The organism is Brevundimonas sp. KH_025 (genome assembly GCF_057839885.1).
In genome coordinates this window covers 330303-386087 of sequence record NZ_CM174501.1, presented here as the reverse complement: position 1 = coordinate 386087, position 55785 = coordinate 330303, and the positions used below count along the sequence as shown (strand labels likewise).

Below are 55785 nucleotides of genomic sequence, written 5' to 3'. Positions count from 1 at the left end.
CAGGATGTACCGCCCCGTCGTCATACCCCACCAGACGGCCAGACCGCCGATCAGGATCAGGGCGACCTGCTCCAGCCGCGGATGCACCCGCGTCAGCACCGGGCCCAGGGCCTTGGACCCGTCCAGCGGCGGCGCGGGCAGCAGGTTCACCAGATTGAGCATGGCGATGAAGAAGGCCCCGACCAGCCAGGCCTTGCCGCCCGTCACCGCCCACAGGCCGACAAAGGGCAGCATGGCGACCAGACCGAAGGCCGGCCCCGCCAGCGACACCAGCACCCCGTGCCATTCACTCTTGGGATTGCGCTGACCCTTGGCCAGGCCGCCGAGGAAGGGAATGACATAGATGCGCGCCGGACCCATGCCGGCCCGGTTCATCGCCAGAACATGCCCGTATTCATGGACGAACAGGCCGAACAGGATGGCCACGGCCACGACCCAACTGCCCGTCACCCACCACAGGAATCCGCCCATCAGCAGGGTCGAGATAATGGCCCAGGCCGGATGCTGGCCCTTGTCCTCCAGCGGCGCGGCCTTGCGGGCGCGCACAGGTTCGGGCGCCGCCGGTTCGGGCGGCCGATCCCAGGGGCCGGGACGACGAGTGGTGTGGTCGGTATCGCTCATGGCGTCGAACTGGGCGCGCGACGACCGGCCCGCAACGGGCCGCATCGCCGCAGGACCTCAGATCAGCTCCACGTCGACGTGGTGGCGGGCCTTGATCAGGTCATAGCGCGCCGGGATCGCGGGCGGCGGCAGGTCGATCATCCGTTGCACGGCCAGACGCCCGCGCTCGGCCATCTCCGGCTCCACCGTCACCTCGAACTGCATGTATTTGAGGCAATCTCGGATATTTTGAAGCGTGATGCGCTTCATATGCGGGCACAGGTTGCAAGGGCCGATAAAGTCCACGCCGGGCACGTCGCCCTTGACGTTCGAGGCCATCGAGCACTCGGTGATCATCACCACCTGCTTCGGCTTGCGGTCGACCACATAGTCGATCATCGCCGCCGTCGATCCGGCGAAGTCGGACGCCGCTAGCACCTCTTCCGGGCATTCCGGGTGGGCCAGGATTTCCGCGCCTGGATAGGCCGCGCGCATCTCGGCGATGTCATCGGCGGTGAAGCGCTCATGCACCTCGCAGCGGCCCTTCCAGGCGATGATGCCGACGTTGGTCTGGGCCGCGACGTTGCGCGCCAGGAACTCGTCGGGGATCAGGATGACCTTGTCGACGCCCCATTCCCTGGCCGCCCATTCCACCACCTGAACGGCGTTGGCGCTGGTGCAGCAGATGTCGGTTTCGGCCTTCACGTCGGCGGTGGTGTTGACATAGGTGACGACCGGCAGACCGGGGTAGCGCTGCTTGATCAGCCGCACGTCCGCCCCCGTGATCGACGAGGCCAGCGAGCAGCCCGCGCGCAGGTCGGGGATCAGGACGGTCTTTTCCGGCGACAGGATTTTCGACGTCTCGGCCATGAAGTGCACGCCCGCCTGGACGATGACCTTGGCGTTCGAGCGCGCGGCCTCCTTGGCCAGACCCAGGCTGTCGCCGACATAGTCGCCGACCCCGTGGAAAATCTCGGGCGTCATATAGTTGTGGGCCAGGATGACGGCGTCGCGCTCTTTCTTCAGCGCATTGATCTCGCTGATCAGCTTCGCCTGTTCCGGCCACTCCAGCGGCGTCACCAGACCCTTGACCTTCTCCCACACAGGAGCGGTCTCTTCCGCCAGTTCCTTCGACAGACCGAAAGCGCCGTCCGCCATCGCCTCAACTCCCTTGCGGCCGTCTGCGCGGCCCCGACTTATGCTCAAAGTTAGCATAAGCGGGAATAATGTAGGCCGATCAGCGTGGGACGCAAGCCCAATCCGTCAGCCTTCCAGCGTGAACAGGGCCTCCAGCGGCACGTCGAGCGCCCGCGCCAGCGTCAACGCCACCAGGACGGAGGGGGTGAAGACGCCGTTCTCGACCGTGTTCACCGTCTTCCTCGACAGCTTCGCCCGGTCGGCCAATTCCTGCTGGGTCAGGCCCGCCGCCGTCCGCACCGCCTTCAGATGGATGACCAGTCGGGGATCAGCCACCGCTGGCCCGCCGGTCCAGCTGCCAGTAGCGCAGCCCCGCCGCCGAGGCCGTGATGAACATCAACCCAGGCAGAGCCGCCACCGCCGCCTCGGGTCGCCACAGACCCAGACCGAAGACGATGATCAGCCCGACCATGGCCACGGCCAGAGCCACGTTCAGCGCATCGCGACGGAAGGACAGGGTCAGTTCGTCCTCCAGCAGCCGCTTCATTTTCTTGTCGCCAGGATTGTCGAGACCCGCGACCATCAACAGCACCATGACCGAAATCATCGGCGACAGAGCGGCCATAAGCCAGTCCAGCATGTCGCCCTGTCCGTTCGCGATATCCCACGCGCCAGAGATCCCTCGAGTCACCAGAAAGAGTGACATCACCGGCATCAGCGCCATCGACACGGCGCGCTGCTTCTGAACCATGTCGCGATAGCCGCCCTTGGCGTTCTCGACGCGGATCGTGTCGCCGTTCGGCAGATGGCGACCACCCCAGGCAAAGCTGGCCACCACGACCCCGAGGCCGGCGAAGGCTAACACCAGCGCCAGCGGCTCGCCCAACGGCCATCCCGTGTGCCACAGCAGAACGGCGCAAGGCAGGGCTGTCAGCCCCAGCCCGCCCAATCCAGCCGCCATCCACAGACGCCGGGTCCGAAGCCGCTCGTTCGCCTTCGCCTGTTCGAGTTCGTCGCCCATCCGCCCCTCGCATGATACCTACAGGTTACATATCACCTATCGGTTACATGACAAGGGCGAACCCGCCTAGAGGCTCTCCGCCGATAGCCGCGCAGCCCACAGGGCGGCGCGCTTCTTCAACTCGTCCTTGCGGGCCATGTCGGACAGGTCGGGCGACAGACGGTCCAGTTGCTCGAAGCGGAAGCTGTCGGCGCCGTGGGCGTTCCATTCGGCTTGCAGCGACTTGAAAGGGCTGCTGCCCAGCTTGAGCGAGAACCACAGGCCGTTCTGCTGGGTGTCGATGTGGCGGCTCTGCCCCACCCAGGCGCGGCCGGTGGCGGAACAGATGACGGCGAACACCCCGGCGATGGTGGCCTGATCCTTGTAGTCGGCGATGAGCGCCTTGCGGTCTGCGGACGTCATGGACGCCTCCCTTTGTTTTACCCGGGTCAAATAGCAGAACTTATTACCCGGGTAAATATGTGGGCGACATCGCCGCCGCACCGCCCAGACGCGCAAACCCCTTCCCCTGAGCGCCGCTTCTGCCCTAGACGAAAGGTCGATTGATCCTCCCCGTCGCGTCGCTCCGAGAATTTCGTGCAAGACACCGTCCGCCGTATCCTGACCGCCCGCGTCTATGACGTGGCCGAGGAAACCCCTCTGGATCCGCTGAAGCGTCTGTCGGCGCGGCTCGACCGCCCGGCCCTGCTGAAGCGCGAGGACCTGCAGCCGGTCTTTTCGTTCAAGATTCGCGGCGCCTACAACAAGATCGCCGCCCTGAGCGAGGCCGAGCTGGCGCGCGGCGTCATCTGCGCCTCGGCGGGCAATCACGCGCAGGGCGTGGCCCTGGCGGCGGCGAAACGCGGCGCGGCCTCGACCATCGTCATGCCGACCACCACGCCGGGCATCAAGGTCTCGGCGGTCAAGGCCCTGGGCGGTCAGGTGGTGCTGCACGGCGACAGCTTCGACGACGCCTACGCCCACGCCCGCACGCTGGAGGCCCAGACCGGCGCCACCTTCGTCCACCCCTTCGACGACCCCGACGTCATCGCCGGGCAAGGCACGGTCGGGCTGGAAATCCTGCGTCAGCACCCGGACCCGATCGAGGCCGTCTTCGTGCCGATCGGCGGCGGCGGTCTGGCGGCCGGGGTCGCCGCCATCGTCCGCTTCCTGCGCCCCGAGGCGAAGATCATCGGCGTCGAACCCGCCGACGCCCCGACGATGAAGAGCGCCATCGACGCCGGCCATGTCGTCACCCTGGATCAGGTCGGCCTGTTCGCCGACGGGGTGGCGGTGAAGCGCGCGGGCGACCACACCTTCCGCCTGTGCCGCGACCTGCTGGACGAGATCGTCCTGGTCGACACGGACGAGATCTGCGCGGCGGTGAAGGACATCTTCGACGACGTGCGCGCCGTGGCCGAGCCGGCCGGCGCCGTCGCCCTGGCCGGGATGAAGGTCTGGGCCGCGCGCCATCCCGGAAGCGGCGCCCTGGTGGCGATCAACTCGGGCGCCAACGTCAACTTCGACCGGCTGCGCCACGTCGCCGAACGGGCCGAGATCGGCGAGGGGGCCGAGGCCCTGCTGGCCGTGGCCATGCCCGACCGCCGCGATGACTATCACCGCTTCCTGCAGGCGCTGGACGGCCGCTCGGTGACCGAGTTCAACTACCGCTGGTCCGGCGACGGGCGGGCGCAGATCTTCGTCGGCGTGGGCCTGAAAAGCGGCGCCCATGAGCGCGAGGAACTGATCACCCGCCTGCGCGCCGACGGCTACGCGGTCGAGGACATGAGCGACAACGAGACGGCCAAGCTGCACGTCCGCTACATGGTCGGCGGCCGCACCATCGGCCTGCCGCACGAGCGCCTGCTGCGCTTCGAGTTCCCTGAGCGCCCCGGCGCCTTCCTGCGCTTCCTCAACAGCCTGCAGCCCGCCTGGGCCCTGACCCTGTTCCACTATCGCAACCACGGCGACGACGTCGGTCGGGTGTTGGCCGGGATCAGCGTCCCGCCGGATCAGGCGGCGGCCCTCGGCGTTGCGCTGGACACCCTGGGCTATCCTTACGTGGACGAAACCGACAATCCGGCCTGCCGCCTGTTCCTGGACGGCGCCGCCTGATCAGAACAGGCCGGTCGTCGCGCCCTCGTGCGCCAGCAGCCAGCGTTTGCGCTCCAGTCCGCCGGCATAGCCGGTCAGGGTTCCGTTGGCGCCGACGACGCGGTGGCAGGGCACGATGACCCCGACCGGATTGGCCCCGTTGGCCAGACCCACGGCCCGCACGGCGGCGGGCTTGCCGATGGCGGACGCCAGTTGCCCGTAACTCCAGGTCTCGCCCGCCGGAATGGTGCGCAGCGCGGCCCAGACCTGACGCTGGAAGTCGGTGCCGCCGGTCTTGACCGCGATCCCGTCCAGAGCCTTGGCCTCGCCGCCGAAATAGGCCGCGACCGCCGCCCGCACCGCCTCGGGCGCCCGGCCCTCGGTCAGCGTCACCTCGCCATAGTGGCGCGCCAGCAGCTTCAGCATCCGCGCCTCGTAATCCACGAAGTCGAAGGCCCGCACCGCGCCCTCGGCGTCCGTGACCAGCAGGACCTCGCCCACCGGCGAGGCGATGCGATCGAGGGTGAAGGTCTCAGGCTGCGTCTTTTTCATCGTCGCTCTCCATGATCCGGGCGCTGTCGATCCCCGCTTCCCGCAGGTGCAGCGCGCCATAGGCCCGCCAGGGCCGCCATTGCTCGGCTCGCGCTTCGAGCCGTTCATCTTCCAATCGGTCGCTGGTCATGTCAGCGGCCTCATCGACCCAGTCGCCGGGCAGACGCAGGCCGGGCCGCGCCCGGACCAGGGGCGCCAGCAGAGGATCGGCCGACAGATCGCGCTGGATCGCCTCCGGGTCCGCCGACAGGTCGAACACCCGCCGCACCCGCGCCAGCACGCCCGGCAGGGCCTTCAGGTCCGAGGCCGCGACCGTGACGGCCAGCCGGCTCCCGCCCTCGAACCGGGCCGAGACCTCGCCGGTCGCGCCGTCCGCGTCGGGCGTCAGGTCACGTCGCCAGACGCCGCTCTCGACGCGTTCGCCCCGCGCCGCCAGGGCCGCCAGCATCGCCTCGACTTCATAGGGCGGACGGTAGGGCAGGCTCAGCCTGATCCCGCCGTCGCCCGTCTTCTCGGCCCGTCGCCGCAGCGCCGACGGCGGACGGCCATACAGGCCCTGAAACGTCTCGTTGAAGCGCCTCACGCTGCCGAAGCCGGACCCCAGCGCCACCTCGGCCATGGCCAGATCGGTCTGGTGGATCAGGGCCTTGGCCAGCAGCACCCGCCGCGTCTGGGCCACGCTGACCGGGGCCGCGCCCAGATGCTGACGGAACAGGCGGCGCAGGTGCCGCTCGCCCACCCCCAGCCGCGCGGCCAGACCATCCACGTCGCCCTCATCCAGAGCGCCGGCCTCGATCAGACCCAGGGCTCGGCTGACGGTGTTGGAGGTGCCGCGCCACGCGCCCATGTCGGGCGCCGTCTCGGGGCGGCAACGCAGACAGGCGCGGAACCCGGCCTCCTCGGCCGCCGCCGCCGAGGCGACGAAACTCATGTTCTCGCGCTTGGGGGTCCTGGCCGGACAGACCGGGCGGCAATAGATCCCCGTCGTCTTCACGCAGGTGAAGAACCGCCCGTCGAAGCGCGGGTCGCGCGTCAGGACGGCGCGGTGGCAGGCCTCCTGATCCAGACTGTCGCGGGCGTTTTCCATGAGTGCAGAATGCGCCCGCGACGTCGCTCTGTCTCGCGGTTTTCGGACATGACGGCGCCGAGCCAGAAGGGAGAGGCGCTCAGTCCCTGATCGTCGCGACGCGCCACATCTGGGTCAGGATGTCGAACACGAGGCACAGCATGGCCGCCGCCAGCACCCAGCTCAGCACCGTGCCCAGGGTCATGGCCGTGTCGGCCAGGCCGCGCCCCGCCTCATTGATGGCGCGCAGGGCGTCGAAATCGACCACGTTGGGCGGCCCGCCGACGACCCGCGCCGTCTGATCGCCCTGGGTCAGGGTCGCCCAGTGCCCCGCCTGGAACAGCCGCCAGCCGATCCACAGCCCCGCCGCCGCCAGCGGGATCTTCAGGACGGCGCAGAACCGCGTCGCGCTCGGCCGCCACAGGGCGATGGCGTCCACGGCGATCCCCGCCACGGCCCAGGCCAGGATCGGCGCGAACAGGACGCCCCAGATCGGCGCCGCCGCAACGCTGACCTCGCTGCGCAGAGCAAACGCGCCCAGGCCCGGGATGCGGATGACGCCGATCCACCACAGGACGAAGACCACGCCGAAGACCAGCGACCACAGGGCCTCGGCCGCCGGTTTCGTCTCGGCCCGCAGGCCCCATACGCGCGGCGCTTCGGCCGAGGCCTTGGCCGCCGCCGCCTTCACCCCGTCCTTGGCCGTCCGGGCGCCCGAGCCCATGGCCACGCCCCATTTCGCCGGGTCGGCCAGACCGAAGGCCGGCAGGTCGCTGACCCGCCACGTCGTCAGCCAGGCGGGCTTCATGCCGTAGTGCTCCATGATCGCCCCGGCCAGGGTCAGCGCGCCCAGCAGGGTCAGGCCGCCGGAGAAGAAGCCGTGGAAGGCGTGGGCGATCGCCTGGCCGAAATCCGCCGGATCGCCCAGGACATTAAGGACCAGTCCCAGCACCTGCAGTCCGGCGATGATCAGCAGCCCGGCCCTGGCTCCGAACAGCCAGTAGGGAAACAGCTCAGGCCCGATCAGACTGTCCGGTCCCTTGCGATAGCGGGCGGCGACGACCAGCGGGTGGCCGATCTCATGCAGGATCGTCTCCTTCTCCTCGTCGCTCAAGGCTCGGCCCAATTCCTCCTCGCGCGCCTCGACGCGGCTCAGGATCAGGTCCCGCAGCTCGGCGACGATGTCCTCGCGGTCCTCAACCGACAGTTGCGCCGCGACGGCCTCCAGATAGCGTTCGATCACGTCCATTTCGGTCTCCCTCCCCCGATATTTCACAGCATTCGATCCAGCGAGGCGTTGATGCCGCGCCATTCCTCGGTCAGGGCGGCCAGCATGGCCTCGCCCCCGGGCGACAGGACGTAGAAGCGCTTTTTCCGCTTCTCTTCCTTGCGCCATTCGCTGGTCAGCAGCCCCTGCCCCTCCAGGCGCCGCAGCAGCGGGTATAGGGTGGATTCCTCCATCTCCAGCCCGTCCGCCGCCAGGGCCTGACGCAGGGTGTAGCCGTAGCGTTCGGTCCGCAGGCAGGCGAGCACCGCCAGCACCAGCGACCCGCGCCGCAGCTCCAGCCGCATCGTCTCGAACAGGTCCTTGTCCACGCCGGCTCGCCTCACTCGTCGTCACATAGTGTGCGACATACAGTGTATGCGACATACTGTATGAAGCTGTCAACGACCTTTGTTATCGCGCCGTCGCCTCGCCCTTCTTGCGGATCAACGATCCGCTCAATTACGCTGTCAATTCAACGTGACGGAGAGCACGGACTGCGATAGCAGGCGCCCGAGACGCCGGCAGGGTCGCCGGCGTCAGAGGAGTTCAGTGTGCGAAAAATCGCCCCCCTGCTGATCGCGCTGTTTTTGAGCATCGGCATCGTCCAACCCGCCTTCGCAATGCAGATCTTCGTCAAGACGCTGACCGGCAAGACGATCACGCTTGATGTCGAGGGGAACGACACGATCGAAACCGTCAAGACGATGATCGAGGACCGGGAAGGCATCCCCCCTTCGAGCGTCCACCTGATCTTCGCCGGTAAGCAGCTCGATGACGCGCGCACGCTTGCCGACTACAACATCCAGAAGGAAAGCACTCTGCATCTGGTCCAGATGCAGCAGCCGGCGGCGGTTCCGACAATGTCGGAGTGGGCCATGATCCTGCTGGCGTTCGGCCTAGCCGGCGGCGCGGCGCTTCTCCTTCGGCGGCGACGTCCGACCCAGGCTTGATCCTGAGCGGACGCTCAACGCTTTGATCTCGCCGGCCCCGCGCTTCAAGGTCGTGCGGGCGCCCCGGCGACGCCGGGTCGAGGGGCGCCCCATCCCGCCGGTTTGAGCCGCATCCAGTCCGGAGCCAGGCCGCCTTCGCCGCCGAACGCGACGCGGGCGTTTTGATCCGGCCACAGCTTGGTCATGGCCGGCGCCGGTTGGGTTGAAAGGGCGAGGCGCAGGATCAGCCGCTTGGCCTCTTCATTCTCCGGCTGCAAGCGGACGGCCTCGCGACAGGCCTTGAGCGCCGCTGCGTCGTCTCCAAGGGCGTGAAGCGAAAGCGCCAGCTTCCACCAGGCGTTGTCGCCCACGGGCTCGACCGCCACCGAGCGGGAGAACAACTGCGCCGCCTCGGCGTGGTCGCCCCGCTTCGCCAGCAGACGGCCGAGGCGGTACAGCGTCAGCGCGTCGTCCGGCCGCATCGCCAGGATTTGGCGATAGGCGCGGTCCGCGCCGGCGATCTCGTTCTTCTTTTCCAGTTCGAACGCCATGCCGCTCATGGACTCCAGACATCTTGGGTCCAACTCGCCGCTCAGGTTGCGCCCGCTTTTGGTCGCCACGGAGCAGGCCCTCAGCCGCTGTTCTTGCGAAGCGAACAGGTATTTGTACGGCTCGTCGCCCCGCAGGAAATCATAGGTGACGAAGCCCTGGGCGATGGCGTGACGGATGCTGTGGGCGTGCAGCAGGTAGCCGGCAGGCGCCTCGTCGTAGGTCTCGTCTCGGCCGGTGATGAAGAACAGCATCGCCTTCTTGGTGTGGTCGACCAGGATCGCCAACGCGGCCACCGGCCGACCGCCGTGCCGGAACACGGGCAGGAACAGGGTTCCGTTGTTGGCGCAGCGGATCAGCATGGCGCGATTGCGTTGGACGATCGCTTCGGCCCTGGCGGCGCCTTTGCGGGGCTGCCATTTGACCTTCCAAAAGCCAAGCAGCATGTCGATGTCGCGCGTGTAGGTTTCGGCGTCGGCCCAGGTGATGTCGTAGTCCTCGGACGCCTCGACCTTGCGCAGCCAGCGCCGGATCTTTTGCCGGTTGTTGGCGCTGAGGGTCTCCAGATAGGCGTCCCAGTCCGACGGCAGGGCGATCGAGGGGCAGACGCTGTGGTCCGTATTCGTGATCTTGTCGACGTACTCGATGTCCTTGTGGACGAAACGACGCTCGTCGAAAGCCGCCAGGAAGAGCCGACGGCGCCGCTCGGACATCCACAAGTTGGGCATGTTCAGCTTGGCCCAGTTGAGTTTTCGCCGCAGGTAGTCGTTGAACGCCGAAACCGCCGCGGCCTCGAAGTCGGGATGGGTCAGGAGGCCCGTATGGTCGGAATACTCCCCGCCGGCGAGATACAGCTCGTTGAAGAACCCTCGCTCCTTGTCGAGATGCACCCGCATCCGCAGAGGCAGAAAGGCGACATAGCGGTCGTCCGCCGGCGTCGGCTTGGCCGCGAGCACCAGCCAGACCGTCCGGCTCGCCGCCAGCCAATCGGCGATCCAGCGCCATGACATGAACAGACTCGCCTCCGGGTCGGCCGCATAGGCCGCCTCCCAGTCGCCGCGCACGCCCTCGAGCGCGCCAAACTCTTCGATGACATCGATGTGCATTGCACAACCCCTTGCCGCTCAGCCGTGCGACAAACGGGGCCGTGATCGGTTTGGTTCCAAGTCGCGCGGCGAAGGGGGCTGACCGCCCGTCCTAGAACCAGCCGGCTTCTTTCAGCATCGGGCCATGGGTTCGGCTCACCGGCGCCGTCAGGCCGCCAACGAGGCGCATCTCGCCCACGCCGCGGCGCCAGCGCACGGCCTCCACCGCATCGGCGGCCACCCACCATGAGCGGTGCACCCGCCAGCCATGGGCGCGCGACAGCTCCTCCATGGCGTCGGCGAAGCGCAGGGTGATCAGTTCCGCCCCGGCGTCGGTGTGGACCTTCAGGTAGTGGTCGTGCGCCTCGATGGCGATCAGCCGCGCCCCGCGCCGCTTCGCCGAAAGGCGTCGCCGGAACGCCGCCTCGGCCTCGGGCAACGGCGGGGCGATGACGGTGCGCGTCTCGACCCGCGCGGGCGCGCGTCGCCAGACCAGGGCCCGCACCGCCATCACCGCCAGCAGGATGGGCCAGACCTGCCAGAGCAAATTCAGGAACCCCTCCACGTCGAGCCGCCCGCCCAGGAGAAGGTGTTCGGTGGTCATCACCAGCAGCGACACCAGAGGCGTCATGGTCAGGGACACCGCCGCTGTCCGCCGCCAAATTCCGGCGATGCGCGGGGCCAGCAGATCGTCGGCGGTGATGCCGATGACACCGCCCCCGACCATGCAGACCATCCAATAGATGTAGCGGTCGCCGTCCGGGATGCGGTCGGAACCGAACGGTCCCAGAAACCCCATCAGCAGGCCGATCACGATCAGCATGGCCAGGTCGACGGCCCACCGCGTCGCCGCTGCATTCGCCCCCTTCGCCTCTCCCATCATGCCGCCCTGTTCACGCAAGCCTGGCGCCGCTCGCGAAGCAAGGCCTAGCGAGCCGCCGCCCGTCCGGCAATGGCGTTCGGCGAAACCGCCAGAGAGGACCTCCGCTTGACCGCCATCGCATCCCCTTCGACCCGAACCGCCTCCTGGCGCGCCCGCATCGGCTGGATGCTCCTCGTCCTGCTCTGCCTGGGGATCGCCGGCTATTCCGCGCGCTATCTGCTGCATCCGCCGCAGACCCCGGCTCAGGCTCTGGGCAATCCGCTCGGCGTTCCGTGGCTCTTCATCCATGTCGCCGGTTCCGTCACCGCACTGGTGCTGGGTTCGCTGCAGTTCTTGCCAGCCCTGCGCCGAGGCTCCGGACCACCGCATCGCTGGATCGGACGGGTCTATGTCGTCGGATGCCTGGTCGGCGGCGCGGCCGGCCTGATCCTGGCGCCTGGCTCCCATGCCGGCCCGATCGCCTCGGCGGGCTTCGGAGCCCTGGCCGTCCTCTGGATCGCCGTGACCCTGCTCGGCTGGCGCGCGGCGATGCAAGGCCGCTTCATTGAGCACCGCCGCTGGATGATCCGATCCTGGGCGCTGACCCTGGCCGCCGTCACCCTGCGGCTCTACCTGCCGCTGGTTATGGTTCTGGATCTGCCTTTCCTGCCCTGGTATCGCGCCATCTCCTTCCTGGCATGGGTTCCCAACCTGATCGCGGCGGAACTCTGGCTCCGACGCCGGGGCCATTGAGGGGTGCGATCAGCGGGCCGCGGCCCGGCGGTTTCGACAACCCCGCCTTTCCTTCTCCGCAAAACGGCGGTTAAGCTGGCTTCAGTAGGGGGAAGTCTTCATGTCACGTCGTCGTATCGCCGCGCGTCCGTTGCTCGCGCTCAGCCTGGTTCTGGCCGCGGCCTCCACGCCCGTTCTGGCCCAGCAGACGCCGCCGACGCAGGACGCGGTCCTGGGCCATGCGCCGGGCACGCGCATCACCCGCCCGGCCGAGGTGCGCCGCTATTTCGAGGCCCTGCGCGCCTCGGCCCCGGACCGCATGGTCATCGGCGACTACGCGACGACCTGGGAAGGCCGCCCCCTGTTCTGGGCCGCCGTCGGCTCGCCCGCCAACATCGCCCGGCTGGATGCGATCAAGGCCGCGACGCGGGCGCTGGGCGATCCGCGCCGCACCTCGCCGGAACAGGCCCGCGCCCTCATCAACGACACGCCCGTCGTCGTCTGGATGGCCTATTCGGTGCACGGCAACGAGATCAGCCCCGCCGACGCCGCCATGGCCGCCGCGCGCCGCCTGATGGACGCCGCCGACGCCGAGGCCCAGGGCTGGATGCAGAACGCCGTGGTCGTCTTCGTCCCGACCCAGAATCCCGACGGGCGCGAGCGCTTCATCAACAGCTTCGAGGCCGGCCTGGGCGCCCAGCCCAATCCCGACCCCCTGTCGGCCGAGCGGGCCGAGCCCTGGCCGTCGGGCCGCTTCAACCACAACCTGTTCGACCTGAACCGCGACTGGTTCATCCAGTCCCAGCCGGAAACGCAAGGCCACGCCGCCCTGATCCGCGACTGGCGGCCCCAGGTGCTGGTCGATTCCCATGAGATGGGCTCGGACTCCAGCTTCTTCTTCCCGCCGGAAGCCGATCCGCTGAACCCCTGGATCTTCCCCCAGATCCTCGACGCCCGCGAACGCTTCGGCCGCAACAACGGCGCCCGCTTCGACCAGGCCGGGCTGGCCTATTTCACCCGCGAGACCTACGACGCCTTCTATCCCGGCTACGGCGACGGCTGGCCCGCCTATTTCGGCGCCGTCTCCATGACCTATGAGCAGGGCTCGGCGCGCGGCCTGATGGCGCGGCGCCGCACCGGCGAGGTCATGACCTACGCCGACACGGTCAAGGGCCACCTGACCGCCAGCCTGTCGACCATCGAGACCGCCGCCCGCGACCGCGAGAAGCTGCTGACCGACTTCTACGCCTTCCACCGCGACGGGATCGCGGGCGGGCGCGGCGCCTATGTCATCTCGCGCTCCGGCGCCGCCGACCCGGCCGCCGCCGACAAGCTGGCGGGCCTGCTGGTCCGCTCCGGCATCGAGGTCGGGCGCGCGAGCGCCTCCTTCTCCGCCTGCGGTCAGACCTACCGCCCCGGCGACTTCGTGGTGAACCTGTCCCAGCCCCAACGCCGCATGGCCGAGGTGCTGCTGGCCAAGGACGTGCCGCTGGATCCGAAATTCGTCGCGGCGCAGGAAGCCCGCCGCGCCCGCGGTCTGGGCGACGAAATCTATGACCTGACCGGCTGGTCCATGCCCCTGCTGTTCAACGTCCCGACCCAGAAATGCGCCGGCGCGCCCTCGGTCCAGACCACGGCGGTCGGCCCCGAACTGATCCGTCCGGTCGCGGTGGCGGGGACGGACGCGGCCTATGGCTATGCGATCAATCCGGGCACGGCGGGGATGCGCTTCCTGACCGCCGCCCTGAAGGAAAACCTGCCGGTCCGCTCGATCGAGGAAGCCTTCACCCTGGACGGCAAGGCCTATGCGGGCGGGGCCTTCATCGTGCCGCGCGCCGGTTCGCCCGCCGACCTGGACGAGCGCGTGCGCCGCATCGCCGCCGCCAGCGGGGCCGAGGTCACGGCCCTGGCGACCTCCTGGGTGTCCAGCGGCCCCAACGTCGGCTCGGATTACGCCGTCACCCTCAAGGCCCCGCGCGTCGCCATGGCCTGGGACGATCCGACCGATCAGGAATCCGCCGGCTCGATCCGCCATGTGCTGGAACGCGAATACGGCTGGCCGGTCACGCCGGTCCGCACCCGCCGCCTGTCGGGCGCCGACCTGTCGCGCTATCAGGTGCTGATCCTGCCGTCGGGCGGCGACTATGAGCGCATCCTGGGCGAGAGCGGCGTCGCCAACCTGCGCGCCTGGGTCCAGGGCGGCGGCGTCCTGATCGGCGTCGGCTCGGCCAGCCGCCTGCTGACGGACCCCGACGCCAAGCTGCTGGACAGCCGCCGCGAAACCGCCGTCGTCCCCGAAGGCGGCAAGAAGGACGAGGCCTCGGGCGCCACGGTCGCCGGAACCGAAATCGCCTCGGACATCGATTATCTGAGCCATACCGCCCACCGCGGCGGCTCGCCCGATTCGGTGGCCGGGGTTCTGGCCCACGCGGTGGTGGATCAGGAGCACTGGCTGGGCGCGGGCGTCGCGCGCGAGCTCAGCGTCATGGTGCGCGGCTCGGACATCTATACGCCGCTGACCCGCGAGCAGGGCACGAACGTCGTGCGCCTGGCCGGCCCCGACAGCGTCCTGGCCTCGGGCCAGCTGTGGCGCGAGAACCGTCGTCAGCTGGCCTATAAGCCGGTCGCCATGGCCTCGGAGGTCGGCCGCGGCCAGGTCGTCGCCTTCACCCAGGACGTGACCATGCGCGCCTTCCTGGAGGGGCTGAAACCGCTCTTCCTCAACGCCGTCTTCCGCGGCCCGGCGCATACGTCAGGCGGCAACGGCGAGGATCGGCGGTGATCGTCGGCGCCGCGCCTGGACGAAGCGCCGCCGCCGTCGCGGCGCTCGTCCTGCTCGGCGCCTGCTCGACCTTCCCCAAGGGGCCGCCCCTGATCGGCTATGATCCCGCGCCCTATGGCGACGCCTTCCGCGCCGCCGCCACGGAGGCCGTCCTGCGCGACGCCCTGGGCGAAAGCGTCTACGCGGCCTTCGGCGACGAAGCCTATCGCCTGTCGAGCCAGGGCCCTTGCTCGCCCGCGGCGCTCGCGGACTTCGCCGCCAGGCGTAGCGGCTGCACCGTCCTGCGGCCGGCCGATGGGCCGGACTGTCGCGAAACGGACCTGTGCCTACGCTTCGTCATGGATCGCGAGCTGGCCCGCGACCCGCGTGTCTGGCCCGTCGTCGAGCGCGCCCTTCTGCGCCCCTGCGAGGCCCTCACCCCGTCGAAAGGCCTGCCTTACGCCCGGTGGCCCTCGGTGGTCGGAAAGCCGGCACGGGCGTCCTGGGACCTGCTGCAATGCGATCGCCGCCGCCAGGTCACGAGCTCGGCCGTCACCCTCAGCGACAGCGGCGGCCAGACCATCGTCCGCCTGACCTTCGCCCTGACGCCCACGCGTTAAGGACGGCGGCTCAGTCTCTTGTCGCCAGCGGCGGCGCCGACGTGACGACCCAGGCCTTCGGCGCGCCTAGCGGGGTCTTGCACGCCGCATCGATCAGCTTGCCGTCCTGCGTCCTATAGCGCACCGGCAGGGACGCCGCGCAGCGCGCCTGAACCGCGAAGAACATGGCGGTCGCATCCTTGACCGGATCGAGATCCTCGACGGCCGCCAGCAGCGGATCGCCGGACAGCGGACCGCATGCCTGCTCCGTGTGCAGCTTGACGCCTTCCGGGTTCGTGAAGAAGCCCATGCCGCCTTCTTCGCAGTTCTCGGCGTTCACATGCCACAGAGCCGCCCTCCGATAATCGGACGGGGCCGGCCGATCTTCCAGCGTCACGCCCAGCGCCGCCAGCCGCGCATCGACGGTCGCCCAGCGCGCGTCGCCCGGCCCGTCCATCAGCGCCGCGACCGCGCTGTCGGGTTGCAGCAGGGCGCGGAAGTCGGCCGCGCCATAGCCGTCTCCCGCGCGCCCGGCGTCCAGCAGGGTCTTCCACAGATCGAAGACGTCGCGCGCGCCGCCGGACGCCCGGCGTGTCTCCAGGTCGGCGATCCACTGCACCACTACGCCGCAGTGATAGACGTTCGGCCCCGAGCGCAGGCTTTGGGGATCATAGTCGTCATCGCCCAGGCGGCCACGGCAGCCCTGCAGCCGCTGCGTCAGCGCCGCCTGCGCCTGGGCCTCGTCGATCACCCCGGTCGAGACGGCGGCGACCAGCGCGCCGTATTCGGCTCCGCCCTCGTGCAGCCAGGGGGCCGTTTGGCCGTCCTTCATCTTCATGCCGTTGCCGTTCCACAGGTGCAGGCTCTCGTGCCAGACGAAGGTGCCGAGCGGCACGGCCACATCCGGCGGCGGCGAGGCCCACATGTCGCCATGGAACCGCAGCGAGATGACGCCCGTATCGGTGACGTCGCCGCGATAGTTCGCCGGCCCCGGGCTGTCGGTCGAGATGATCAGCGTCGGCTCGGTCGGCAGGACATGGCCCAGCCGCGCGCCGTAAAATTTCTGGGCCGCAAAATAGCCGTCGCGCAACAGGGCGGTCAGGGCGGGCGGGGCCGAGGCGCTGGTCACGACCGCAGCCCCGTCGTGGCGCATCACCGCCTCCTGCGGCCCAAGATAGACGTAGCCCTTCACCGCGTCGGTCGTCGGCAGGGTAGCCTCGCCCGCGACCGGCCGCACGGTCAGCACCGCGTCCATGCCCTTCAGTTCCAGCCCCGGCCCATAGAGGACATGCCCCGTCCCCACGCGCGTCAGACCCATATAGATGCGGTCCACCTCGGCGGCGTCGGGCGCAATCTGAATCTCGAAGGTGTCGAACGGCTCGGCGCCCTCGACCGCCCCGTCCTTCAGCGTCAGCCCGGGCGTCGTCACCGTCCAGCGGTCGCGGATGACGCTGGCCGCCAGAAAGGCCGCGCGCGTCGTCGGCTCGGCCAGCCGCCAGGTCACGATCACGCCGCCGGGCGCGGTGCGCGCCTCGATGGTCGCGGCCTGTTCGGCCAGGGCCGGCGCCGAGGCGCCGCAGACCATCGCCAGGGCGGCGAACGCGCCAGCAATTTTCTTGTTCATGACTATTCCTCTGACGCCCCGGAGGAAGCTTGGCCTTAAGCCCATTGCCTCGTCAACCAGCGTTCACTCGGCGGCGACCTCGACCTCGCCGCCCTGGACGATCCGCGTCACGGCCATGTCGGCGGTGACATTGCCCAGGGTGCGGAAGATGTCGGGGATGACCTCGACCGCCAGCAGCAGGGGCAGCATCTCCAGCGGCACCCCCATGGCGATGCAGATGGGGGCGATGGAGGCGAAGAAGCTGACCTGACCCGGCAGGCCGACGGTGCCGATGCTGATCAGCATGGCCGTCAGCATGGCGGCGACCAGTTGCCCCGTCGACGGCTCGACGCCGAACAGGTGGGCGCAATAGATGGCCACCCCCAGGTTGGCGACCGGGCTGGTGACGCGGAAAATGGCCACCGCCAGCGGCAGGACCAGACCCGCCGTGGCGCGCGGCACGCCCAGCATGTCCACCGAGCGCTCGACCATGACCGGCAGGCTGGCCAGCGACGACTGGGTCGAGAAGGCCACCACCTGGGCCGGAGCCGCCGCCCGCGCGAACCGGCTCAGGCTGACGCGACCGAAGATCACGGCCAGCGGATAGAACAACAGACCCACGCCGATGCAGGCGATGGAGATGATGGCCACATAGTGCAGCAGGACGCCGGCCGCGCTGGCGCCCGCCGTCAGGCCGACGCCCAGCGACAGGGCGAAGACGCCCAGGGGCGCCGCCATCAGCACCCAGCGGACGATGACGATCATCGTCTCGCCCACCGCCTCGAAGAAGGTGACCAGCGGCAGACGCAGCCGCTCGGGCAGGCGCGAGGCCCCGAAGCCGAAGAAGACGGCGAAGACCACCATGCCCAGGATGGCGTCCTCGGCCGCCGCCCGGATCGGGTTGGACGGGGCGATGGTCTTGAGGAACTCGCTGAAGGGGGCGGCGGCGCCGATGCCCGCCGGCGCCGCCGGATGGCCGGCCAGCAGCAGACGCGCCCCCTCCGGGTCGATGGGCCACAGGGCGTGCAGCCCATAGGCGGCGCCGACGGCGTAGATGGTGGAGCCCAGAATCAGCACGCCGAACAGCAGCACCGCCTTCAGCGCCAGCCGCCCGGTCCGCGCCGCGTCGGCGATCGAGGCGATGCCCGTCACCAGCAGGGAGAAGACCAGAGGAATGATCGTCATGCGCAGGGCGTTCAGCCACAGCTGGCCCAGGGCGGCGATGAAGTCGGCGGTCCCGTGCCCGCCGGGCAGGCCCCACTTCTGCGCCGCCGCCCCCGCAGCCAGACCAAGCGCCAGCGCCAAAAGAACCTGGGCGCTCAGCGACGCCAGAAAGGATCGAGCCGTTTTCATACCGCCACGCTAGCAGCGCCCGCGAAACGCGCCAGCCGCTTTCTGCGTCGTCCCCAAACGCAGAAAGGGCGGCGGGCCTGAAGCCCGCCGCCCTCTCCTCAACCTGAAATCAGGTCAGGCTTAGAAGGACTTCGTGAGGTTCACGAAGGCCGTCCGGCCCAGGTAGTCGTAGCCCGAATACAGCGGGGCGTTGCCGACCCGGTTGTAGACGCCCGCCGAGACGACGGGGGGATCTTCGTTCAGCAGGTTGCGAACGCCGGCCGTGACCGTCCAGCCTTCGCCCGAGTACTGGACCGAAGTGTTGTGCTGGAAGTAGTCGCCGACTTCCAGGTCGTACTGGCTCGTCGTCGGATCTTGGTCGTAGTAGGCGTAGCTGTCCATGCCCTGGATCCACTCGACGCCGTAGCGCACGCGCCATTGATCCCAGGCGTAGGACACGTCAGCCGTCCCGGTGAATTCCGGGTTGTTGACCAGGCCCTTGACGTCTTCCAGCGGGTCTTCTGCGAACAGCTTGCTCGAGACTTCCGTGTACTGGGTGACGCCCAGGTTGAACAGCGCGGTGCCCGGACCGACGTCCTTGCGGTAACGCACGGTGTAGTCGAGGCCCTTCACGATGTCCGTGGCCAGGTTCACGTAGCTGTCGTGAACGGTCAGGGCGTTGTTGGCCTTGTCGCGCTCGACCAGACGGCAGAAGCCGACGTCGGCGGCGAAGTCGCCCGGGTTCGAGTCGTAGCAACGGGTCAGGATCTCGCTGGCCCCGGTGCGCGACACGCCGTTTTCGACTTCGATCTCGTAGTAGTCGACGGCGAAGGCCAGGTCGCCCCAGGCTTCCGGCAGGGTCGGCTGCAGGACCAGACCGATGGTCATGTTGGTCGAGGTTTCAGCCTTCAGACCGGCGTCGGCGCCGCCTGCGGTGATGACCTTGACGCTGGTGGTCGACTGGAAGTCGCCCGGCAGACCTTCGGCGATGCAGTTGGCGACGCGGTTCGGGTTGACGCCGTCCTCGCCGTAGCTGTTGCAGCGGTCCAGCGTGTTCGACTGGAAGCCGGTCGTGGCGCCGACGAACTGCTCGAACAGCGCCGGGGCGCGGTACGAGGTGCCGTAGGTGCCGCGGAAGGTCACGCCCGTGATCGGCTGGTAGACCAGGCCGACCTTGTAGGTCGTGTCGTCGCCGTACGAGTCGTAGTCCGTGTAACGGAACGAGGCGTTCAGCGTCAGTTCCTTGGCGAACGGCGCATCAACCAGCAGCGGCGCTTCGATTTCACCGAAGGCTTCCCACACCGAGTCCGAGCCGCGAGTGATGGCCGAGGTCGAGTAGTTGTAGGTGTTGCCGATCTGCGAATCGAGGCCCGGGGTGTCGTCGATTTCCGACTTGCGGAACTCGGCGCCGAAGAAGCCCATGACCTTGCCGGCCGGCAGGTCGAACAGCGGACCGTCGACGCCGAAGCTGGCGACGGTTTCGGTGTACTCGGTGATGCCCTTGACCGGACGGAAGACGTAGTCGACCCAATCCTTCGGCAGCACGCCGCCGATGGTCTGGGTGTTCAGCGCCGGAGCCGCGATGCAGCCCGGGTTCGAGGCCAGTTGAGCGCACTGGAACTTGCCCGGCGCGATCTGGACGACGTCCAGGCTCTCGATCAGGCGGTTCGTCAGGAACTGCTCGCTGGTGTATTCCGAACGCGAACGCGAGTAGCTGACCGAGGCGTCATAGCGCCATTCCGGGATGAAGAAGTCGCCCTTCACGCCCGCGACGTAGCGGTTGAAGTTCACTTCCTGCTCGGAGTGGTCGTTGCCGAAGCCGATGAAGGCGCGCACGCCGACGGCCTTGCCCTTGCTCAGACCCTGGTCGCCGAAGGCGGTGCTCCAGGCCAGGTTCGACGGGATCAGGGCGCTGCCCTTGGCGTAGTCGAGCGCCAGCTGACGGTAGCCCGTCTGCGACGACTTGCGCTGGTTGAACAGCAGTTCGCCGTAGACTTCGGCGTTGCCCAGAGCGTTCAGCTGATAGGCGGCTTCACCGTAGATGGTGTTGATCTCGACCGGCGAGATCAGCGAACGGTTCAGCATCCGGTCGTCGAAGGTGTCGCGGACGTTCAGGTTGGTGCCCGCGCCGCCCACGCCTTCAAAGCCGACCACGCCCGAGGTGATGGCCGCATTCGGACGCCAGCGGTTGAAGCTCGTCGCCGTGGTGCCGGCAGCGCCGACGCCAGCGGCCGTGTTGGTGCCGATCGTGTTGATCGACGAACCGTTCGAGCCCGTCGTCGTGATCGGATAGCACTTCGACTGACCGGTGATCGGGTCGATGTAGTCCTTGTTGTTGCGGAAGCCGTCCGTCTGGCAACGCGTGAACTCACGGTCGCGCAGGGTCAGCTCGTCGCGCTCGTAGCGCTCCAGCGAGCCGGCGGCCCGCCAGCGGTCGCCACGGGCGCCGGCCGTCAGCGAATAGCGGCTCGAACCGCCGGCGCCGTTGGCTTCCAGCGGCTCGTTGCGCTGGGCTTCGAAGGTCAGGCCCTCGAAGTTCTTGCGGGTCTGGATGTTGACCACGCCGGCCACGGCGTCCGAGCCGTAGACCGACGAGGCGCCGTCGCGCAGGACTTCGACGCGGTCGATCATGGCGGTCGGCAGGACGTTCAGGTCGGCCGCGCCGACCGAACCGCGCGAACCGGCGGGCGAGACGCGACGGCCGTTCAGCAGCACCAGGGTGCGGCTCGGACCCATGCCGCGCAGGCCGATGGTGTTGGCGCCGGGGCCGCCGTTGGTGACGTAGCCGCCGTAGGAGTTGTTGATCTGCGAGGTGCCGCCCGTGACGGCCGTGCTCTGCAGGGCTTCAGTGGTCGAGGCGAAGCCTTGCAGCGTCGCTTCTTCGCGCGTCACGACCTGGGTCGGCGACGGGGCGTTGAAATTGTCGCGGCGAATGCGCGAGCCGACGACGACGATTTCGTCGACGGAAGTGGTTTCCTGGGCGGTATTCGTTGCGTCCTGAGCGAACGCGGCTCCCGGAGCGAGCAGGGTCAGCGACAGGGCGGCGGCGCCGGCCACCATCGTCGTGCCCAGCAGGTAGTCTTTACGAGTGCTCATATGCCTCAATGTACCTGTGAATATTGAACAGCAAATACGGCGATACGTGAACGCCGCTTCGTATACCAATGTTCGACTCTACGTTTCTTGGTTGCCTAAACGGCTATGAAAAGCGTCACACAAGGGCAACGAAAATATTTCCGAAAAGCGACGTTAGACGGAAAACTGCGTCATTTTTGACGCCAAGGGACCGATTTCGCACCACAATTCGTCCATTTATGGCGACAAATAGCCAAATCATGCTCGTATTGTGACGCTATTCGGCGCAAATAAGGCAAAGCTTGAGCCGCATGGAGGCGAAGGCGCGGCGCAGAGGGCGAACGCGCCGCAATCGGCGCCCTATGGCGTCATCCGCCCGCGCGCACTACCTTGGCGTTCATGGCTCGTTCTCCTTCGACACCGTCCAAGCCCGTCCACGTGCCCGGCCAGAGCGCGGGGATGCAGGAGATGGCCGCGCCCTTCCTTCAGGACGGCCCGCGCGGGCGTGGCGGCAAGGCCCCGCCCATGTTCGCCCCTGTCGTCGGCCCGCGCCTCGTACCCGAGGAGCCGCCGGCCGCGCCGACCGACTGGGTCCCCCACCGCCCCTCGCGCGAGGGCGCGAAGAAGGGCGGCCGCTTCCGGCTGGAGACCAAATACACGCCCGCCGGCGACCAGCCCGCCGCCATCGCCGAACTGTCCGCCATGGCCCAGGCGGGCGAGCGGGATCAGGTGCTGCTGGGCGTCACCGGCTCGGGCAAGACCTTCACCATGGCCAAGGTCATCGAGCAGACTCAGCGCCCGGCCCTGATCCTGGCCCACAACAAGACCCTCGCCGCCCAGCTCTATTCCGAGTTCAAGGCCTTCTTCCCCGACAACGCCGTCGAGTATTTCGTCAGCTACTACGACTACTACCAGCCCGAGGCCTACGTCCCGCGCACCGACACCTACATCGAGAAGGACTCGTCGATTAACGAGCAGATCGACCGGATGCGCCACTCGGCCACCCGCGCGATCCTCGAGCGCGACGACGTCATCGTGGTCGCCTCGGTCTCCTGCATCTACGGCATCGGCTCGGTCGAGACCTACACCGCCATGACCTTCACCCTGAAGGTCGGCGACGTCATCGACGAGGCCAAGCTGCGCGCCGACCTGATCGCCCTGCAGTACAAGCGCAACGACCTGAATTTCGAGCGCGGCATGTTCCGCAAGCGCGGCGACGTGCTGGAGATCTTCCCCGTCCACATGGAGGACCGCGCCTGGCGCATCCAGCTGTTCGGCGACGAGCTGGAGTCGGTCCAGGAGTTCGACCCCCTGACCGGCAAGAAGACCGCCGATCTGGAAGAAGTCACCGTCTACGCCGCCAGCCACTACGTCACCCCGCGCCCGTCGCTGAACCAGGCCATCGGCGGCATCAAGGCCGAGCTGAAGGAGACGCTCGACTGGATGAACGAGAACGGCAAGCTGCTGGAGGCCCAGCGGCTGGAGCAGCGCGTCCGCTTCGATCTGGAGATGATGGAGGCCACCGGCGCCTGCGCCGGCATCGAGAACTACAGCCGCTGGCTGACCGGCCGCGCGCCGGGCGAGCCGCCGCCCACCTTCTTTGAATACATCCCCGACAACGCCCTGCTGTTCGTGGACGAAAGTCACGTCACCATCGGCCAGATCGGCGCCATGTTCAAAGGCGACTACAGCCGTAAATCCACCCTGGCCGAGTACGGCTTCCGCCTGCCCTCCTGCATCGACAACCGCCCGCTGAAGTTCGAGGAGTGGGACGCCATGCGGCCCCAGACGGTCCACGTCTCGGCCACCCCCGGCGCCTGGGAGATGGACCGCACCGGCGGCGTCTTCGTGGAACAGGTCATCCGTCCCACCGGCCTGATCGACCCCCCGGTCGAGATCCGCCCCGTCAGTGGCCAGACCCGCAACCAGGTCGACGACGTCATCGACGAGGTGAAGGCCGTCGCGCGGGCAGGCTACCGCAGCCTCGTCACCGTCCTGACCAAGAAGATGGCCGAGGACCTGACCGAATACATGCACGAACAGGGGGTGCGGGTCCGCTACATGCACTCCGACGTCGACACCCTGGAACGCATCGAGATCCTGCGCGATCTTCGTCTCGGTTCATTCGACGTCCTGATCGGCATCAACCTGCTGCGCGAGGGCCTCGACATCCCCGAGTGCGGCCTGGTCGCCATCCTCGACGCCGACAAGGAGGGCTTCCTGCGTTCGGAAACCTCCCTGATCCAGACCATCGGCCGCGCCGCGCGCAACGTCGACGGCCGCGTCATCCTCTACGCCGACAAGATGACCGGCTCGATGGAGCGCGCCATCGCCGAGACCAACCGCCGTCGTGACAAGCAGCAGGCCTACAACCTCGAACACGGCATCACGCCCGAGAGCGTCAAGCGCGACATCAAGGACATCCTCGACAGCCCCTACGAGTCCCGCGACCTCGACCGCCTGACCCGCCCCGGCGTCGCCGAAGAGGCCAAGCCTTTCGTCGGCTCCAACTTCCAGGCCGCCCTCAAGGACATGGAAGGCCGGATGCGCACCGCCGCCGCCAACCTCGAATTCGAAGAAGCCGCCCGCCTCCGCGACGAGATCAAGAAGATGAAGCTCCTCGACCTCGAATTCGCCAACGAAGCCCTCACCGGCGCCGGCGAAGACGTCGACAAGTCAGCCCCGAAGCGCTGGCGCAAGGAAGCAGCAGCCGAGAAGGCGGAGGCGTTCAGGAAGGGACGGTAGGGGGCAACTGAGGGGCAACCCCGCGTTCAACGCCCCCCTAGATCAAAGAAGATGGACTTGGAGTTCGCCCAGGACCCGATGGGGTTAGGCAAAAACTAGTATTATGGAAAGCTCTGACCAATCATAGAGTTGCGAGACAGCCCACTTAGTCTAGGCTGCTTCCTGTGGGGGAGAAGAATCAGTGCGTCTTTTTGGTCGTGGCCAGTTCACAATTGATGATCTAACGCTAGTCGCTAGCGAGCCTTTTTTTCACCAGAGCCACCGTCAAGCGGCCTACGAAATATACGATACGATTAGCCGCCAGCTAGCAGTGCCAGCCAGGTCGGTCATGGTAACCGGCTCCGCATTTACGGGACGGAGCTTTCGCGAAAATCGCCCCTTCCAGCCGGGAACTTCCGATCTTGATGTAGCCATTGTTGATCGCGATCTCTTTCGTGAACTGATGCTATGCGCGTCACGCGCAACCCAATATTTCCGTGACCAGACAGTATTTCTGCCCTCAAGCGCAGGCTCCAACGGGGCCGAAACATACAAAGCGTTTCGCAACTATGCATTTGGGCGCGGCATGATCCGACCCGACTACATGCCAGAGTGCGATGCAAAGCATGCGATTTTCGATCTTTGCAGCAGCTTAACTAACCGATACATTGAGATTTTCTCTAGCATCACCATCGCGATATACGGCGACGAAGAGTACTATCTCGCTAAATGCAGAGATAAAGGAGACAGATAGATGGTAAAATATACAGTAAGATCGGTTCCGATCGTAAATCTTGTCAATGACCTAAAAGAAGGGAAACTTATTCTATCCCCTTACTTTCAGAGAAATCTGGTATGGAGAGAGATTCACAAGAAGGAATTTATTGATACCATCATATCAGGATACCCTTTTCCGCAAATTTTTCTCGCAAAAGGCGATATTGATGTAGACACTCTAAGATCTCAACAGTGCGTCGTTGACGGGCAGCAACGTTTGAGCGCAATTCTTAGCTTTATTGACAACGACATAGATTCAAAAGGGCGAAAATTCAAAGACCTTTCTATCGCCGAAAAAGAAAACTTCCTCACATACGAAGTGCCGGTGATTGATTTTGACGCCAAACATGATGACGATCGCGTAAAAGAAGTATTCAAGCGAGTAAATCGCACTTTCTATGCACTATCTCTTATAGAAAAACTTTCATCGGAATACGGGTCATCGGAAATGATGCTTCTCGCACAGTACATGTGCGGAGATATGAAAGTTGATTTTGTTGAAGAGGAAATAGAGCAGCCTGACCTGCGGGTAAACCCAAACGTCAGCACCAACTTTATCGAATGGGCATCTGAATCAAGACCTGAAAATTACATAACCCTAATTGGCGACAGCACAACCTTCTCCGCCTACGAAATGGCTCGAAAAGTGGCCCTCATGTTCACGCTGAATGTGATGTCATCTGTTATGGATGGGTATTACGACAGAAACGACAAAGTCAGGCCAAATCTAGATAGATATAAAGAAGAAATTCAAAATAGAGATGGGCTATTTAGCTGGATCGACACCGCTGCAGCCCAATTATATTCACTAGATACTATACCAGAGTTTTGGCTTAGAAAGGCCAACCTATTCACCCTTATCGTAGAACTTGCCAGAGCCAATAAAGAAGGCGATGAACTAATCGCGAATTGGGAAGAAAACCTACAAAAATTCGCCGAGACCCCGCCGCAGGATTATGTCCTCGCGGCGAGAGAGGGCGTGAACAACCGGAAGGAGCGTCTGATACGCGCTCGCCACGTTAGAAGCCTTATACAAGGCCCGTTGATTGAGATGGCCCAAGCAACCTAACCCCCACGATTTCCCGCCTTTCCCCCTCCGCCATCCCCTTTCAACTCGCCCTACCTTCTCCCCATGCCACCCTGCGCTCGTTCCGTCGCATGGAGGGCTCGTGAGGCCTGCGACCTTGCGGGCGGCGGGAGCGGATGGAGCGGGGTCCTTGTCGGGCCGCGCGGCGTCCGCCGCGGCCTCCGGTCAAGGGCAGAGCCCAGCGGACAGGTCGCGGCGGGCTCTGGCGCGCGGTCCACGACGTGAACGAGCGAGGCGGCAAGCGAACGCGCGCCTTCTCAATCGTGGTCTCAAGTAGCCCGCAAGGGCGGTAGACCACACGTCAGGACAATGAGCCGACGGGACCTAGCGACGGGGCGTTCGACCCGTCCGTCATAGAGGTTCCGGTCAGGGTCGCGGGGGTTACGCGGACCGTTCCAGGAGGCCTGTCGCAAGCAGGCCCCTGCCCGTCGCGGGCGCCGGGGGTAGCCGATAAGACCGGCGCCTGCCCCGAGCTCGTGGAAGCCCGTCCGCGCGGAGCGTCGGCCTACGTCGAAACGGTAATCACATCAGAACTCCGGGCGTCGCCCGGCGCTCCGCCCAGCCCTCCAACCGCCCCGCCGCCCGGCCGGGCGGCGAAACCCATGGAGCAGACATGGCCCGTCCCCGACCGCCGCGCACCACGCCCGTCCCTCACCCCGACGACGAACCGGACGTGCATCCGGCCGAGCTGCGGCGGCTGGAGAAGCAGTTCTTCGCCCGCGTCGATCATCTGGTCGCCGCTTTTGCGCGCAAGCGTGAAGCTTGCGAACGCGACAACCAGGCCCCGCCCGCGCCGCCCTTCAGCCCCCGACGCCTGAGGCTTGGGCGCCACAGGGGCGCAAAACCCGGCGCCTCCCTCATATGAATGAGGGAACGGCTCAGAAATTGCGGCATTGTCGTGTCGAAGGGTGCATCATGTCGAAATCAAACAGTCCAGAATCCGATGACCGTCCCAACCTGCGGGTGGTCTCTCCCTCCGAGGCCGAGGTCTATGACCTGATGCGTGCGCCAGAGACCACCGCCGAACGTGTCAAACGCCTGCAGGCCGAGGCGCGCGCCCTGGCGCTCGAACAGGTCGAAGCCCTGGAAGAGGTGCTGCTGAAGGCCTCGGAAATGGCCAGGGAGATCGCCGAGGGCGGCGACGCCTATCCGGTCGGCGCTCGCGAACTGGCCCACCGCCTGGTTCAGGACCTGCCCGCCAAGGCCGAGACCATGAAGGCCATCATCGCCAAGAGCCATCCTTGATGCTGTAGGCCGCGGTCAGAAGGCTCCGCCTTCTCGACCCGACGCGGCCTCGGCGCTTCGCGCAGCCCCACTCGTCATCCCGGCCGAAGCGCAGCGTAGAGCCGGGACCGCCCAGGACGCCGCCGTCAGCGCTTCCTGCGGTCCCGGATAACGGCTGCGCCGCTTCCGGGATGACGACTGAGGGGCGACCTCAGCCGACGACGTCCGAAAACTCCGGATGCCGCTTGAGCCAGACCAGCGCATAGCTGCAGTGCGGGATCAGGGTCAGCTTCTCGGCCCGGGCGTGCTCGGCCAGGGCCTGCATGAACTGGCCCGCCGCGCCGTGGCCGCGCAGGGCTGGATGGGCCTCGACGTGCAGGATGACGCGGGCGTGCCCCCGGATCGCGTACTCGGCCCAGACGGGGTGCTCGACCCCGTCCGCATCGGCGAACTCCTGCTGGAAGCGGCGGTCGGCGGGCTGGTCGCGGAAGGCGGTCACGGAAGGCTCCTCAGATCAGGCCGGCCGATCGTTCAGCAGAGCCAGCAGACCCAGAACGCTTTTCACCGTGAACCAGGTCGACACCAGCAGCAAAAGAAGTCCGAACAGGATCAGGAAGGGAATGCCGATCAGCAGCATGGAGGCCACGGCGCTTACCGCGATCAGGCCCCACAGCACGACGGTGATCCAGAAGACCGACCAGAACAGATTGATCTGCGCCTCGATATGCTGGGCCGCCAGCCCGGTCGCCGTGTCGCGGCAGGCGTAGGCCACCACCAGCCCGACCAGCACCAGCAGGTTCGCGCTGGGGATCGACAGGATGTAGAGGATCCAGGCCAGAACGGCGCCGTCGCGGCCATTGCTGCGCTCGGCGGAAGGCGACTGATCGGTCATGGCGGCAGGCCTTTCTCAGTAGAAGAGGCGAAGGGGATGGCGGATCGGGCGGCCTTCCAGCAGGTCCTTCAGGCCCAGGGCGCCGCGCACGATGCTCCACACCGCCATGACGAACAGGACGAAGACGCCGACGTTGATCAGGATCAGCACCACGCCGCCGACGATGGCGGCCACCGCCGCCATCAGGGTCCGCTGCTGGAAGATGAAGTGGCTGCGCGCCAGCGGATCGGCGGGCGGGTCCTTGCGCCACACCCGCAGCAGGCCGATCGCCGCCGCCACGCCGAAAGTCGGCACCGCGAACAGGATCAGGGCGTAGCCGACATAGAGGCTGGTCAGATCGGACGAGGCCGCCGCGCTGTTGCTGCTGTAATCGCGGGACTGGAGCATCGGAACCTCTTGCAAGAGGCGCGACAATGGCGGGACGGACGGCCCCGCGCAACCGGCCTCAGCGTGAATAGGCGACTTCGCAGCCGGCCGCCGCCGCGCCGGGAATGGCGCCGGGCTTTTCGACACGGACCTTGACCGCCTGAACGCGATGATCGTCCAGACAGGCCAGGGCCACCCGCTCGGCGAAGGTCTCGACCAGGGCGATATGCTCGCCGCCGGCCAGTTCGCGCGCGATCCGGGCCACGCCTTCATAGTCCAGCGTATCGGACAGGCGGCTGATCGGCCCGGCGCCCAGGTCCAGTTCGACGTCCACGAACAGGGGCTGCAGCCGGCCATGCTCGTGGGCGTGAACCCCGATGGCGGCCTGAACCTCCAGCCCGCGCACCAGCACGGTCAGGCCCAGACGGCGCGGCTCGGACGACGGCAAGGGGGTGACGACGGCGCTCACGACCAGGTCTCCGGCGGCAGGATGTCGTTGATGCTGAAATCGGCCCGGTCGCACCAGTCGCCTAGTTTCCAGGCGCGCTCGGCCTCGGTCAGGCCGCGCGTCAGGACGGTATTGGTCGGCGTCTCTTCGATGGCCAGTTCGGCCAGGCGGAAGGGCAGGCCCTCGGCCGCGAGGATGGCCTCCAGCTTGCGCCACAGGGCGATGACCAGGGCCTCGGTCGTCGGGTCGCCGTCGATGGTCAGGACCTGGTTCAGCCGCTGCGGCTCATGCGTCTGGAACCAGTCCAGCAGAGGGTCGGCGCGGTTCAGCTGGAAGGCGTGGTCCAGGCTGCGGTCGACGAAGCCGTGCCAGCGCCGCTTCAGCTGCTCGAACGAGGCGGCGTGGTTGGACTGGCCGAAGGCGATCTCGGCCGTCGGCTCCAGCGTCACCTTGACGAACTCATTGTGGCCGTGCGGCACGGCGCACTTCGACCCCGCATCGGCGATCAGCCGGTGCGCCATCGAGAAGCGGCGGGTGAACTGGACGGCAGGCATCAGAGGCAAGGGTTCCGAAAACGCGGGCGCTCCATATAGGCGTCGCGAAGGGCTCGCGCATCAACACCGTGACGGCGGCGAAGTAAAGGCGGGGTCAGGGAACGGGGATTCCGTCAAAGGCCACGTCCCGGCCCCGCCCGATCAGGCTCTCCCCCCCGTCGATGGTCAGGTTCTGCCCGGTCAGGCTGGGCGTCTCGAGGATGAAGCGCACGGTGCGGGCCACGTCCTCCAGCGAGGCGCCGCGCCCCAGCGGCGTATCGCGCCACGCGGCTTGGTACTCGGCCTCGGTCTGCTCGCCGCTGCGCAGGATCAGCCCGGGCGAGACGCCGCACAGCCGAATGCGGGGCGCCAGGCCCATGGCCAGGGTCCGCGTCAGCCCCGCCAGACCGACCTTGCCGGCCGTATAGGCGAAGAAGTCCGGGTTCGGACTATCGACCTTGTGGTCCAGGATATTGACCACCACGCCCTGCCCGTCCCGCGCTTCGATGGCAGCAGCGAAGTCGCGGATCAGGAAGACCGGCGCGGTCAGGTTCGACGCCAGGTGCTCGGCCCACGACGCCTCGCTCAGGGTCTGCAGGGTGTCGTAGCGAAACAGGGAGGCGTTGTTGATCAGGGCGTCGATGCGCCCGAAACGGCCGACCACCCGGCCGATCAGGCCGTCGCGATCCGCCGCCGCGTTCAGGTCCGCCTGAAAGGCTGCGGCGCGCACGCCCTTGGCGCTCAGCTCTTCCACGAGGGCGGCGGCGTCGTCCGCCCCGCCCCGATGATGGACGGCCACGTTCCACCCCGCCCCAGCCAGCGCCCGCGCCAGACCTGCGCCCACACGACGCGCCGCGCCGGTGATCAGCACCACCCTGTCAGCGGCGTCGCTCATTCAGTTCGACCTGCGGCGGAAGATTTCCACGCCCGCGCCGGCGGCTTCGGGGAAGATGTCCGGCTTGACGATCCGCACCCGGCAGGCCTCGACCGGCGGCAGGTCCAGACAGACGCCGATCAGTTCCTCGACCAGGGTTTCCAGCAGCTCGACATGATCGCGCCCGCGCCAGCCGACGATGTGATCGCGCACCCGGTCATAGTCGATGAAGCCGCCCTCTGGCAGAGGCCAGACGGCGAACATCTCGACATTGACGATCAGCCGCGTGGGGCGCTCGGGGTGCCGCTCCCACGGGTGCAGGCCGATGCGCACATCGACCGCCACGTCCGACAGAAGGACGCGGACATGATCCCCGGCGGTGCGCCAGTCGAACCCGCCCGCGCCCAAACCCCTATCGGGCGCAGGTTCAGTCAACCGAGCCGAACTCGTAGAAGTTCAGGGCGGCGATGACGGCGATGAAGGTGAAGATGATGGCGATGGCCAGCATGGGAAGGCTCCTGTTCAAAGGTCGGAATAGAGGCACAGGCGCGACTGTTCAAGCCGCCGTCGCCCGGCCTATCGTCACGCCATGACCACCTGGCGCACCCGCATCGAGCCCTTCACCCGGCCCATTTTCTTCGCCGTCTCGCGGATGAGCCGGGGCATGACCCTGGGCGTGCGCGGCGTGGCGGTGGACGGCGAGGGCCGGGTGCTGCTGGTCAAGCACACCTATCTGCATGGCTGGTGGCTGCCCGGCGGCGGGGTGGACCGGGGCGAAACCACCCATGCCGCCGTCGTTCGCGAACTGCGCGAGGAGGCGGGGCTGATCGCCAAGGCCGAGCCGCGCCTGATCTCGGTCCATTCCAACGAGCGTTTCTTTCCGGGCGATCACGTCCTGGTCTTCGCCATCGACGCCTTCGACATGACCGAGCGGACCAGCCACGGCGAGATCGCCGAGATCGGCTGGTTCCCTCCCGACGCCCTGCCCGAGGACACGACCCGCGCCACCCGCGACCGGCTGGCGGAGATTTTCGACGACGCCGCGCCTAGCCCGAACTGGTGACGCCGGAACGGCGCGGGCCAGACGTGAAAATTGGCGTGAAAGCTGAAACAAGGGGGGAAGCCATGCCGCATCTGGATCGCCGAGGACTTCTGATCGCCGCCTGCGGCCTGACGCTGGCGACCGGCGCCCTGGCGGCCGAGGTCGGCGTCGAGGCCCTCGGGTTCGGGCCTGACCCGCTGCAGGTCTGCGACCTCTATCCCGGCCCCGACGGGTCGCCGGTCCTGCTGTTCGTGCACGGCGGCGGATGGGCGCATGGCGAGCGGACCGGGGTCCACGCCCTGCCCGCCTATGCCCGACGGCACGGCCTGACCCTGGCCTCGACCGGCTATCGGCTCGCGCCCCGGGTCACGGCGCGCCAGTCGGCCGAGGACGTGGCCGCCGCCGTCGCCGCCGTCCGTCGCGCCCGCCCCGGCGCCCCCGTGATCCTGATGGGCCATTCGGCCGGCGCCCATCTGGCGGCCCTGATCGCGACCGACCCCGCCTATCTGGCCGCCCAGGGCCTGACGCCCGCCAGTCTGGCGGGGGTCATCCTGCTGGACGGCGCCGGCTATGACGCCACCGTCCCGCGCGGGGGCCGCGGCCCGCTCAATCGGGCGCTGGAGCGCCTCTACGATCAGGCCTTCGGCGCCGAGCGGCAAGCCCTGTCGCCGACCCTGCGCGTGCGCGACGGCGCGGCCCTGCCGCCCTTCCTGATCGTCCATGTCGCGGACCGCGAAGACTCCGCCGCGCAGAGCCGCGACCTGGCCGCCGCCCTGACCCGCGCCGGCGGCCGGGCCGAGGTCGTCGCCGCGCCGGGCGACAGCCACCGCACGCTCAACACCGGCTTCGGTCAGGCCGCCGATCCCGAGGGCGAGCGCGCCGCCGCCTTCATCGCCGCCCAGGCGAGCCGTCTGCATTCCGCGCCCCGCCCCGCGCGTGCTAGACAGGGATCATGAACCCGTCCTGGATCGTCATGCTGCTGGTCGTGCTCGCGGGCGGGGCCACGGCCTTGCAGGCGCCGACCAACGCCCGGCTGGCGGGGGCCGTGGCCTCGCCGGTCAATGCGGCCTTCGTCTCCTTCCTGGTCGGGACGGCGGCGCTGGGGCTGCTGGCCCTGATGCTGCAGACCCGGCCCGACGCGGCCGAGGTGAAGGCCCTGCCCTGGTGGACCTGGATCGGCGGCCTCTACGGCGCGGTCTTCGTGGTCTGCGCCGCCTGGAGCGTGCCCAGGCTGGGCGTCGCCCTGACCGTCATCCTGATGGTCGCCGGACAAATCCTGATCAGCGTCCTGCTGGACCACTTCGGCGCCCTGGGCGTGCCGAAGCAGCCGCTGAACCTGACTCGGCTGCTGGGCGTCCTGCTGGTTTTCGGCGGCGTGCTTCTGGTCCGGCGCGGCTGAGCCTATATCCGTCGCGATGACCGAGGAGACGACCGAGATCGAGGGCGAGACCCATGACGCCCCTTTGACGCTTCAGGCCGCCGCCCTGATCGCCGACGAGGCGCGCCGCGCGCCCGACAAGCCCGGCGTCTATCGCATGTACGGCGAGGACGGCGCCTGCCTCTATGTCGGCAAGGCCAAGTCGCTGAAGAAGCGCATCGTCCAGTATGCGCAGGGACGGTTCCACACCCAGCGCATCGGCCTGATGGTCAGCCTGACCCGGTCAATGGAGCTGGTGGTCACGGACACCGAAACCGCCGCCCTGATCCTCGAGGCCGGCTATATCAAGCGGCTGAAGCCCCGCTTCAACGTCCTGCTCAAGGACGACAAGTCCTTCGCCGAACTGATGATCCGCCGCGACCACCGCGCGCCCCAGGTCCGCAAGCATCGCGGCGCCCACACGACGCCCGGCGACTATTTCGGCCCCTTCGCCTCGACCTGGGCGGTCAACCACACGCTGAACACCCTGCAAAAAGCCTTCCTGCTGCGCTCCTGCTCGGACAGCGTCTACGAGACCCGCACCCGGCCCTGCATGCTGCATCAGATCAAGCGCTGCTCGGCCCCCTGCACCGGCCTGATCAGCCTCGAGGACTACGGCGACCTGGTCACGGAGGCGGAACAGTTCCTGCGCGGCAAGTCGCGCGCCGTCATCGCCCGCCTGTCCGGCGAGATGCAGACGGCCTCCGACGAGATGGAGTTCGAGCAGGCCGCGCGCCTGCGCGACCGCATCCGCGCCCTGACCGCCATTTCGATGGAGCATTCGGTCTCGGCCGAGAGCGTGGGCGAGGCCGACGTCTTCGCCCTGCATTCCGAGGGGGGCCAGGCCTGCGTCCAGGTCTTCTTCTACCGCGCCGGTCAGAACTGGGGCGGGCGGGCCTATTTCCCGCGCGTGGACCGCAGCGACAGCGACCCCGTCATCCTGGGCGCCTTCCTGGCCCAGTTCTATGAGGACAAGCCGGTCCCGCGTCAGATCCTGACCAATGTCCGCCCGCACGAGTTCGAACTGCTGCAGGAGGCCTTCACCCTGAAGGCCGAACGCAAGGTCGAGATCCTGCAGCCCAGGCGCGGCGACAAGCAGACGGTTCTGGACCACGCCCTGACCAACGCCCGCGAGGCCCTGGGCCGCAAGCTGGCCGAGAACTCGGCCCAGTCCAAGATTCTGGACGAGGTCTGCGAGGTCCTCGGCCTGGACGCCCGGCCCGAGCGGATCGAGATCTACGACAACGCCCACATTCAAGGGACCAATGCGGTCGGCGGCATGGTGGTCGCCGGACCCGAGGGCTTCCGCAAGAACCAGTACCGCAAGTTCAACATCCGCGGCGAAGACCTGACCCCCGGCGACGACTACGGCATGATGCGCGAGGTCATGCGGCGTCGCTTCGGCAAGATGGTCAAGGACGAGGAGGCCGGCGAGACGGTCGAGCGCCCCGACCTGCTGCTGATCGACGGCGGCGCGGGGCAACTGGCCGAGGTGCTGGCGGTCCTGGCCGATCTGGGCGTCGACGACATCACCGCCGTCGGCGTGGCCAAGGGGCCGGACCGGGACGCGGGCAAGGAGCATTTCTTCATGCCCGGCAAGCCGCCCTTCATGCTGCCGCTGAAGTCGCCGGCCCTCTACTATATCCAGCGGCTGCGCGATGAGGCCCACCGCTTCGCCAACGGCGCCCACGCCAAACGCCGCTCGATGGACATCAAGAAGAACCCGCTGGACGAGATCGAGGGCGTCGGGCCGGGACGCAAGAAGGCCCTGCTGCACGCCTTCGGCTCGGCCAAGGGCGTGTCGCGCGCCGGGGTAGCGGATCTGGTCAAGGTCCCCGGCGTCAATCAGCCGCTGGCCGAGCGCATTTACGCCTACTTTCGCAAAGCCTGAAGCCAGACTAGGAAGCCGCCATGACCGATGAACGCGACGAACTGACCGACGGCTATCACCGCTTCCGCCAGAACCGCTGGCCGGACGAACGCGCGGAATACGAGGCCCTGGCCGTCAACGGCCAGAAGCCGCACACCCTGGTCGTGGCCTGTTCCGACAGCCGCGCCGACCCGGCCCTGATCTTCGACACGGCGCCGGGCGAACTGTTCGTGGTGCGCAACGTCGCCAACCTGGTCCCGCCCTATCAGCCGGACGGCAAGCTGCACGGCGTCTCGGCGGCGCTGGAGTTCGGCGTCAACGTGCTTCAGGTCAAGCGGATCGTGGTCATGGGCCACGCCTTCTGCGGCGGCGTGAACGCCATGCTGAACGGCTCGCCGTCCAACTGCCAGGACTTCGTCGCCCCCTGGGTCGAGCAGGCCGCCCCGACGGTGCGCCGCGTGGTCGAGGACTTCCCCGCCGACCAGACCGAGCGTGTGGCCGAGGAGACGGTGGTCCGCCTGTCGATCGACAACCTGCGCACCTTCCCCTGGATCGCCGCGCGCGAGGCGGCGGGCGACCTGGTGCTCAGCGGCCTGCACTTCGGCATCGCCGACGGCATCCTGTCCAAGCTGACCGGCGCCAAGCGGTTCGAACGGCTGGACTGAGCGGCTGAGGGGCCGCCCTCGCCTCTTGTGACGAACCGTGGCACCCTCAGGCGTTGCAATGGATGTGATGATGACTGCTCATAAAGCCAACCCGATCCCGAACATCCTAACCAGCGCGCGGCTGGCGGCGGGCGTGGTCATGTTCCTGCTGCTGGCGGGCGCGACCAGCGGCTTCCCCTTCCTCTCGGCCTGGCTCAGCCCCGACGACCAGTTCGCCATGTACCGGACCGGCTTCTGGATCTTCGTCATCGCCGCCTCGACGGACTGGGTCGACGGCTATCTGGCGCGGCGCTGGCACGCCGAGACGCGCTGGGGTGCCATCCTGGACCCCATCGCCGACAAGATCCTGGTCACGGGCGCCATCCTGGGCGTGCTAACCTCGGGGTCGGTGCAGCAGATCATCATTCCTTGCGGCCTGATCCTGTTCCGCGAGTTCGCGGTCTCGGCCCTGCGCGAGACCATGGCCGGGCGCATCAACCTGCCCGTCACCCTGGCCGCCAAGTGGAAGACGACGCTGCAGATGGTCGCCCTGGGCTGCCAGTTGTTCGCCCGCAACTGGGACGGCTGGGGCCTGCCGTTCGACTACCTGCCCCACTTCCAGCTGTTCGCCGACACCCTGATCTGGCTGGCCGCCCTTATCACCCTGTGGACCGGCTGGCAGTATTTCAACGCCGCCCAGAAGCAGATGCGGGATCTCTGATCCCCGTCGCGGACAAGCTGAAATGAAGAAGGCGCTGGGTTATCCCAGCGCCTTTTCCATGACCACGAACTCAAGCTCCTGCGTCTGCGGCAGGCCGAAGCGTTCGTCGTCCAGCGGGAAGGGCCGGGTTTCGCCGGTCAGGGCGTAGCCGCGCCGTTCGTACCAGGCGATCAGCTCCGAGCGCTGGCGGATGACGGTCATCTCCATGCGGGACGCGCCGAAGCGGGCGACCGCCTCGGCTTCGGCGGCCTCGATCAGCAAACGGCCAAGACCGCCCGCCTGACGGGTCGGATCGACGGTCAGCAGGCCGAGATAGGCCAGACCATCGCCCTGATCCGCGACCTGAACGCAGCCGGTCAGCGCGCCGTCGACCTCGGCCAGCAGGATGACCCGCGAGGCGTCGGCGAGGATGTCCAGAAGTTCGGCCGCGTCCGTGCGCTGGCCGCCCAGCAGGTCGGCTTCGTGGGTCCAGCCCGCCTTGGCGCTGTCGCCGCGATAGGCGCTTTCGATCAGGCGATGCAGCGCCGGAACATCGTCCGGCGCCGCAGGGCGGAAGGTCGGCGCGATCAACGGCGCGCCCGGCGAGCGGGCTTGGGCGCGGCGACGCCCAGTTCCTGCACCAGATGATCCATGCCGTAGACGTCGCGCAGGGCCGTGGTCACGGCCTGGGTGGTGACGATGACGCTGCGGTTGACGTTGCGGTCATAGCCGTAGGCGTTGCGCTGGGTCAGGACGGTGGAGTCGAAGTTGGCGCCGATGATCTCGCCCTTGGCGTTGACCGCGGGCGAACCCGACGAGCCGCCGATGGTGTCGGACGAGACGGCCATGTTCATCACCGCATTGGGGTCGATCCGGTCCCGGGCGGCGAGCAGTTTCGGCGCGACGTTGAAGGGCTCGGCGCCCGTCGCACGGTCCCACAGGCCGGCGAAGGTGGTGAAGGCGGCGATGCGCTGGCCCGGAACGTCGGTGCCTTCGACCCGGCCGTAGGTCAGGCGCAGGGTGCCGGTGGCGTCGGGATAGACGGCGTCGCCATAGGCATTGAAGCGGGCGGCGGCCAGTTGTTCCGAGGCGCGGTCGGTCGGGGCCTTGACCTTGTTGTCCCAGTCGGCGCGGACGGCGCGGGCGTCGGCGTCGATGGCTAGGACATACTGGATCAGCGGGTCGGTCGAGGCCTGAACGGCGGGCAGACCGCCTTCCCACAAGGCGCGGCGCACGGCGTGGTCGGCCAGCTTGGTGCCGGCGATCAGGCGCGCCGACAGGGCCTCGGGGCTTTCCTTGCCCAGCAGGGTGCGAACATAGGGGCTGTCGACGGTCAGCCATTCACGCGTCTTGGACAGCCACCATTCCAGACGGATCTGCTCCAGCGCCGCATAGGTCGGACGCTCGGCGAACAGGCTGGATTGCACGCCGGGCAGGCGGCTGTCGGCGTATTCGGCCAGACGCTGATCCGAGGGCTTGGCGCGTTCCTGGGCGCCGCGCACGATGGCCCGCGCCCACTGGAATAGGGGCGAACCGCCCGCGACCGAAGTGGTGCCCATGCCCGTGCCGCCTTCCAGCAGGGCCATCGGGGCGTAGAACTCGCGGGCCAGGGGCTGGACCGCATCCAGCGTCGCCCAGGGATCGGTCGCGCCGCCGGCGGCGCGGGCGCGGAAGTCAGCTTCGGCTTCCGCCTTGGTCGCCATGAAGGCGGGGTCGGTCAGGGCGCGCATCCGGCCCAGGCCGCGCTTGTAGGTGTTCTCGACGCCGACGATGGGGTCCATGGCGATGAAGGCCTGTTCCTCGCCTTCCTCGGAATAGCGGATCAGGCGGCCGCGCAGTTCGGAGGCGATCAGCTGGTCCATCGGCAGGACCACGTCGCGGATGGTCATCAGCTGGGACTGGGTCAGCAGACGCTGGGTCGCGCCGGGGTTGCCGGTGATGAAGACAGGCTCGCCCTCGGTCGGCTTGTTCGGGTTCCAGGCGAAGTGGGTCGGCGTCTCGACGGGCTTGCCGTCCTCGTAGAGGCGGATGAAGGCGGCGTCGATGGCGAAGCGCGGGAAGGAGAAGTTGTCGAGGTCGCCGCCGAAGGTCGCGGCGCGGTCTTCCGGCGCCCAGGCCAGGCGCACGTCCGAGTATTTGCGGTACTTGTAGAGCTTGAACTGGCCGCCGCGATACAGGCTGACGACCTGGCAGCGGATCTTGGGATCATTGCCGCAGGCTTCGGTCTCGATGCGGCCGGCCTCGGCCTCGCGGGCCTGGGTGAAGGCCTGGCCGTCCAGCCCCTCGCCCGCCTTGTGCAGGCGTTCGGTGACGTCGACGATCTCGGTCAGGATCTCGGCCGTGGCGCCGGGGCATTTCAGCTCTTCCTCGCGGCTGCGCGGGGTGAAGCCGGTCTCATTATACTGCTGCTGCGGCGTCGACAGGTTGGCGACGCAGGTGGCGACGCAGTGGTTGTTGGTCATCACCAGCCCCTGGCCGGAGATGAGGCCCGCCGAACAGCCGCCGAACTTCACCGACGACAGTCGCACCTTGTCTAGCCAGGCCTGATCAATGCTGGTGCCCAGCGTCTGGTTGGCGCGGGCGATGGGGAAGTTGTCGTAGGTCCACATGCCCTCTTCGGCCTGAGCCGAAGTGGCGGCGGCGAAGGCCAGAACCGCGGCGGAGGCGAAGAGCTTGAGGGCGGGGGCGGTGCGCATGGCGGAGATCCTGATCTTCTTGGCTCGCCGAGGCGAGGCGTCGGGTTCGGACCCTAGCGAAGAAAAAACAGGGTCTGAATAGTCTGAATGGTCTGAAATCGGCGGCGAGGACGAGAAGAGCCTAGCGGGCCGGTGCGTCAGAAGGGGGCGTCTCCTCCCCATGCAATGGGGAGGTGGATCGGCGCCGCTGGCGACGAGACGGAGGGGCCGCTCTGGGCGAGCAAGCCCCTCCACCGCTACGCGGTCCCCCTCCCCACGAGTGGGGAGGAGAAAGATGCTTCTTAGCGCGTCACGCCCAGTTCGCGCAGCAGGCGCGGCTGGTTGTAGACGTTGCGCAGGGCCTCGGTGACGGCGGCGGTCGAGACCGTCACCGTGCGGTTCAGTTCGCCGTCATAGCCGAACGAGCCGCCCAGCGAGTGGATGTTGCCGTCGAAGGCGGCGCCGATCACTTCACCCTTGGCGTTGATCACCGGCGAGCCGGAGTTGCCGCCGATGATGTCGTTGGTCGAGACGAAGTCATAGACGACGGTCTTGTTGACCCGGCTCTCGGCGTCGACGAAGCGCTGGGCTGCGTTGAACGGCTCGGCGCCGGTGGCGCGGTCATACAGGCCGCCGATCTGGGTGAAGGCCGGCACGCTTACGCCGCGATAGGTCCAGCCCTTCACCTGGCCATAGGACAGGCGCAAGGAGAAGGTCGCGTCGGGATAGAGGTTGTCGCCATAGACGGCGAAGCGGGCCTGGGCGACCTTTTCGGCGGCGCGGGCGGTCGGGCCGGTGACGCCCGCATCCCACTGGGTGCGGACCGCCTGGGCGGCGGCGTCATTAGCCAGGACGAAGGCGATCATCGGGTCGCCCGAGGCGGCCAGCTGTTCCGGCGTCATGGCCAGGGCTTCGGCGCGGAAGGCCGGGTCGATCAGCCTGGTCTCGACCAGACGGGCGGCGATGCCCTCGGGGTTTTCGCGGCCCAGCATCGACTTCACATTGGCGTTGTCGACCGTCAGGTATTCGCGGGTCTTGGACAGCCAGAAGGACAGCTGGATTTCCTCGATGCCCTTGGCGATCGGGGCTTCCGAGGCCAGGCGGCGGCCCAGAGCGGCGATGTCGCTGTCGGCGTAGCCGGCGCGGCGCTCGGCGACCGGCTTGGCGCGTTCCTTCGAGGCGCGGACGATGGCGCGGGCGTAGGAATAGAGGGTCGAACCGCCGCCGGCCGAGCCTTCCAGCTGGCGGTAGGGCAGGTAGAGGTCGCGGGCTGCGGCCTGCACCTTTTCCAGGTCCGACCAGGGATCGCCGATGCGTTGCAGCAGGGCCGGATCGGCGGCGACGCGCTGACGCAGCTCGGTTTCCTCGGCGCGCTTCTTGGCCATGAAGGCCGGGTCGGTCAGGGCGCCCTGCTGGCCGTAATTGACCTTGAAGCCGTTCTCGAGACCGAAGATCGGGTCGACCGAGACGCGCTTTTCTTCCTCGCCCGTGGTCGAATATTCGATCAGGCGGCCGCGCAGTTCCGAGCTCTGGATCAGGGTGGTCGGGATCTGCTGGTCGCGCAGACGCTCCAGTTGGCTCATGGTCAGCAGACGCGAGGTCGAGCCGGGGTTGCCGGCGACGAAGGTGACTTCGCCCTCGGTCGGGGCGTTGGCGTTCCACTTCAGGTGGTTCGGCGTGGCGACCGGCTTGCCGTCCTCATAGGCGCGCAGGAAGGCGGCATCGAGGGCGTAGCGCGGGAAGTTGAAATTGTCCGGGTCGCCGCCGAAGAAGGCCGCCTGGAATTCCGGCGCGAAGGCCAGACGCACGTCTTCATACTTGCGGAACTGGTAGAGGGCGTACTTGCCGCCGCGATAGAAGCTGATGACCTGGCAGGTCAGCTTGCGGTCGTCGCCGCAGGCTTCCTTCTGGATCTTGTCGATCTCGGCCGAACGAGCCTGGACGAAGGCCGCGCCTTCCAGGCCGGCGCCGGCGCCCAGGACGCGCTCGGTCACGTCGGTGATGTCGGTCAGGACCTCGGCGGTCTGGCCCGGGCACTTCTTCTCTTCTTCGCGCGTGGCCGGCATCCAGCCGTTCTTGACGTAGTCGTTCTGAGCCGTGGACAGGTCCTGGACGCAGGAGATGACGCAGTGGTGATTGGTCAGGATCAGGCCTTCGCCCGAGACGAACGAGGCCGAGCAGCCCTGCAGGCGCACGGCGGCGTTGCGCACGCGGTCCAGCCACGACTGGTCGATGCGCGTGCCGTACTTGTCGTTCACCGTCTGGATCGGGAAGTTGTCAAACGTCCACATGCCCTCGTCGGCGCGGGCCGGCGTGGCGGTCGCGCCGGTGACGGCGGCGGCGACGCCCAGGGCCGCGAGCGAGGCGGTGAAGGAAAAGGTGCGACGAAGCGACATATGGCTCTCCCGGCGCGCAAGGCACGGCGCCTCGCGTCTGTTATTGTGTAACTAGCGCCGTCGAAGGACGGGCCTCAAGCCCCCATAGTGCCGCAAGGCTTCGGGGGGAAGCCGCAGCCTTACCCCGATTTAACTTGGCCCCGGGCCGGGGCGCCGTCAGATAACACTGCAAGTCAGGGGTTTGAGACGCGTCATGTCACTCGCGCTATCCACGCTGCTCTTTGAGTGGCGACGTTATATGGCCGCCGTCATGGCGCTGGCCCTTTCGGGCCTGCTCGTGCTGGCGATGACCGGGGTCTTCATCGGCATCGGCAAGGGCTTCACCGCCCAGATCGAGCGCTCGGCCGCCGACATCATCATCATGCAGCCCGGCGCCAAGAGCCTGATGGGCGGACCGTCGGGCGTGCCGCGCCGCTTCATTCCGCTGGCCTACAACCATCCGGCCGTGGTCGAGGTTCAGCCGCTGGACGGCGCCGGCGGCAGCTTCCAGTCGGTCAAGGAGGTCGACCCGACCCGCAGCCAGGCCGACAACGCCCGCCAGGGCGCCCCGCGTCAGAAATTCGTCCAGTCCAGCATCATCGACACGACGCCCGGCTCCGTCACCATTCCGACCGACTATTCGCGCGAACTGGTCGACGCCCTGCGTCAGCCCTACACCGTGGCCATCGACGAGACGGCCCTGACGACCCTGGGCGTCAAGCTGGGCGACAAGGCCCTGTATAACGGCCAGACCGTCACCGTCGTCGGCGTCACGCGCGGCTATCCCAACATGATGCAGCCCGGCATCGTCATGTCGCGCGACACCCTGCGGATGCTGGGCCAGGCCGACACCGGCCCGCGCGTCGGCCCGCTGATGATCAAGCTGCGCGATCCGGCCCAGGCCACGATCGTCGCCGCCCAGCTGAACGAGACGGGCAACGGCCAGTGGAAGGCCTGGACCCGTCAGGAGCTGGCCGACGCCAATGCCGGCGCCATGTTCGAGGAAGGCATCCTGGTCATCATCATCGGCGGCTGCGTGGTGCTGGGCATCATCATCGGCGTGGCCATCACCTGGCAGACCCTGCGCGGGGCCATCATGGCCAACATCAAGGAGTTCGCCTCGCTGCGCGCCCTCGGCGTCGGCATGGGATCGCTGCGCCGCATCGTCATGGAGCTGAGCTTCTGGGTCGGCATCGTCGGCGTCGCCGCCGCCATCGGCCTGACCTGGCTGCTGTCGCTGTTCGCCATGTCCAAGGCCGTCATCATCGCCCTGCCCCTGCCGCTGCTGATCGTGGTGGGCGGCGGTCTGATCGCCATCGCCATGGTGTCGGGCCTGCTGTCGATGGGCATCCTGAAAAAGAGCCAACCTGCGGATCTGCTGCGATGAACATTCACACCAAGGTTCACGGCAAGCACGGCGAGTTCGCCATCGAGGCCAAGGGACTGGTCAAGCGCTTCAAGTCCGGCAAATCCTATGTCGAGGTGCTGAAGGGCGTGAACTTCGACGCCCGTCACGGCGACCTGACCATGGTCATGGGGCCGTCCGGCTCGGGCAAGTCGACGCTGATCGCCGCCCTGTCCGGCCTGCTGCGCCCCGAACAGGGCCGGGTCGACGCCCTGGACGTCGACGACATGTGGAAGCTGTCGTCGGGCCGGATCGACAAGTTCCGCCTGGATCACTGCGGCTTCATCTTCCAGGGCTTCAACCTGTTCCCGGCGCTCAGCGCCCTGCAGCAGGTGACGACGGTGCTGAAGTTCCAGGGCTTGACCCCGGATCAGGCCAAGAAGCGCGCCACCCTGGCGCTGGAAGAAGTCGGCCTGGGCCATCGCCTGCATCAGCGCCCGGCGGCCCTGTCCGGCGGCGAGAAGCAGCGCGTCGCCATCGCCCGCGCCCTGGCCAAGGACCCGCAGATCCTGTTCGCCGACGAACCGACCTCGGCTCTGGACGGCGAAAACGGCCAGATCGTCATCAAGCTGCTGCGCCGGGCCGCCACCGAGCACGGGGCGGCGGTCATCTGCGTGACCCACGACCCGCGCCTGGAAGCCTGGGCCGACCGGGTCATCCACATCGAAGACGGCGTGATCATCGACGATCAGCGCCGCATCCCCAATCCCGACGCCGTTCTGGCCTCGCACTAGACACCGATCCTCAAGGACGCCTCACATGCCCGCTTTCCTGAAAAACAAATGGCTCTGGATCGGCCTCGTGCTGCTGATCGTGCTCGTCGTCGGCTTCAGCATGGTCCAGAAGGCCAATGCCGCGAAGAAGGCCGATGAAGCCGCCCAGAAAGAGAAGAAGGTCGAAAGCCCCTATGCGGCCATCGCCAACGGCAAGGTCGACATCGAGGGCGGCATCATCCAGATCGCGGCCCGTCGCGGCGGCGTGGTGCGTGAAGTCCTGGTGCAGGAAGGCGACCGCGTCGTCGCCGGCCAGATCCTGGCCCGTCAGGAAGACGACGAGCCGCGCCTGTCGCTGCAAAGTGCCTCGGCCGACGTGGCCCAGGCCGAAAGCCAGCTGCGCCTGATCAACGTCGAGATCGCCACCGCCCAGCGCGAGTTCGACCGCCTGCAGAAGCTGGTCGCCACCAACTTCGTCGCCGCCCAGAAGATGGATCAGGCCCGCGACGCCATCGCCCAGGCCCAGGCCCGTCTCGCGGCCCAGCAGTCGGCCATCCAGACCGCCCGCGCCCGCCGCGACCAGGCCGCCTACAACGTCGAGCTGACCGTCATCCGCGCCCCGCAGGACGGCCGCATCGTGCGCCGCTACGCCAACCCCGGCGCCGGCGCCTCGACCCTGAACGTGTCCAACATGTTCGATCTGGAACCGGACGCCCCGCGCATCGCCCGCGCCGAAATCGTCGAGGCCGACATTCCGAACATCACCCCGGACCAGGCCGTCGAGATCACCCCGGAAGGCGACCCCAGCAAGGTCTATGTCGGCAAGGTCCTGCGCCGCGCCGCCGTCTTCGGCGCCCGCAAGCTGGCCTCGGACGACCCGTCGCAACGCACCGACGAGCGCGTGGTCGAGGTGGTCGTGGCCGTCAACGACGCCCCGCTGCTGATCGGCCAGCGCGTCCTGGTCAAGTTCATGAAGCCGGGCGAAACCGCCGGGGCCAAGCGCGACACCAGCGTCGCCGGCGTCCCCGCCAGCCGCTCGATGCAGACGCCGGCCCGCCGCTAAGGGTCAGCGAAACCGAAGACGGAAAGGGGCGCCGCGAGGCGCCCCTTTTTCTTGGCCGATCAGGCGCCGGTAAACTCCCCCGGCCGCTTCTCCAGCACCGCCGTCACGCCCTCGATGTGATCCTCGGTCAGATGGGCCAGGGCCTGCATGGCGGCGGACAGCTCCAGCATCTGATCGAAATTCATGTCGCGGCCCTGACGCAGCAGGCTCTTGGCCATGCGCAGGGCCTGGGGCGGCTGGGCGGCGATCTGGGCCGCCGTCGTCATGGCCTCGTCCATCAGGGTCTCGTGCGGGACCACGCGGTTGACCAGGCCCCACTTGTCGGCGGTCTCGGCGTCGATGGAGCGGGCGGTGAACAGCATCTCGGCGGCGCGGACATAGCCGACGTTGCGCGGCAACAGCCAGGAGCCGCCGTCGCCGGGAATGATGCCCAGCTTCATGAAGGGCACGCCGAAGCTGGCGCGGTCCGAGGCGATGCGGATGTCGCCCAGGCCGGCGATGTCGCAGCCCAGCCCCATGGCCGGGCCGTTGACGGCGGCGATCAGCGGCACCTCCAGCCCGTAGAGCGAGCGGACGATGCGGTGGACCACGCGGCGATAGCGTTCGCGGATGGCGGCGCCCGAACCCTCGAACAGGCCGGCGCGCGCCTTCATCGCCTTGAGGTCGCCGCCGGCGGAAAAGGCCCGGCCCGCGCCGGTCATGACGACGCAGCGGATCGAGGGGTCGGCATTGACCGCCTCGCAGGCATTCGCAAAGGCCTCGCCGTCCTCAAGATCCGGCAGGGCGTTCAGCCGGTCGGGCCGCGTCAGGGTCCAGACCATGACCGCGCCGTGGCGCTCCTCGACGATCAGACCCATGGCGACGCTCCTCTTGATGAAGGAGCCGGTTTCAGCGGGGCGACAGGCGAAGGCAAGCGGAATTGAAAAACCCCGGTCGTTCTGACCGGGGCTTACGGGTTGGATCGTTCGGTCTCGCGACTACGCGCGCGGCCGTTTGATCGTTATGGGCACGAAGTTCGAAGGATGACTGACCGCGCGGTTGTTCGCGCCGTTCATCTGCTTCGTGTTTACCAGCATCCCGCCCCACAGGGCGAAGGACATCATGGCGTGCTGGAGGTTGCGCTCCTTGTCGTTCATTTTGGCGTCTCCTTTCGCTGAACGATGAAAGAAGACGCGTCGTGCTTTTCGGGAATCTCACCGTCATAGTCGTTTCGCGTCAGGCTCCTACATAGCCCCGCTTGGTTAAAAAGTCAAGATTTTGGTCCGAACTCGGACTTCTTGTAGCGTCATAGTCATAAAACCATGAGCCAGCCGCCCGCCTCATCTCCCGCCCGACCGCCGCGCGCCGTCGCCACCCCGTGCGTCATGGTCTGCACTGTCGACGGGGCCTCGGGGTTGTGCCTGGGCTGCTTTCGCACCCTGCCCGAGATCGCGACCTGGAGCCGGATGAGCGACGAGGAACGGGCGGCGATCATGGGCGAACTGAACGGGCGGCGCGGCCAGATCGACCCGGCCCTGCTGGGCGAGTAACGCGGTTCGGCCGTCAACCTTTCGTTCGCCGTATCGCTTCACGCGACGCCAAGACCCTTGCGGCAGATTAGGGTCATGATCCGTATCGACCCGCGCTCTGCTGTCGTTTTCGCCGCCGCCCTGGCCACGTCGCTGGCCTGCGCCGGCGCCCTGCGCTGGATCGACGGCGCGGGCGAGGCCCAGGCCGCGATCGCCGCCCCCTCGGTCGTGCGCTCGGCCGACGGCCACTACTGGGCCGAGGCCGTGGTCGATGGAAAGCCGATGCGGATGCTGGTCGACACCGGCGCCAGCGTCGTGACCCTGAGCCGCGCCGACGCGGAACGGGCCGGCGTCAGCGTCGTCGCCAAGGATTTCACGCGCACGCTCAACACCGCCGCCGGCCCGGTGAAGGCGGCGCCCGTCGTGCTGCCGTCGCTGGCGGTGGCGGGGGTGCGGCTGACCTCGGTCGAGGCCCTGGTGGTGGACGCCGACATGCCCGCCTCGCTGCTGGGCATGAGCTATCTGGGCCGGCTGTCGGGCTTCGAAGCGCGGCCCGAAGGCCTGACCTTCAAGGGCTGAGGCGCGCCCATCCTCCCCCGTTCACGGGGGAGGGGGACCGCGTAGCGGTGGAGGGGGCGGATACGCGCACACCCTCGAGACCACGTCACACTGTCCCACGCCGCTCTAGCCGAAGCACCTCGTGCTCGCCCCCTCCACCATGCTGCGCATGGTCCCCCTCCCCCGCTGCGCAAGGGAGGATCGCCGAGTCACCGTTTCGCCCCGAACGGCACCACCTTGTTGTCCGGGTCGTGGCCGATGTCGGCGGCGCCCAGATAGGGAATGCCGGAGCGTTCGCACCAGTAGCGAACGATCTCCTCCGGCGTCAGGCCAAAGTCGGGGTCGTTGGGCGTGACGTCCGAAACCCGGCCCAAGCGGATGCCCGCGGCGCGGCGGATCGAGGCCTGCCCCGTCAGGTGGAACATCATCCGGTCGACGCGATAGAGGGCCTCGGACACCTCTTCCAGCATGATGACGTGGCCGGTCAGGTCCGGCTCCAGCGCCGTGCCGACCAGTTCGTTGAGGATGGTCAGATTGAAGGCGACGGCCGGGCGCGGGTCGTCCAGCAGCGACGGCTCAAGCGCGGCGCGGTCGCCGCTGACCAGCCAGTCCACCGCGCGGCGTCCCGTCTCGTCATGGCGCGCCCCGTCCGAGGCCATCGGCCCGTGGGCCAGATGGGGAAAGCCGGCCTTGTAGAGCAGGGCCAGCAGGCTGCCGGCGTCGGAATAGCCGAGGTAGCGCTTCTTCCTCGCCACCTCCGTCAGCTGCGGCAGGACCGCCTCGGCGATGCGGCACGAGCCGTAGCCGCCGCGCGCGAACCAGATGGCGCTAAGGCGCGGATCATTGGCGAACTCGACGAAGGCGGCGGCGCGGACGGCGTCGTCGCCGCCGAAATGGCCGTGCGTGTCGAAAGCGTTCGGCTGGAAGACCAGCTGGACCTCGCCGCCCGGATAGGCCTGATCCATCCAGGCCTGGATCGCCGCGCCGCGTTCAGGGTCCAGACGCGAGCTGGCGTTGACGACGCCAATCTTAAAAGGGCCTGGCTTGAAGGGGCCGGTCTTGGAAGATTCAGGCATGGGGATGGGGCTGGCCTCCGGCGTCGCCCGTGCTAGTCAGGCCGCCGGACATTCCCCGGTTTCGCGCGTCAAAATCAAGCCGATGAACAAAGACTATTTCTTCTGCGGCGTCGGCGGGTCCGGCATGCTGCCCCTGGCCATGATCGTTCAGGCGCAGGGGAACCGCATCGCGGGTTCCGACCGGGCGCTGGATCAGGGGCGCACGCCGGACAAGTTCGACTGGCTGCGCGCCCACGGCGTCAGCCTGCACCCGCAGGACGGATCGGGCGTGACCAGCCCCGATCAGATCGTCGTCGCCACCGGCGCGGTCGAGGACACGGTGCCCGACATCGGCGCGGCGAAACGCGTCGGCGCGACGATCAAGACCCGGCCCCAGCTGCTCAGCGAACTGTTCAACGCCGCCCCGACCTCGATCGGCGTGGCGGGCACCAGCGGCAAGTCGACCATCACCGGCATGATCGCCTGGATCCTGGATCAGGCGGGCCGCAAGCCGACCGTGGTCAACGGCGCGGTGATGAAGAATTTCGCCGACGCCGACCATCCCTTCGCCAGCGCCCTGGTCGGGGGAGCGGACCTGTTCGTAGCCGAGGTGGACGAGTCGGACGGCTCCATCGCCCGCTATGACCCGACGGTGGCGGTCGTCTCCAACATCTCGCTGGACCACAAGTCGATGGAGGAGCTGCGCGACCTGTTCGGCGGCTTCGTCGGCCGGGCGACGACGGCGGTGCTGAACCTCGACAATCCCGAGACGGCGGCGCTGGCGCAGGAGTTGGCGCCGGGCAAGGCGATCACCTTTGCCCTGGGCGAGGAAGACGCGGACCTGTCGGCGCATGACCTGGCGCCCCTGCCCACCGGCATGAGCTTCGAGCTGCGGGTGCGCGGCGAGGCTCCCCGTCCCGTCGTGCTGAACGTGCCCGGCGCGCACAATGTCGCCAACGCCCTGGCGGCGCTCAGCGCGGTCAAGGCGCTGGGCGTGTCGGTCGATCAGGCCGTCGCGGCGCTCACGACCTTCGCCGGCATCCGGCGGCGGCTGGAGGTGGTGGGAACCCAGAACGGCGTCACCGTCATCGACGACTTCGCCCACAACCCCGACAAGATCGCCGCCACGTTGAAGACCCTGCACGCCTTCGACGGACGGCTGCTGATCCTGTTCCAGCCGCACGGCTTCGGCCCGCTGAAGCTGATGAAGCGGGAGTTCATCGAGGGCTTCGCCGGCTTGATGCGCGAACACGACGTCCTGCTGATGCCCGAGCCGGTCTATTACGGCGGCACCACCGACCGCAGCGTCGGGTCCGAGGACATCGCCAAGGGCGTGCGCGCCGAGGGGCGTCAGGCCGAGGCCCTGGCGACGCGCGCCGACTGCGGCGACCGGATCGTGGAACTGGCCCGACCCGGCGACCGGGTGGTGGTCATGGGCGCGCGCGACGACAGCCTGTCGAGCTTCGCGGCGGAGCTGCTGGCCCGACTTTAAGCTCCGCGCCCGGAGCAAACGTCAAATTGTTCTTGTAAAACATTCACTTTCGGCAAATCGGCTGTTAAGCGCCGCCGGCCTAACTGCGCTCTCGCAAAACGCGAGAGGGGCGACGACATGGCCAGGATCGGAGACTTCGTCGAGGCGGCGCCGCCCATGGCGCCCGACGCCTTCGGCGCCGAGGCCTTCGACCGCTTTCAGGCCGAGCCGGCCACCCTGGTCATCGCCGTGGTGGACGCGGACGGACGGCCCGTCGGCCTGATCGAGCGCAACGCCTTCACCCTGAAGATGGCCGCCGAGTTCGGCCGCGCCCTCTATGCGCGGCGCCCGGTCTCGGCCCTGATGGACCCGTCGCCGCTGCTGGTCGAGGCCGACGCCTCGGCTGACGTCCTGTTCCAGACCATGGACGCGGCGGGGCTGGGCGCCCTGCTGAAAGGCTTCATCGTCGTCTCGCGCGGCCGCTATGTCGGGGTCGGCGCGGGGCTGCACGTGCTGCAGGCGGGGGTGGCCATCCACAAGCGCCGCGCCGAGGCCATGGGCGAACTGGCCCAGAACCTGGTGCGCGCCGAGGCCGAGGCCCGCGCCTCCAGCCGCGCCAAGTCCGAGTTCCTGGCGGTGATGAGCCACGAGATCCGCACGCCGCTGAACGGGGTGCTGGGGGTGGCCGCCCTGATGGAGCGCGAACTGACGCAAGCCTCGCTTCGCCCCTATGTCCGCACCATTCTGGACTCGGGCAACAGCCTGCTGCGGCTGCTGACCGACGCCCTGGACATGTCGCGCGCCGAGGCGGGGATGCTGACGCTGGAGCCGGCGCCGCTGGACCTCGACGCCGTGGCCGCCGACCTGTCGGCCCTGTGGCGGCCCCGCGCGGAGGAGAAGGCGCTCGCCCTGACGGTGACGAGCGCGACCGGCGCCGCGCGCTGGGTGGTCGGCGACGAGATGCGGCTGAAGCAACTGCTGAACAACCTGATCGGCAATGCGCTGAAATTCACCCATCAGGGCGCGGTCGAGGTCAGCCTGACCACCCGGCTGGACGACGGGCGGGTGCGGCTGGACGCCGTGGTCGACGACAGCGGCCCCGGCGTCAGCGACGAGGCGGCCGCCGCCATCTTCGAGCCCTTCAACACCGGCGAGGCGGGACGACAGGGCGCGGGCGCGGGCCTCGGCCTGGCCATCTGCCGCCAGATCGTCGAACGGATGGACGGCGCCCTGTCGGTCGAGCGCTCGCCTCAGGGCGGGGCGCGCTTCCGCTTTCATCTGCGCCTGCCGCTGGCCGAGGCCGACGCGCGGCGCGACGAGGATCATGCCGTCGCGCCCACCGCGCACGAGACCCTGCATGTGCTGGTCGTGGACGACAACGCCACCAACCGCTTCGTCGCCGGCAAGGTGCTGGAGCTGTTCGGCTGCACCCATGAGACCGCCGAGGACGGGCGTCAGGCGGTGGAGCGGGCGAGCGTCGCTCCCTTCGACCTGATCCTGATGGACGTGAAGATGCCGGTGATGGACGGGGTGACGGCGACGCGGGCCATCCGCGCCCTGTCCGGCGCCGCGTCAGCCGTGCCCATCCTGGCCCTGACCGCCAACGCCGACCCGCGCGACGAGGCCGAGTATCTGGCCGCGGGCATGGACGGGGTGGCGCAGAAGCCGATCCAGCCCGACGCCCTGTTGAACGCCATCCGACTGGCCCTGTCGCGTCACGCCGTGGCCGCAGCGGCTTAAGGGCGCGCAACCGGGCGGGCCCTGGGGTATGGTCCCGCTTGATGCTTCAGGACACGCCCCCCGCCCCGCCGACCACCACCGTTGACGAGGTGATCGTCACCGCCGCCCGTCTGCCCCCGGCGGCGGGCGAGGCGGCCTTTTCCGTGATCCGCCTGGGCGAGAAGACCCTGTCCACGGCTGTGCGGCTGGACGAGGCGTTGGCGACGGTGCCCGCGGTGTCCCTGTTCCGGCGCACCTCCAGTCTGGCGGCCAATCCGACGACGCAGGGCATCAGCCTGCGCGCCATCGCGCCGTCGGGGGCGGGGCGGACTCTGGTGACGCTGGACGGGGCGCCGCTGAACGATCCCTTCGGCGGCTGGGTGATCTGGTCCCAGGCGCCGACCGAGAGCATCGAAAGTCTCGACATCGTGCGCGGCGCCGGGGCAGGTCCCTATGGGGCGGGGGCGCTGACGGGCGTGATCCAGCTGAGGGAGCGCGAGCGCGGCGGGGTGCTGGACGCCTCGGTCGGCGAACGCGGCGGGGCGCGGCTGGCGGGCTCGGGCGGGATCGACGCAGGTTCGACGCGGCTGACCGGCTCGGTGCTGTATGAGACCAGCGACGGCTATGTCCCCGTGCGGGGCGCGGCGGCGGGGGCGGCGGATGCGCCGCTGGATCTGGAGGCCAAGAGCGCGGCGCTGCGCGCGGATCTGCCGATCGGCGAGGCTGCGTTGTCGCTGCGGGCCGCCGCCTATGAGGAGGATCGCGGCTCGGGGCTGGCGGGGGCGCAGGCGACGGCCAGCGGCCATGTGCTGTCGGCGACCGCCGCGCGGCGACCGTCCGAAGGCGACTATGGCTGGCGGCTGCAGGCCTGGCGGCGCGAGAGCGATCTGGCCAACACCTCGGTGGCCGTGGCCGCCGACCGGGCGACGACCACGCCCGCCAACGACCAGTATGAGACCCCCGCGACCGGCTGGGGCCTCAACGCCGCCCTGCGCCGGGCCGAGCGCCAGGTCGGCGGCGGGCGGCTGGAGTGGGAGGTCGGCGCCGACGCCCGCTTCAACGAGGGCGAGACGCACGAGCGGTTCCGCTACATGGCCGGGGCCTTCACCCGAAACCGCGTCGCCGGGGGCGAGACCTCGACAGCGGGGATCTACGGCGAAGGCTCGCTGGAAAACGGGCCGTGGCTGCTGGCCGGCGGCCTGCGGCTGGACGGCTGGAAGAACGAAAATGGACGGCGGCTGGAGCGCGACCTCGCCACCGGGGCGGCGACGCTGGACGAGACCGATCCCCAACGCTCGGGCGAGGTGGTCAGCGCGCGACTGGCGGCGCGGCGCATGATCGGCGGCGGCTGGGCGGCGCGGGCGGCGGCCTATTCCGGCTTCCGGCCCGCCACGCTGAACGAACTGCACCGGCCCTTCCGCGTCGGCAACGACCTGACCGAGGCCAATGCCGGCCTAGTCCCCGAGACCCTGCAAGGCGTCGAGGCCGGGCTGGCCTTCGAGGGGCCGATCTCGGCCCTGAGCGCCACCCTGTTCTGGAACCGGATCGAGGACGCCGTCGTCAACGTCACCATCGGCCAGGGGCCGGGCATCTTCCCTCGCGCCGGCTTCGTCCCCGCCGGCGGCGTGCTGCGCCAGCGCCGGAACGCCGGGACCATCGAGGCGACGGGGGTCGAGATCAGCGCCCGCCAAACCCTGCGCGCCGGGCTGGACCTGAGCGGCGCCGTGTCGATCACCGACGCGCGGATGGATGGCGGATCGGCCGCGCCGCAGCTGACCGGCCTGCGCCCGGCCCAGGCCCCGATCTGGAGCGCCACGGCGGGGATCGACTGGCGGGCCAGCGACCGCCTGAGCCTGGCTGCCCGCGCCCGCTATGAAAGCCAGCGGTTCGAGGACGATCTGAACAGCCGGGTGCTGGGCGCCGCCGTGACGGCGGACCTGCGGGCCAACTGGCGGGTCAACGACACGGCGTCGCTGTGGCTGGCCGCCGACAATCTGTTCGACGTCGAGGTCGAGGTTTCTGAGACCGGAACCGGGGTCGAAGGCTTCGGCCCGCCGCGCACCCTCAGCGCCGGCGTGCGGCTGACTTACTGATGTCGCCACCACTCAAGACTGACGAACAAAGCCATTGTTTTTGAATGGCCGCGCCAGGAGCACCCGCTGTGACACCAGCGAAGACTGTCATTATCGCCGTGAAACAATTCTGACGCAGGTCTGCAAAGCGCCAGCAGCGGACATTGGTGCCGCGCCCGGAAGCGGACGCTCAACGGGTTGGTCTGCGAAGGTCCGCTTCCGACCCTGTGCGGATGTTCGGGGCGTCCGGCTCTATCCCTTTGCCTTCCCACCAAGAAGGCAGCTGACAAGCGCCACCATACGGCGACAGCTCGACACATCTCAGCCAGACTGAGGCCGTAGTCGATGGAAGACCGGGATGAAATGACATGACGAAAGCCGCACAAGCTTACGGCCCTGCGGAGACCCGCGAGGACGTCGGCAACCTGCAGACCTTGGTGGAGCTGGCTGGTGGCGCAGCCGAAGCGGCGAGTATCGCCGGCATGCAGCCCAAGCGCTTGGAGGCCGCTCTGGGCGGGGACCTTTCGAAGATCAACGCCTTGCACCTCTCACGGCTCGAAGCCCACGTTACAGAGGCCGTCGTCTCCGGCCCCGCAGCGCGGAGGATTCGGTCGAGAAAGCGGGAGGCCATGGCCACGCCCACGCTTCGGGAGGTGCGGATCGGCACCTCGGCCGCACACCTGGCGGCTGCGAAATGGCAGCACGCGGCGACTTGCCTACCTGAAACGCCATCACAGAGGCAGTTAAGCGAGGTGATGGCCGTTCAGATCGAGGCGCAGGCCGCCATCATGGACGCTGAGGACCTTCGCGCCGTTTTTGAAGAGCGGCGCCGCGACGAGCCTGGCTGATGGGCGGTCGGACCGAACCTGCCTCGGCCCGTGCCCTTATCCCGCTTCGTCTGGAAGGAACTGCGACGTGAAGGACAGGACCATCGGGCCCTTCGCCACCGCAGCGGACAGTTCAGGCACCGGCCATTCACGGCGAAGGTGTGCGAGAACGGCCTCAAGGTGATCGGCGGCCTCCGCTTCATAGGCATCGATCATCGTCCCGAGGTCGACCCTCGGGTGGCTCACCTTCTGAGCCCCGCCGTCCCAGAGTTCGAACGTCAGTGCGCTGTAGGACTTCTCCTGTCGCCCCATGAAGCTGCGCATGGGCCCTTTGGCACCATGGATCTTCGAGCCGGATGTTTTGTTGGCGGGATGGCCGACCAGAAGGTTTCGGAAGTCGCGGATGTCTTTCCAGGCCGCGCCGCCGGACACTGCGGGGGCGCCAACCGACGTCGGTGAGGGCGTCCTGTTGGATGATCACCGCCTGCACGACGCCCCAGAACTCGATGTAGGCCATCATGGCTGATGGGGAGAACTCGCGACGCCGATGCGTCAATAACGCTTCGCCGGTATCCTGCAGCAGGAGCATCGCCGTTTCGTACTGGGCGAAACGATCCCGGTGCCCCGCCTGCAGAAAATAATCCTCTCGGATGCCGGAGGCATGGAAGTGGTCATAGATCGCGCTCCGGACCCGTAGCAGCCGATCCATCAGCTTTCGGCCTCCGGCTCGAGCGCGCTTTCGTCGGCGTCACGCGTCCAGGTCTCAATCTCCTCCTCGGTTACCCAGGTGGCGTCCCGCATGGCTTGTCCCCCGCGCGAAAACGCCTTGGTGGCCGCGTCGCGAAGGCGGATGAGGACCTTCATCCCGGCGAGCTTGTCGACGGACCAGTTGGGCCCGAGGAGCGGGCCGGTCAGACGGGCAAGGCTGTAGGCGGTCTCAGCGCCGGCCTCATGAAGCCCCGCGATGCTGGCGGCCCCGGGCGGCCCTTCGCCGAAGATATCCGCGACAGACACCGTAAGTCCCTTGGTTCCAGCGTGCACGCCGTAGCTGGCGGCCTTATACTGAAGCCGCATCTGCGCCTGGTCCGCGGCCTCCTCCAGATGCTGGAAGGTAGGCTTCTCCTTGCCTAGGGCCTCAGCCGCCCAGCCGTACGGCGATTTGAACGCCGCGCCATATCGGGCGACGACCGCATTGTAGTCCGCCAGGGTCTGCTTTAGCGCTGCGGCGTTCGCCCGCCTCGCCGCGTCTTTCGGATGGCACCGCTGATAGACCTCGGCGCCGCGCTGGGCCTCCACCAGATCATGGTCGAGGTAGCGGATCGCCAGTTCTTCTCCGTGGTCGCCCAGAACGATCGCGACGACAGAGATCTCGTGGAGCGTCCGCCATCTGGAGAATGCGGCGTCGGCGAAGCCTTCGCGTAGCAGGGCGAGGATTTCGTTTGCGACCTGAATGCCGCGGATATGCAGGCGCTCAAGCGCCGCGGTCACCGCGAGACGCTTCTTAGAGCGGGACGCCTGCGCCACGGCGATGGCCTGCCCGCCGACGCTTTCGGCGGTCGCGATGAGCATGTCGAGTTTGTCGAGTGCGTCGCCCCACAGGAGCTGGATGGTCTCAAGGAAGGCTGCGCGATCCTGGTCGTGTTCGGCCTTGATGGCCGGCCATTGCTTCCGGATCGATCTCAGCAGGATGTCCGCCGACGTCTTGACGACCTCCTCCACCGCCCCCGCCATGGAGGCCTGGATGCGATCGGACAGTGCGCGGATTTCAGTGGCGTCTTCCTCAGTAAGGGTGAGCGTGGCCCCGGTGAGGCCGGGGCGTTCGTCGAGCGCAATCGGTCCCCTGCCGCCGCCGAGCAGGTGTTTCGCCAAGGCCTCAGTCTCGTGCGGATGCAACTCGATCCCGGAGGCTTCGGCCCGCCGCGCGATGATCTTCTGGAGATGCAGCTCGGGTAACCGCTGCGCGCTTGCTTCGAGCGCAGCCTGCATCGGCTCCAGAGGCTTCGGCGGGGTTCTCGCTCGGGATCTTGTTGCCACGGCCGCCTCTCCTCTCCTCTCCCGCCCGCACTCCACTCAGCCCGGTTTGACCGACCAGAGCCGTCAACGCCCTAGTAGAGGGTCAGAAGCTCATGAACTCATAAGGACATAATCTAGGCTGCCGAGCCGTCTTCGAAGTGCGCGTTTGCGCCTTCGCTTAAAGCGACGCGCTCGATCTCGTTCGGGCCGATGGTCTTGGCGGACTTCACTGCAAGGTTCCGCTTCAAAATCATCAGATCAAACAATGGCTCAGGTTCGTCTCCCTTGAGGATGGCAGGCATGAGGAGGTAAACGCCCATACGGTCGTAGTCGGCGAGGAAGCGCCTGACATGCGCGTCGGTAGCAGCCTTCATCCTGTGCATGCGCGTCATCACCATCGCGCTGCCGCTCTTGATCTTGGCGGGGTTGGACGAGATGAGCATCGTGTAGTGGAGCGGGTGCGCCGCCGAGACGTCTTTGAGGATGGAGA

55 protein-coding genes (2 of these 55 running past the window's edge) are annotated in these 55785 nt (G+C 67.8%); 25 read left to right on the top strand and 30 right to left on the bottom strand.

Features of this window, described 5'->3' with window-relative positions; all coding sequences use genetic code 11:
* The 5 genes from AC3IS2_RS01940 to AC3IS2_RS01920 all read right to left on the bottom strand — a co-directional run.
* Positions 1-666, bottom strand: the 5' portion of a protein-coding gene (locus tag AC3IS2_RS01940) for a metalloprotease (protein WP_489198995.1). The gene continues 225 nt to the left of window position 1, outside the view; the window shows 666 of its 891 coding nt (coding positions 1-666); the start codon lies at positions 664-666; the stop codon falls past the left edge of the window.
* A gap of 12 nt (positions 667-678) precedes the next feature.
* Positions 679-1758 carry a quinolinate synthase NadA gene (gene nadA / locus AC3IS2_RS01935; RefSeq protein ID WP_489198994.1) on the bottom strand — a complete coding sequence of 360 codons (1080 nt, stop codon included), beginning with the start codon at positions 1756-1758 and terminating at the stop codon, positions 679-681.
* A gap of 105 nt (positions 1759-1863) precedes the next feature.
* The gene (locus AC3IS2_RS01930; RefSeq protein WP_489198993.1) at positions 1864-2073 is read right to left on the bottom strand and encodes a helix-turn-helix transcriptional regulator; all 210 of its coding nucleotides are present in this window, start codon (positions 2071-2073) and stop codon (positions 1864-1866) included.
* Positions 2066-2758 carry a hypothetical protein gene (locus AC3IS2_RS01925; protein ID WP_489198992.1) on the bottom strand — a complete coding sequence of 231 codons (693 nt, stop codon included), beginning with the start codon at positions 2756-2758 and terminating at the stop codon, positions 2066-2068. Before AC3IS2_RS01925 ends, AC3IS2_RS01930 begins: the two co-directional genes overlap by 8 nt.
* Before the next feature lie 66 nt (positions 2759-2824).
* Positions 2825-3160, bottom strand: a complete 336-nt coding sequence (locus tag AC3IS2_RS01920; protein WP_489198991.1) for a GIY-YIG nuclease family protein — start codon at positions 3158-3160, stop codon at positions 2825-2827.
* A gap of 174 nt (positions 3161-3334) precedes the next feature.
* Here AC3IS2_RS01920 and ilvA point away from each other — a divergent pair, with 174 nt between their 5' ends.
* Positions 3335-4852 carry a threonine ammonia-lyase, biosynthetic gene (gene ilvA, locus AC3IS2_RS01915; RefSeq protein ID WP_489198990.1) on the top strand — a complete coding sequence of 506 codons (1518 nt, stop codon included), beginning with the start codon at positions 3335-3337 and terminating at the stop codon, positions 4850-4852.
* On the opposite strand, the gene AC3IS2_RS01910 is transcribed toward ilvA, so the two are convergent.
* The 4 genes from AC3IS2_RS01910 to AC3IS2_RS01895 form a co-directional block, all read right to left on the bottom strand.
* A complete protein-coding gene (locus AC3IS2_RS01910) occupies positions 4853-5383 on the bottom strand; it encodes a methylated-DNA--[protein]-cysteine S-methyltransferase (RefSeq protein ID WP_489198989.1) in 531 nt (176 codons plus the stop codon). It abuts the gene before it with no gap.
* Complete coding sequence (locus tag AC3IS2_RS01905) at positions 5364-6470, bottom strand: bifunctional transcriptional activator/DNA repair enzyme AdaA (RefSeq protein WP_489198988.1); 1107 nt, start codon at positions 6468-6470, stop codon at positions 5364-5366. Before AC3IS2_RS01905 ends, AC3IS2_RS01910 begins: the two co-directional genes overlap by 20 nt.
* A 79-nt stretch (positions 6471-6549) precedes the next feature.
* The gene (locus AC3IS2_RS01900) at positions 6550-7698 is read right to left on the bottom strand and encodes a hypothetical protein (protein WP_489198987.1); all 1149 of its coding nucleotides are present in this window, start codon (positions 7696-7698) and stop codon (positions 6550-6552) included.
* Between the two features lie 23 nt (positions 7699-7721).
* Complete coding sequence (locus AC3IS2_RS01895; RefSeq protein ID WP_489200075.1) at positions 7722-8021, bottom strand: PadR family transcriptional regulator; 300 nt, start codon at positions 8019-8021, stop codon at positions 7722-7724.
* 246 nt (positions 8022-8267) lie between these two features.
* Here AC3IS2_RS01895 and AC3IS2_RS01890 point away from each other — a divergent pair, with 246 nt between their 5' ends.
* Positions 8268-8666, top strand: coding sequence for an IPTL-CTERM sorting domain-containing protein (locus tag AC3IS2_RS01890; protein ID WP_489198986.1), 399 nt, complete (start codon positions 8268-8270; stop codon positions 8664-8666).
* Between the two features lie 44 nt (positions 8667-8710).
* Here the strand turns inward: AC3IS2_RS01890 and AC3IS2_RS01885 are convergent, their stop codons facing one another.
* Together AC3IS2_RS01885 and AC3IS2_RS01880 are read right to left on the bottom strand one after the other, a co-directional pair.
* Complete coding sequence (locus AC3IS2_RS01885; protein WP_489198985.1) at positions 8711-10300, bottom strand: GNAT family N-acetyltransferase; 1590 nt, start codon at positions 10298-10300, stop codon at positions 8711-8713.
* Positions 10301-10391: 91 nt separating this feature from the next.
* On the bottom strand, positions 10392-11180 hold the full coding sequence (locus AC3IS2_RS01880; RefSeq protein ID WP_489198984.1) for a LytTR family DNA-binding domain-containing protein: 789 nt from the start codon (positions 11178-11180) through the stop codon (positions 10392-10394).
* Positions 11181-11267: 87 nt separating this feature from the next.
* Between AC3IS2_RS01880 and AC3IS2_RS01875 the strand changes: the two genes are divergently transcribed.
* The 3 genes from AC3IS2_RS01875 to AC3IS2_RS01865 all read left to right on the top strand — a co-directional run bounded on the left by AC3IS2_RS01875 (position 11268) and on the right by AC3IS2_RS01865 (position 15254).
* Positions 11268-11894 (top strand): DUF2306 domain-containing protein, encoded by a 627-nt coding sequence (locus AC3IS2_RS01875; RefSeq protein WP_489198983.1) that lies wholly within the window; start codon positions 11268-11270, stop codon positions 11892-11894.
* A gap of 100 nt (positions 11895-11994) precedes the next feature.
* On the top strand, positions 11995-14655 hold the full coding sequence (locus AC3IS2_RS01870) for a M14 family metallopeptidase (protein WP_489198982.1): 2661 nt from the start codon (positions 11995-11997) through the stop codon (positions 14653-14655).
* The gene (locus AC3IS2_RS01865) at positions 14652-15254 is read left to right on the top strand and encodes a hypothetical protein (RefSeq protein WP_489198981.1); all 603 of its coding nucleotides are present in this window, start codon (positions 14652-14654) and stop codon (positions 15252-15254) included. Before AC3IS2_RS01870 ends, AC3IS2_RS01865 begins: the two co-directional genes overlap by 4 nt.
* A gap of 10 nt (positions 15255-15264) precedes the next feature.
* Here AC3IS2_RS01865 and AC3IS2_RS01860 read toward each other — a convergent pair whose 3' ends face one another.
* The 3 genes from AC3IS2_RS01860 to AC3IS2_RS01850 all read right to left on the bottom strand — a co-directional run bounded on the left by AC3IS2_RS01860 (position 15265) and on the right by AC3IS2_RS01850 (position 21264).
* Positions 15265-16857 carry a hypothetical protein gene (locus tag AC3IS2_RS01860; protein ID WP_489198980.1) on the bottom strand — a complete coding sequence of 531 codons (1593 nt, stop codon included), beginning with the start codon at positions 16855-16857 and terminating at the stop codon, positions 15265-15267.
* Between the two features lie 63 nt (positions 16858-16920).
* Positions 16921-18189 (bottom strand): dicarboxylate/amino acid:cation symporter, encoded by a 1269-nt coding sequence (locus AC3IS2_RS01855; protein WP_489198979.1) that lies wholly within the window; start codon positions 18187-18189, stop codon positions 16921-16923.
* A gap of 120 nt (positions 18190-18309) precedes the next feature.
* On the bottom strand, positions 18310-21264 hold the full coding sequence (locus AC3IS2_RS01850) for a TonB-dependent receptor plug domain-containing protein (RefSeq protein WP_489198978.1): 2955 nt from the start codon (positions 21262-21264) through the stop codon (positions 18310-18312).
* 378 nt (positions 21265-21642) lie between these two features.
* Here AC3IS2_RS01850 and uvrB point away from each other — a divergent pair, with 378 nt between their 5' ends.
* The 5 genes from uvrB (at position 21643) to AC3IS2_RS01825 (ending at position 27076) form a co-directional block, all read left to right on the top strand.
* Positions 21643-23988 carry an excinuclease ABC subunit UvrB gene (uvrB, locus tag AC3IS2_RS01845; protein WP_489198977.1) on the top strand — a complete coding sequence of 782 codons (2346 nt, stop codon included), beginning with the start codon at positions 21643-21645 and terminating at the stop codon, positions 23986-23988.
* Between the two features lie 181 nt (positions 23989-24169).
* Positions 24170-24721 (top strand): hypothetical protein, encoded by a 552-nt coding sequence (locus AC3IS2_RS01840; protein WP_489198976.1) that lies wholly within the window; start codon positions 24170-24172, stop codon positions 24719-24721.
* On the top strand, positions 24722-25813 hold the full coding sequence (locus AC3IS2_RS01835) for a DUF262 domain-containing protein (RefSeq protein ID WP_489198975.1): 1092 nt from the start codon (positions 24722-24724) through the stop codon (positions 25811-25813).
* Between the two features lie 631 nt (positions 25814-26444).
* Complete coding sequence (locus tag AC3IS2_RS01830) at positions 26445-26696, top strand: hypothetical protein (RefSeq protein ID WP_489198974.1); 252 nt, start codon at positions 26445-26447, stop codon at positions 26694-26696.
* Positions 26697-26746: 50 nt separating this feature from the next.
* Complete coding sequence (locus AC3IS2_RS01825; protein ID WP_489198973.1) at positions 26747-27076, top strand: hypothetical protein; 330 nt, start codon at positions 26747-26749, stop codon at positions 27074-27076.
* A 190-nt stretch (positions 27077-27266) separates the two neighbouring features.
* On the opposite strand, the gene AC3IS2_RS01820 is transcribed toward AC3IS2_RS01825, so the two are convergent.
* From AC3IS2_RS01820 to AC3IS2_RS01790, 7 genes are all read right to left on the bottom strand, one after another.
* Positions 27267-27554, bottom strand: coding sequence for a GNAT family N-acetyltransferase (locus AC3IS2_RS01820; RefSeq protein WP_489198972.1), 288 nt, complete (start codon positions 27552-27554; stop codon positions 27267-27269).
* A 15-nt stretch (positions 27555-27569) separates the two neighbouring features.
* Complete coding sequence (locus tag AC3IS2_RS01815; RefSeq protein WP_489198970.1) at positions 27570-27947, bottom strand: hypothetical protein; 378 nt, start codon at positions 27945-27947, stop codon at positions 27570-27572.
* A gap of 15 nt (positions 27948-27962) precedes the next feature.
* Complete coding sequence (locus AC3IS2_RS01810) at positions 27963-28334, bottom strand: serine/threonine protein kinase (RefSeq protein ID WP_489198969.1); 372 nt, start codon at positions 28332-28334, stop codon at positions 27963-27965.
* A 58-nt stretch (positions 28335-28392) separates the two neighbouring features.
* Positions 28393-28782 (bottom strand): dihydroneopterin aldolase, encoded by a 390-nt coding sequence (gene folB / locus AC3IS2_RS01805; protein WP_489198968.1) that lies wholly within the window; start codon positions 28780-28782, stop codon positions 28393-28395.
* On the bottom strand, positions 28779-29315 hold the full coding sequence (locus tag AC3IS2_RS01800; protein WP_489200074.1) for a 6-pyruvoyl trahydropterin synthase family protein: 537 nt from the start codon (positions 29313-29315) through the stop codon (positions 28779-28781). Before AC3IS2_RS01800 ends, folB begins: the two co-directional genes overlap by 4 nt.
* Positions 29316-29409: 94 nt before the next feature.
* The gene (locus AC3IS2_RS01795) at positions 29410-30189 is read right to left on the bottom strand and encodes an SDR family oxidoreductase (RefSeq protein WP_489198967.1); all 780 of its coding nucleotides are present in this window, start codon (positions 30187-30189) and stop codon (positions 29410-29412) included.
* On the bottom strand, positions 30190-30576 hold the full coding sequence (locus tag AC3IS2_RS01790) for a dihydroneopterin aldolase (protein WP_489198965.1): 387 nt from the start codon (positions 30574-30576) through the stop codon (positions 30190-30192).
* Between the two features lie 181 nt (positions 30577-30757).
* Here AC3IS2_RS01790 and AC3IS2_RS01785 point away from each other — a divergent pair, with 181 nt between their 5' ends.
* The 6 genes from AC3IS2_RS01785 (at position 30758) to pgsA (ending at position 35862) form a co-directional block, all read left to right on the top strand.
* Positions 30758-31231, top strand: coding sequence for an NUDIX domain-containing protein (locus AC3IS2_RS01785; protein ID WP_489198964.1), 474 nt, complete (start codon positions 30758-30760; stop codon positions 31229-31231).
* A 62-nt stretch (positions 31232-31293) separates the two neighbouring features.
* Positions 31294-32166, top strand: coding sequence for an alpha/beta hydrolase (locus AC3IS2_RS01780; protein ID WP_489198963.1), 873 nt, complete (start codon positions 31294-31296; stop codon positions 32164-32166).
* Positions 32163-32609: a DMT family transporter gene (locus AC3IS2_RS01775; RefSeq protein WP_489198962.1), complete on the top strand. Its 447-nt coding sequence runs from the start codon at positions 32163-32165 to the stop codon at positions 32607-32609. Before AC3IS2_RS01780 ends, AC3IS2_RS01775 begins: the two co-directional genes overlap by 4 nt.
* Positions 32610-32625: 16 nt before the next feature.
* On the top strand, positions 32626-34518 hold the full coding sequence (gene uvrC / locus AC3IS2_RS01770; RefSeq protein ID WP_489198961.1) for an excinuclease ABC subunit UvrC: 1893 nt from the start codon (positions 32626-32628) through the stop codon (positions 34516-34518).
* Positions 34519-34538: 20 nt separating this feature from the next.
* Complete coding sequence (locus tag AC3IS2_RS01765; protein ID WP_489198960.1) at positions 34539-35162, top strand: carbonic anhydrase; 624 nt, start codon at positions 34539-34541, stop codon at positions 35160-35162.
* 67 nt (positions 35163-35229) lie between these two features.
* Complete coding sequence (gene pgsA / locus AC3IS2_RS01760) at positions 35230-35862, top strand: CDP-diacylglycerol--glycerol-3-phosphate 3-phosphatidyltransferase (RefSeq protein WP_489198959.1); 633 nt, start codon at positions 35230-35232, stop codon at positions 35860-35862.
* Positions 35863-35901: 39 nt separating this feature from the next.
* On the opposite strand, the gene AC3IS2_RS01755 is transcribed toward pgsA, so the two are convergent.
* The 3 genes from AC3IS2_RS01755 to AC3IS2_RS01745 form a co-directional block, all read right to left on the bottom strand.
* A complete protein-coding gene (locus AC3IS2_RS01755; protein ID WP_489198958.1) occupies positions 35902-36432 on the bottom strand; it encodes a GNAT family N-acetyltransferase in 531 nt (176 codons plus the stop codon).
* Positions 36429-38537 carry a S46 family peptidase gene (locus AC3IS2_RS01750; protein ID WP_489198957.1) on the bottom strand — a complete coding sequence of 703 codons (2109 nt, stop codon included), beginning with the start codon at positions 38535-38537 and terminating at the stop codon, positions 36429-36431. The genes AC3IS2_RS01755 and AC3IS2_RS01750 overlap by 4 nt, the downstream gene beginning before the upstream one ends.
* 281 nt (positions 38538-38818) lie before the next feature.
* Positions 38819-40912: a S46 family peptidase gene (locus AC3IS2_RS01745; protein WP_489198956.1), complete on the bottom strand. Its 2094-nt coding sequence runs from the start codon at positions 40910-40912 to the stop codon at positions 38819-38821.
* Positions 40913-41105: 193 nt separating this feature from the next.
* Between AC3IS2_RS01745 and AC3IS2_RS01740 the strand changes: the two genes are divergently transcribed.
* Genes AC3IS2_RS01740 through AC3IS2_RS01730 form a run of 3 tightly spaced genes read left to right on the top strand, consistent with a single transcriptional unit; the run spans position 41106 to position 44072 of the window.
* Positions 41106-42278 carry an ABC transporter permease gene (locus AC3IS2_RS01740; protein WP_489198955.1) on the top strand — a complete coding sequence of 391 codons (1173 nt, stop codon included), beginning with the start codon at positions 41106-41108 and terminating at the stop codon, positions 42276-42278.
* Positions 42275-43030, top strand: a complete 756-nt coding sequence (locus AC3IS2_RS01735; protein ID WP_489198954.1) for an ABC transporter ATP-binding protein — start codon at positions 42275-42277, stop codon at positions 43028-43030. The genes AC3IS2_RS01740 and AC3IS2_RS01735 overlap by 4 nt, the downstream gene beginning before the upstream one ends.
* Positions 43031-43055: 25 nt before the next feature.
* Positions 43056-44072 carry a hemolysin secretion protein D gene (locus tag AC3IS2_RS01730; RefSeq protein WP_489198953.1) on the top strand — a complete coding sequence of 339 codons (1017 nt, stop codon included), beginning with the start codon at positions 43056-43058 and terminating at the stop codon, positions 44070-44072.
* A 59-nt stretch (positions 44073-44131) separates the two neighbouring features.
* Here AC3IS2_RS01730 and AC3IS2_RS01725 read toward each other — a convergent pair whose 3' ends face one another.
* Both AC3IS2_RS01725 and AC3IS2_RS01720 read right to left on the bottom strand, forming a co-directional pair.
* Complete coding sequence (locus AC3IS2_RS01725; RefSeq protein WP_489198952.1) at positions 44132-44929, bottom strand: crotonase/enoyl-CoA hydratase family protein; 798 nt, start codon at positions 44927-44929, stop codon at positions 44132-44134.
* A 120-nt stretch (positions 44930-45049) separates the two neighbouring features.
* Complete coding sequence (locus AC3IS2_RS01720) at positions 45050-45208, bottom strand: hypothetical protein (RefSeq protein ID WP_312062200.1); 159 nt, start codon at positions 45206-45208, stop codon at positions 45050-45052.
* Positions 45209-45373: 165 nt separating this feature from the next.
* Here AC3IS2_RS01720 and AC3IS2_RS01715 point away from each other — a divergent pair, with 165 nt between their 5' ends.
* Together AC3IS2_RS01715 and AC3IS2_RS01710 are read left to right on the top strand one after the other, a co-directional pair.
* The gene (locus AC3IS2_RS01715) at positions 45374-45601 is read left to right on the top strand and encodes a DUF1289 domain-containing protein (RefSeq protein ID WP_489198951.1); all 228 of its coding nucleotides are present in this window, start codon (positions 45374-45376) and stop codon (positions 45599-45601) included.
* Positions 45602-45676: 75 nt separating this feature from the next.
* The gene (locus AC3IS2_RS01710) at positions 45677-46159 is read left to right on the top strand and encodes a retropepsin-like aspartic protease family protein (RefSeq protein WP_489198950.1); all 483 of its coding nucleotides are present in this window, start codon (positions 45677-45679) and stop codon (positions 46157-46159) included.
* A 188-nt stretch (positions 46160-46347) separates the two neighbouring features.
* Here AC3IS2_RS01710 and AC3IS2_RS01705 read toward each other — a convergent pair whose 3' ends face one another.
* Complete coding sequence (locus AC3IS2_RS01705) at positions 46348-47214, bottom strand: LD-carboxypeptidase (RefSeq protein ID WP_489198949.1); 867 nt, start codon at positions 47212-47214, stop codon at positions 46348-46350.
* An 82-nt stretch (positions 47215-47296) separates the two neighbouring features.
* Between AC3IS2_RS01705 and AC3IS2_RS01700 the strand changes: the two genes are divergently transcribed.
* The 4 genes from AC3IS2_RS01700 (at position 47297) to AC3IS2_RS01685 (ending at position 53303) form a co-directional block, all read left to right on the top strand.
* On the top strand, positions 47297-48685 hold the full coding sequence (locus AC3IS2_RS01700; protein WP_489198948.1) for a UDP-N-acetylmuramate--L-alanine ligase: 1389 nt from the start codon (positions 47297-47299) through the stop codon (positions 48683-48685).
* A 117-nt stretch (positions 48686-48802) separates the two neighbouring features.
* Positions 48803-50404, top strand: coding sequence for an ATP-binding protein (locus AC3IS2_RS01695; protein ID WP_489198947.1), 1602 nt, complete (start codon positions 48803-48805; stop codon positions 50402-50404).
* A gap of 41 nt (positions 50405-50445) precedes the next feature.
* A complete protein-coding gene (locus AC3IS2_RS01690; RefSeq protein WP_489198946.1) occupies positions 50446-52476 on the top strand; it encodes a TonB-dependent receptor in 2031 nt (676 codons plus the stop codon).
* 347 nt (positions 52477-52823) lie between these two features.
* Positions 52824-53303, top strand: a complete 480-nt coding sequence (locus tag AC3IS2_RS01685) for a hypothetical protein (RefSeq protein ID WP_489198945.1) — start codon at positions 52824-52826, stop codon at positions 53301-53303.
* Between the two features lie 36 nt (positions 53304-53339).
* Here AC3IS2_RS01685 and AC3IS2_RS01680 read toward each other — a convergent pair whose 3' ends face one another.
* The 3 genes from AC3IS2_RS01680 to AC3IS2_RS01670 all read right to left on the bottom strand — a co-directional run.
* The gene (locus tag AC3IS2_RS01680; protein ID WP_489198944.1) at positions 53340-53714 is read right to left on the bottom strand and encodes a hypothetical protein; all 375 of its coding nucleotides are present in this window, start codon (positions 53712-53714) and stop codon (positions 53340-53342) included.
* A 276-nt stretch (positions 53715-53990) separates the two neighbouring features.
* Entirely contained in the window at positions 53991-55268 is a 1278-nt protein-coding gene (locus tag AC3IS2_RS01675; protein ID WP_489198942.1) for a DUF5677 domain-containing protein, read from the bottom strand.
* A gap of 161 nt (positions 55269-55429) precedes the next feature.
* Positions 55430-55785: the 3' portion of a hypothetical protein gene (locus AC3IS2_RS01670; RefSeq protein ID WP_489198941.1), read on the bottom strand. The gene runs 2854 nt beyond the window's last position; the window shows 356 of its 3210 coding nt (coding positions 2855-3210); its start codon lies off the right edge, out of view; the stop codon is at positions 55430-55432.

What these genes read in the sequence shown, in the direction of transcription:
- nadA (WP_489198994.1), bottom strand. Translation starts at nt 1,758, where the DNA reads ATGGCGGACGGCGCTTTCGGTCTGTCGAAGGAACTGGCGGAAGAGACC.
- AC3IS2_RS01925 (WP_489198992.1), bottom strand. Translation starts at nt 2,758, where the DNA reads ATGGGCGACGAACTCGAACAGGCGAAGGCGAACGAGCGGCTTCGGACC.
- AC3IS2_RS01920 (WP_489198991.1), bottom strand. Translation starts at nt 3,160, where the DNA reads ATGACGTCCGCAGACCGCAAGGCGCTCATCGCCGACTACAAGGATCAG.
- AC3IS2_RS01910 (WP_489198989.1), bottom strand. Translation starts at nt 5,383, where the DNA reads ATGAAAAAGACGCAGCCTGAGACCTTCACCCTCGATCGCATCGCCTCG.
- AC3IS2_RS01905 (WP_489198988.1), bottom strand. Translation starts at nt 6,470, where the DNA reads ATGGAAAACGCCCGCGACAGTCTGGATCAGGAGGCCTGCCACCGCGCC.
- AC3IS2_RS01900 (WP_489198987.1), bottom strand. Translation starts at nt 7,698, where the DNA reads ATGGACGTGATCGAACGCTATCTGGAGGCCGTCGCGGCGCAACTGTCG.
- AC3IS2_RS01895 (WP_489200075.1), bottom strand. Translation starts at nt 8,021, where the DNA reads ATGCGGCTGGAGCTGCGGCGCGGGTCGCTGGTGCTGGCGGTGCTCGCC.
- AC3IS2_RS01885 (WP_489198985.1), bottom strand. Translation starts at nt 10,300, where the DNA reads ATGCACATCGATGTCATCGAAGAGTTTGGCGCGCTCGAGGGCGTGCGC.
- AC3IS2_RS01870 (WP_489198982.1), top strand. Translation starts at nt 11,995, where the DNA reads ATGTCACGTCGTCGTATCGCCGCGCGTCCGTTGCTCGCGCTCAGCCTG.
- AC3IS2_RS01860 (WP_489198980.1), bottom strand. Translation starts at nt 16,857, where the DNA reads ATGAACAAGAAAATTGCTGGCGCGTTCGCCGCCCTGGCGATGGTCTGC.
- AC3IS2_RS01855 (WP_489198979.1), bottom strand. Translation starts at nt 18,189, where the DNA reads ATGAAAACGGCTCGATCCTTTCTGGCGTCGCTGAGCGCCCAGGTTCTT.
- AC3IS2_RS01850 (WP_489198978.1), bottom strand. Translation starts at nt 21,264, where the DNA reads ATGAGCACTCGTAAAGACTACCTGCTGGGCACGACGATGGTGGCCGGC.
- uvrB (WP_489198977.1), top strand. Translation starts at nt 21,643, where the DNA reads ATGGCTCGTTCTCCTTCGACACCGTCCAAGCCCGTCCACGTGCCCGGC.
- AC3IS2_RS01835 (WP_489198975.1), top strand. Translation starts at nt 24,722, where the DNA reads ATGGTAAAATATACAGTAAGATCGGTTCCGATCGTAAATCTTGTCAAT.
- AC3IS2_RS01830 (WP_489198974.1), top strand. Translation starts at nt 26,445, where the DNA reads ATGGCCCGTCCCCGACCGCCGCGCACCACGCCCGTCCCTCACCCCGAC.
- AC3IS2_RS01825 (WP_489198973.1), top strand. Translation starts at nt 26,747, where the DNA reads ATGTCGAAATCAAACAGTCCAGAATCCGATGACCGTCCCAACCTGCGG.
- AC3IS2_RS01815 (WP_489198970.1), bottom strand. Translation starts at nt 27,947, where the DNA reads ATGACCGATCAGTCGCCTTCCGCCGAGCGCAGCAATGGCCGCGACGGC.
- AC3IS2_RS01810 (WP_489198969.1), bottom strand. Translation starts at nt 28,334, where the DNA reads ATGCTCCAGTCCCGCGATTACAGCAGCAACAGCGCGGCGGCCTCGTCC.
- AC3IS2_RS01800 (WP_489200074.1), bottom strand. Translation starts at nt 29,315, where the DNA reads ATGCCTGCCGTCCAGTTCACCCGCCGCTTCTCGATGGCGCACCGGCTG.
- AC3IS2_RS01795 (WP_489198967.1), bottom strand. Translation starts at nt 30,189, where the DNA reads ATGAGCGACGCCGCTGACAGGGTGGTGCTGATCACCGGCGCGGCGCGT.
- AC3IS2_RS01785 (WP_489198964.1), top strand. Translation starts at nt 30,758, where the DNA reads ATGACCACCTGGCGCACCCGCATCGAGCCCTTCACCCGGCCCATTTTC.
- AC3IS2_RS01780 (WP_489198963.1), top strand. Translation starts at nt 31,294, where the DNA reads ATGCCGCATCTGGATCGCCGAGGACTTCTGATCGCCGCCTGCGGCCTG.
- AC3IS2_RS01775 (WP_489198962.1), top strand. Translation starts at nt 32,163, where the DNA reads ATGAACCCGTCCTGGATCGTCATGCTGCTGGTCGTGCTCGCGGGCGGG.
- uvrC (WP_489198961.1), top strand. Translation starts at nt 32,626, where the DNA reads ATGACCGAGGAGACGACCGAGATCGAGGGCGAGACCCATGACGCCCCT.
- AC3IS2_RS01765 (WP_489198960.1), top strand. Translation starts at nt 34,539, where the DNA reads ATGACCGATGAACGCGACGAACTGACCGACGGCTATCACCGCTTCCGC.
- pgsA (WP_489198959.1), top strand. Translation starts at nt 35,230, where the DNA reads ATGATGACTGCTCATAAAGCCAACCCGATCCCGAACATCCTAACCAGC.
- AC3IS2_RS01750 (WP_489198957.1), bottom strand. Translation starts at nt 38,537, where the DNA reads ATGCGCACCGCCCCCGCCCTCAAGCTCTTCGCCTCCGCCGCGGTTCTG.
- AC3IS2_RS01745 (WP_489198956.1), bottom strand. Translation starts at nt 40,912, where the DNA reads ATGTCGCTTCGTCGCACCTTTTCCTTCACCGCCTCGCTCGCGGCCCTG.
- AC3IS2_RS01740 (WP_489198955.1), top strand. Translation starts at nt 41,106, where the DNA reads ATGTCACTCGCGCTATCCACGCTGCTCTTTGAGTGGCGACGTTATATG.
- AC3IS2_RS01735 (WP_489198954.1), top strand. Translation starts at nt 42,275, where the DNA reads ATGAACATTCACACCAAGGTTCACGGCAAGCACGGCGAGTTCGCCATC.
- AC3IS2_RS01730 (WP_489198953.1), top strand. Translation starts at nt 43,056, where the DNA reads ATGCCCGCTTTCCTGAAAAACAAATGGCTCTGGATCGGCCTCGTGCTG.
- AC3IS2_RS01725 (WP_489198952.1), bottom strand. Translation starts at nt 44,929, where the DNA reads ATGGGTCTGATCGTCGAGGAGCGCCACGGCGCGGTCATGGTCTGGACC.
- AC3IS2_RS01720 (WP_312062200.1), bottom strand. Translation starts at nt 45,208, where the DNA reads ATGAACGACAAGGAGCGCAACCTCCAGCACGCCATGATGTCCTTCGCC.
- AC3IS2_RS01715 (WP_489198951.1), top strand. Translation starts at nt 45,374, where the DNA reads ATGAGCCAGCCGCCCGCCTCATCTCCCGCCCGACCGCCGCGCGCCGTC.
- AC3IS2_RS01710 (WP_489198950.1), top strand. Translation starts at nt 45,677, where the DNA reads ATGATCCGTATCGACCCGCGCTCTGCTGTCGTTTTCGCCGCCGCCCTG.
- AC3IS2_RS01705 (WP_489198949.1), bottom strand. Translation starts at nt 47,214, where the DNA reads ATGCCTGAATCTTCCAAGACCGGCCCCTTCAAGCCAGGCCCTTTTAAG.
- AC3IS2_RS01700 (WP_489198948.1), top strand. Translation starts at nt 47,297, where the DNA reads ATGAACAAAGACTATTTCTTCTGCGGCGTCGGCGGGTCCGGCATGCTG.
- AC3IS2_RS01695 (WP_489198947.1), top strand. Translation starts at nt 48,803, where the DNA reads ATGGCCAGGATCGGAGACTTCGTCGAGGCGGCGCCGCCCATGGCGCCC.
- AC3IS2_RS01690 (WP_489198946.1), top strand. Translation starts at nt 50,446, where the DNA reads ATGCTTCAGGACACGCCCCCCGCCCCGCCGACCACCACCGTTGACGAG.
- AC3IS2_RS01685 (WP_489198945.1), top strand. Translation starts at nt 52,824, where the DNA reads ATGACGAAAGCCGCACAAGCTTACGGCCCTGCGGAGACCCGCGAGGAC.
- AC3IS2_RS01675 (WP_489198942.1), bottom strand. Translation starts at nt 55,268, where the DNA reads ATGCAGGCTGCGCTCGAAGCAAGCGCGCAGCGGTTACCCGAGCTGCAT.